At 57.7% G+C, this 56833-nt stretch carries 55 protein-coding genes, 1 tRNA gene and 1 other annotated feature (1 of these 57 cut by a window edge); of the genes, 19 read left to right on the forward strand and 37 right to left on the reverse strand.

Annotated elements, in window-relative coordinates; all coding sequences use genetic code 11:
• Positions 1 to 66: 66 nt before the first annotated feature.
• The 7 genes from F4V43_RS00780 to F4V43_RS00810 all read right to left on the reverse strand — a co-directional run bounded on the left by F4V43_RS00780 (position 67) and on the right by F4V43_RS00810 (position 7881).
• Positions 67 to 1215, reverse strand: coding sequence for an ABC transporter permease (locus F4V43_RS00780; RefSeq protein WP_150456327.1), 1149 nt, complete (start codon positions 1213 to 1215; stop codon positions 67 to 69).
• Between the two features lies 1 nt (position 1216).
• Entirely contained in the window at positions 1217 to 2335 is a 1119-nt protein-coding gene (locus tag F4V43_RS00785; protein ID WP_150456328.1) for an ABC transporter permease, read from the reverse strand.
• Positions 2336 to 2344: 9 nt separating this feature from the next.
• Positions 2345 to 3280 (reverse strand): ABC transporter ATP-binding protein, encoded by a 936-nt coding sequence (locus F4V43_RS00790; protein WP_150456329.1) that lies wholly within the window; start codon positions 3278 to 3280, stop codon positions 2345 to 2347.
• Between the two features lie 122 nt (positions 3281 to 3402).
• A complete protein-coding gene (locus F4V43_RS00795) occupies positions 3403 to 4548 on the reverse strand; it encodes a sensor histidine kinase (protein ID WP_150456330.1) in 1146 nt (381 codons plus the stop codon).
• Positions 4541 to 5212 carry a response regulator transcription factor gene (locus F4V43_RS00800; RefSeq protein WP_150456331.1) on the reverse strand — a complete coding sequence of 224 codons (672 nt, stop codon included), beginning with the start codon at positions 5210 to 5212 and terminating at the stop codon, positions 4541 to 4543. Before F4V43_RS00800 ends, F4V43_RS00795 begins: the two co-directional genes overlap by 8 nt.
• A gap of 432 nt (positions 5213 to 5644) precedes the next feature.
• A tRNA-Gly gene (locus F4V43_RS00805) sits at positions 5645 to 5715 on the reverse strand.
• Between the two features lie 54 nt (positions 5716 to 5769).
• Positions 5770 to 7881: a putative bifunctional diguanylate cyclase/phosphodiesterase gene (locus tag F4V43_RS00810; protein ID WP_150456332.1), complete on the reverse strand. Its 2112-nt coding sequence runs from the start codon at positions 7879 to 7881 to the stop codon at positions 5770 to 5772.
• Between the two features lie 231 nt (positions 7882 to 8112).
• Between F4V43_RS00810 and F4V43_RS00815 the strand changes: the two genes are divergently transcribed.
• The 4 genes from F4V43_RS00815 to F4V43_RS19545 all read left to right on the forward strand — a co-directional run bounded on the left by F4V43_RS00815 (position 8113) and on the right by F4V43_RS19545 (position 10839).
• Positions 8113 to 8355, forward strand: a complete 243-nt coding sequence (locus F4V43_RS00815; protein ID WP_191089417.1) for a ferrous iron transport protein A — start codon at positions 8113 to 8115, stop codon at positions 8353 to 8355.
• Entirely contained in the window at positions 8352 to 10364 is a 2013-nt protein-coding gene (gene feoB / locus F4V43_RS00820) for a ferrous iron transport protein B (protein ID WP_150456333.1), read from the forward strand. The genes F4V43_RS00815 and feoB overlap by 4 nt, the downstream gene beginning before the upstream one ends.
• A 48-nt stretch (positions 10365 to 10412) precedes the next feature.
• Positions 10413 to 10619, forward strand: a complete 207-nt coding sequence (locus tag F4V43_RS00825) for a FeoB-associated Cys-rich membrane protein (RefSeq protein ID WP_150456334.1) — start codon at positions 10413 to 10415, stop codon at positions 10617 to 10619.
• 79 nt (positions 10620 to 10698) lie between these two features.
• The gene (locus F4V43_RS19545; protein WP_191089418.1) at positions 10699 to 10839 is read left to right on the forward strand and encodes a hypothetical protein; all 141 of its coding nucleotides are present in this window, start codon (positions 10699 to 10701) and stop codon (positions 10837 to 10839) included.
• A gap of 70 nt (positions 10840 to 10909) precedes the next feature.
• Here F4V43_RS19545 and F4V43_RS00830 read toward each other — a convergent pair whose 3' ends face one another.
• The 4 genes from F4V43_RS00830 to leuB form a co-directional block, all read right to left on the reverse strand.
• Positions 10910 to 12013, reverse strand: a complete 1104-nt coding sequence (locus F4V43_RS00830) for an ATP-binding protein (protein ID WP_408638319.1) — start codon at positions 12011 to 12013, stop codon at positions 10910 to 10912.
• A 363-nt stretch (positions 12014 to 12376) separates the two neighbouring features.
• Positions 12377 to 12784 (reverse strand): hypothetical protein, encoded by a 408-nt coding sequence (locus F4V43_RS00835; protein ID WP_150456335.1) that lies wholly within the window; start codon positions 12782 to 12784, stop codon positions 12377 to 12379.
• Positions 12785 to 13008: 224 nt separating this feature from the next.
• Positions 13009 to 13548, reverse strand: coding sequence for a peroxiredoxin (locus F4V43_RS00840; protein WP_150456336.1), 540 nt, complete (start codon positions 13546 to 13548; stop codon positions 13009 to 13011).
• An 84-nt stretch (positions 13549 to 13632) separates the two neighbouring features.
• Entirely contained in the window at positions 13633 to 14721 is a 1089-nt protein-coding gene (gene leuB / locus F4V43_RS00845; RefSeq protein WP_150456337.1) for a 3-isopropylmalate dehydrogenase, read from the reverse strand.
• Between the two features lie 327 nt (positions 14722 to 15048).
• Here leuB and F4V43_RS00850 point away from each other — a divergent pair, with 327 nt between their 5' ends.
• Positions 15049 to 15906 carry a hypothetical protein gene (locus F4V43_RS00850; RefSeq protein ID WP_150456338.1) on the forward strand — a complete coding sequence of 286 codons (858 nt, stop codon included), beginning with the start codon at positions 15049 to 15051 and terminating at the stop codon, positions 15904 to 15906.
• A gap of 177 nt (positions 15907 to 16083) precedes the next feature.
• Positions 16084 to 17064, forward strand: a complete 981-nt coding sequence (locus F4V43_RS00855) for an aldo/keto reductase (RefSeq protein WP_150456402.1) — start codon at positions 16084 to 16086, stop codon at positions 17062 to 17064.
• Positions 17065 to 17226: 162 nt separating this feature from the next.
• Here the strand turns inward: F4V43_RS00855 and F4V43_RS00860 are convergent, their stop codons facing one another.
• The 8 genes from F4V43_RS00860 to ilvB form a co-directional block, all read right to left on the reverse strand.
• Complete coding sequence (locus F4V43_RS00860; RefSeq protein WP_150456339.1) at positions 17227 to 18312, reverse strand: DUF4097 family beta strand repeat-containing protein; 1086 nt, start codon at positions 18310 to 18312, stop codon at positions 17227 to 17229.
• Between the two features lie 37 nt (positions 18313 to 18349).
• Complete coding sequence (locus F4V43_RS00865; protein WP_150456340.1) at positions 18350 to 18874, reverse strand: hypothetical protein; 525 nt, start codon at positions 18872 to 18874, stop codon at positions 18350 to 18352.
• 41 nt (positions 18875 to 18915) lie between these two features.
• On the reverse strand, positions 18916 to 19368 hold the full coding sequence (locus tag F4V43_RS00870) for a zf-HC2 domain-containing protein (RefSeq protein WP_191089419.1): 453 nt from the start codon (positions 19366 to 19368) through the stop codon (positions 18916 to 18918).
• Positions 19365 to 20000, reverse strand: a complete 636-nt coding sequence (locus tag F4V43_RS00875) for an RNA polymerase sigma factor (RefSeq protein WP_223879735.1) — start codon at positions 19998 to 20000, stop codon at positions 19365 to 19367. The genes F4V43_RS00870 and F4V43_RS00875 overlap by 4 nt, the downstream gene beginning before the upstream one ends.
• Positions 20001 to 20112: 112 nt before the next feature.
• Positions 20113 to 21654 (reverse strand): 2-isopropylmalate synthase, encoded by a 1542-nt coding sequence (locus tag F4V43_RS00880; RefSeq protein ID WP_150456343.1) that lies wholly within the window; start codon positions 21652 to 21654, stop codon positions 20113 to 20115.
• A gap of 9 nt (positions 21655 to 21663) precedes the next feature.
• Complete coding sequence (ilvC, locus tag F4V43_RS00885; RefSeq protein WP_150456344.1) at positions 21664 to 22656, reverse strand: ketol-acid reductoisomerase; 993 nt, start codon at positions 22654 to 22656, stop codon at positions 21664 to 21666.
• A gap of 250 nt (positions 22657 to 22906) precedes the next feature.
• On the reverse strand, positions 22907 to 23389 hold the full coding sequence (gene ilvN / locus F4V43_RS00890; protein WP_150456345.1) for an acetolactate synthase small subunit: 483 nt from the start codon (positions 23387 to 23389) through the stop codon (positions 22907 to 22909).
• A gap of 3 nt (positions 23390 to 23392) precedes the next feature.
• Positions 23393 to 25135 (reverse strand): biosynthetic-type acetolactate synthase large subunit, encoded by a 1743-nt coding sequence (gene ilvB / locus F4V43_RS00895; RefSeq protein ID WP_150456346.1) that lies wholly within the window; start codon positions 25133 to 25135, stop codon positions 23393 to 23395.
• A gap of 556 nt (positions 25136 to 25691) precedes the next feature.
• Here ilvB and F4V43_RS00900 point away from each other — a divergent pair.
• The gene (locus F4V43_RS00900) at positions 25692 to 26138 is read left to right on the forward strand and encodes a GNAT family N-acetyltransferase (RefSeq protein WP_150456347.1); all 447 of its coding nucleotides are present in this window, start codon (positions 25692 to 25694) and stop codon (positions 26136 to 26138) included.
• A 6-nt stretch (positions 26139 to 26144) separates the two neighbouring features.
• Here the strand turns inward: F4V43_RS00900 and F4V43_RS00905 are convergent, their stop codons facing one another.
• The 5 genes from F4V43_RS00905 to F4V43_RS00925 form a co-directional block, all read right to left on the reverse strand.
• Positions 26145 to 26441, reverse strand: a complete 297-nt coding sequence (locus F4V43_RS00905; protein ID WP_150456348.1) for a hypothetical protein — start codon at positions 26439 to 26441, stop codon at positions 26145 to 26147.
• A gap of 158 nt (positions 26442 to 26599) precedes the next feature.
• The gene (locus tag F4V43_RS00910; RefSeq protein ID WP_150456349.1) at positions 26600 to 27559 is read right to left on the reverse strand and encodes an ABC transporter permease; all 960 of its coding nucleotides are present in this window, start codon (positions 27557 to 27559) and stop codon (positions 26600 to 26602) included.
• Complete coding sequence (locus F4V43_RS00915; RefSeq protein ID WP_150456350.1) at positions 27560 to 28633, reverse strand: ABC transporter permease; 1074 nt, start codon at positions 28631 to 28633, stop codon at positions 27560 to 27562.
• On the reverse strand, positions 28626 to 30164 hold the full coding sequence (locus tag F4V43_RS00920; RefSeq protein ID WP_150456351.1) for an ABC transporter ATP-binding protein: 1539 nt from the start codon (positions 30162 to 30164) through the stop codon (positions 28626 to 28628). Before F4V43_RS00920 ends, F4V43_RS00915 begins: the two co-directional genes overlap by 8 nt.
• A gap of 186 nt (positions 30165 to 30350) precedes the next feature.
• A complete protein-coding gene (locus tag F4V43_RS00925) occupies positions 30351 to 31445 on the reverse strand; it encodes a BMP family protein (RefSeq protein ID WP_150456352.1) in 1095 nt (364 codons plus the stop codon).
• Positions 31446 to 31771: 326 nt separating this feature from the next.
• Here F4V43_RS00925 and F4V43_RS00930 point away from each other — a divergent pair, with 326 nt between their 5' ends.
• Positions 31772 to 32314: an acyl-CoA thioesterase gene (locus F4V43_RS00930; RefSeq protein ID WP_223879731.1), complete on the forward strand. Its 543-nt coding sequence runs from the start codon at positions 31772 to 31774 to the stop codon at positions 32312 to 32314.
• 98 nt (positions 32315 to 32412) lie between these two features.
• Here F4V43_RS00930 and rplT read toward each other — a convergent pair whose 3' ends face one another.
• The 4 genes from rplT to F4V43_RS00950 all read right to left on the reverse strand — a co-directional run bounded on the left by rplT (position 32413) and on the right by F4V43_RS00950 (position 35076).
• On the reverse strand, positions 32413 to 32772 hold the full coding sequence (rplT, locus tag F4V43_RS00935) for a 50S ribosomal protein L20 (protein ID WP_150456353.1): 360 nt from the start codon (positions 32770 to 32772) through the stop codon (positions 32413 to 32415).
• Between the two features lie 42 nt (positions 32773 to 32814).
• Positions 32815 to 33015, reverse strand: coding sequence for a 50S ribosomal protein L35 (gene rpmI / locus F4V43_RS00940; RefSeq protein WP_025692214.1), 201 nt, complete (start codon positions 33013 to 33015; stop codon positions 32815 to 32817).
• Between the two features lie 59 nt (positions 33016 to 33074).
• Positions 33075 to 33569, reverse strand: a complete 495-nt coding sequence (gene infC / locus F4V43_RS00945; protein WP_150456354.1) for a translation initiation factor IF-3 — start codon at positions 33567 to 33569, stop codon at positions 33075 to 33077.
• A 46-nt stretch (positions 33570 to 33615) separates the two neighbouring features.
• Positions 33616 to 33755 (reverse strand) — a sequence feature (ribosomal protein L20 leader region).
• 82 nt (positions 33756 to 33837) lie between these two features.
• Positions 33838 to 35076: a glycosyltransferase family 2 protein gene (locus F4V43_RS00950; RefSeq protein ID WP_150456355.1), complete on the reverse strand. Its 1239-nt coding sequence runs from the start codon at positions 35074 to 35076 to the stop codon at positions 33838 to 33840.
• A 294-nt stretch (positions 35077 to 35370) separates the two neighbouring features.
• Between F4V43_RS00950 and F4V43_RS00955 the strand changes: the two genes are divergently transcribed.
• Positions 35371 to 36522: an MGDG synthase family glycosyltransferase gene (locus F4V43_RS00955; RefSeq protein WP_150456356.1), complete on the forward strand. Its 1152-nt coding sequence runs from the start codon at positions 35371 to 35373 to the stop codon at positions 36520 to 36522.
• A gap of 107 nt (positions 36523 to 36629) precedes the next feature.
• Here the strand turns inward: F4V43_RS00955 and trmB are convergent, their stop codons facing one another.
• Both trmB and F4V43_RS00965 read right to left on the reverse strand, forming a co-directional pair.
• Positions 36630 to 37343 carry a tRNA (guanosine(46)-N7)-methyltransferase TrmB gene (gene trmB / locus F4V43_RS00960; protein ID WP_150456357.1) on the reverse strand — a complete coding sequence of 238 codons (714 nt, stop codon included), beginning with the start codon at positions 37341 to 37343 and terminating at the stop codon, positions 36630 to 36632.
• Positions 37344 to 37496: 153 nt separating this feature from the next.
• Positions 37497 to 37679, reverse strand: a complete 183-nt coding sequence (locus tag F4V43_RS00965) for a hypothetical protein (protein ID WP_150456359.1) — start codon at positions 37677 to 37679, stop codon at positions 37497 to 37499.
• 284 nt (positions 37680 to 37963) lie between these two features.
• Between F4V43_RS00965 and F4V43_RS00970 the strand changes: the two genes are divergently transcribed.
• From F4V43_RS00970 to F4V43_RS00985, 4 genes are all read left to right on the forward strand, one after another.
• Positions 37964 to 38911, forward strand: a complete 948-nt coding sequence (locus F4V43_RS00970; RefSeq protein ID WP_150456404.1) for a TIGR01212 family radical SAM protein — start codon at positions 37964 to 37966, stop codon at positions 38909 to 38911.
• Positions 38912 to 39511, forward strand: coding sequence for a class I SAM-dependent methyltransferase (locus F4V43_RS00975; RefSeq protein WP_150456360.1), 600 nt, complete (start codon positions 38912 to 38914; stop codon positions 39509 to 39511).
• A gap of 90 nt (positions 39512 to 39601) precedes the next feature.
• A complete protein-coding gene (locus F4V43_RS00980) occupies positions 39602 to 40567 on the forward strand; it encodes a type I phosphomannose isomerase catalytic subunit (protein ID WP_150456361.1) in 966 nt (321 codons plus the stop codon).
• A 13-nt stretch (positions 40568 to 40580) separates the two neighbouring features.
• Positions 40581 to 41537: an alpha/beta hydrolase gene (locus F4V43_RS00985; RefSeq protein ID WP_150456362.1), complete on the forward strand. Its 957-nt coding sequence runs from the start codon at positions 40581 to 40583 to the stop codon at positions 41535 to 41537.
• Between the two features lie 260 nt (positions 41538 to 41797).
• Here F4V43_RS00985 and F4V43_RS00990 read toward each other — a convergent pair whose 3' ends face one another.
• Positions 41798 to 43648, reverse strand: coding sequence for a B12-binding domain-containing radical SAM protein (locus F4V43_RS00990; protein WP_150456364.1), 1851 nt, complete (start codon positions 43646 to 43648; stop codon positions 41798 to 41800).
• 18 nt (positions 43649 to 43666) lie between these two features.
• Complete coding sequence (gene recQ / locus F4V43_RS00995) at positions 43667 to 45514, reverse strand: DNA helicase RecQ (protein WP_150456365.1); 1848 nt, start codon at positions 45512 to 45514, stop codon at positions 43667 to 43669.
• Between the two features lie 165 nt (positions 45515 to 45679).
• Between recQ and F4V43_RS01000 the strand changes: the two genes are divergently transcribed.
• From F4V43_RS01000 to F4V43_RS01020, 5 genes are all read left to right on the forward strand, one after another.
• The gene (locus tag F4V43_RS01000) at positions 45680 to 47494 is read left to right on the forward strand and encodes a spore germination protein (RefSeq protein WP_223879732.1); all 1815 of its coding nucleotides are present in this window, start codon (positions 45680 to 45682) and stop codon (positions 47492 to 47494) included.
• Positions 47445 to 48542 (forward strand): endospore germination permease, encoded by a 1098-nt coding sequence (locus F4V43_RS01005; protein ID WP_150456367.1) that lies wholly within the window; start codon positions 47445 to 47447, stop codon positions 48540 to 48542. Before F4V43_RS01000 ends, F4V43_RS01005 begins: the two co-directional genes overlap by 50 nt.
• The gene (locus F4V43_RS01010) at positions 48539 to 49774 is read left to right on the forward strand and encodes a Ger(x)C family spore germination protein (RefSeq protein WP_150456368.1); all 1236 of its coding nucleotides are present in this window, start codon (positions 48539 to 48541) and stop codon (positions 49772 to 49774) included. Before F4V43_RS01005 ends, F4V43_RS01010 begins: the two co-directional genes overlap by 4 nt.
• Before the next feature lie 20 nt (positions 49775 to 49794).
• A complete protein-coding gene (locus F4V43_RS01015) occupies positions 49795 to 49980 on the forward strand; it encodes a CLC_0170 family protein (protein WP_150456372.1) in 186 nt (61 codons plus the stop codon).
• Positions 49981 to 50064: 84 nt separating this feature from the next.
• Positions 50065 to 51108, forward strand: coding sequence for an RluA family pseudouridine synthase (locus F4V43_RS01020; RefSeq protein ID WP_150456374.1), 1044 nt, complete (start codon positions 50065 to 50067; stop codon positions 51106 to 51108).
• 166 nt (positions 51109 to 51274) lie between these two features.
• On the opposite strand, the gene F4V43_RS01025 is transcribed toward F4V43_RS01020, so the two are convergent.
• Together F4V43_RS01025 and F4V43_RS01030 are read right to left on the reverse strand one after the other, a co-directional pair.
• Positions 51275 to 52012, reverse strand: a complete 738-nt coding sequence (locus tag F4V43_RS01025; protein ID WP_150456378.1) for a DsbA family oxidoreductase — start codon at positions 52010 to 52012, stop codon at positions 51275 to 51277.
• Between the two features lie 140 nt (positions 52013 to 52152).
• Positions 52153 to 53457: a glycosyltransferase family 4 protein gene (locus F4V43_RS01030; protein WP_150456379.1), complete on the reverse strand. Its 1305-nt coding sequence runs from the start codon at positions 53455 to 53457 to the stop codon at positions 52153 to 52155.
• Positions 53458 to 53680: 223 nt separating this feature from the next.
• Here F4V43_RS01030 and F4V43_RS01035 point away from each other — a divergent pair, with 223 nt between their 5' ends.
• Complete coding sequence (locus tag F4V43_RS01035) at positions 53681 to 54793, forward strand: FAD:protein FMN transferase (RefSeq protein WP_150456380.1); 1113 nt, start codon at positions 53681 to 53683, stop codon at positions 54791 to 54793.
• A 96-nt stretch (positions 54794 to 54889) separates the two neighbouring features.
• Here F4V43_RS01035 and F4V43_RS01040 read toward each other — a convergent pair whose 3' ends face one another.
• The 3 genes in view from F4V43_RS01040 to F4V43_RS01050 are tightly spaced (at most 30 nt apart) and all read right to left on the reverse strand, a layout consistent with a single transcriptional unit that may run on beyond the window.
• Positions 54890 to 55618 carry an HAD family hydrolase gene (locus F4V43_RS01040; RefSeq protein ID WP_150456381.1) on the reverse strand — a complete coding sequence of 243 codons (729 nt, stop codon included), beginning with the start codon at positions 55616 to 55618 and terminating at the stop codon, positions 54890 to 54892.
• 30 nt (positions 55619 to 55648) lie between these two features.
• On the reverse strand, positions 55649 to 56155 hold the full coding sequence (locus F4V43_RS01045; RefSeq protein WP_150456406.1) for a metallophosphoesterase family protein: 507 nt from the start codon (positions 56153 to 56155) through the stop codon (positions 55649 to 55651).
• A 20-nt stretch (positions 56156 to 56175) separates the two neighbouring features.
• Positions 56176 to 56833 carry the 3' portion of a polysaccharide deacetylase family protein gene (locus F4V43_RS01050; protein ID WP_150456382.1) on the reverse strand. 533 nt of this gene lie beyond the right edge of the window, so 658 of the gene's 1191 nt are visible here — the last part of the coding sequence; its start codon lies off the right edge, out of view — the gene reads right to left on this strand; the stop codon is at positions 56176 to 56178.

A 56833-nucleotide genomic window follows, 5' to 3' on the forward strand; every position in this document is an offset into this window, starting at 1 on the left:
GGGCTGTCTCTCAGATCATTTTATGACCCTTTTGAGACAGCCCCTTTCTTTTAGACGAGCCTTCGCTTATACGAACATCCGCGTATCGTTGTTTCTTCCGAACCGGTAGACGGCAATCAGCGAGAAGACGGCGGCGAACGCCAGCAGAATCGCCAGATTCAGCCAGAGGCTTCCGAGCGAATGTCCCTTCTGAAGCTGCTCGATGGTCGTCAGCAGCCAGCGCTGGGGCACGAAGCTGCCGATCCTGCGGATCGTATCCGGCATCACCTCGATCGGGAAGAAGCAGCCGGCGAGCAGGCAGGTCGGGGTAACAATGATATTCTGCAGCGCACCCGAGACGTTGCGGTTCTTGGAGAAAGAGACAATTGCCAAGGACAGGCCGATGGCACTGAGAGCGAACAGCATCAGCACGGCCAGCATCTGGAAGAACGGCACGCCGGAGTCGATCTTCAGCACGCCCTTCAGGAACAGCAGCGTGGCCGTCGCCTGAACCAGCAGGACCGAAATGCTGACCAGAATGTTCGCCAGCACATAATTCCGGGAGCTGACGGGCGAGGCCATGAGCCGCAGGAAGGTCCGCTCCTCCTTCTCCTTCAGCAGCAGTTCCGACATGCTGACCGCCGAGAACATCATCAGCATGATGATGAAACCAAGCGCCTGGTTCGTTATATCCTTGTAATGCGATTTATCCTTGAGCTTCGCGGCCTCAAGCCGGTAACTCTGGCTGCTGTAATCGCCATAGACGGCTTCAAAGGCGGCATCGTCTCCCTGCACCGAGCGGCCGATGGAAGCGGCGCTCGCGAGATAACTCTCCAGCATCGACTTCACGAACAAGGTAGCCTCCGCCCCCTTGACCGACATTAGCTCGATGCCCTGCGGCTCTCCGGCGCGGACGTCTGCGGAGAAGCCGGATTTCAGAACCAGCACCGCATCCAGACGGGCGGCTGCCAGATCTTTTTTCGCCGCATCCGCCGAGGTGTTCTCGGTTACCTTCACCTGCTGAAGTCCTCTCAGGAAGTTCACCGTATCCCGGGCAATTCTACCGCTTCCGTCCTGGTTGACGACACCAATTCGGACGGTCTCGCCGCTGCTGCTGTAGAGGGACATGGACAGCAGCGAAGCCGCCAGCGGAATCAGCACATAGATCATCCATTTCCGGGGATTCCGGAAAGTATTGAGGAAGCTGCGGCGAAGCAGCCATAACGTCTCTCTCATCTCACAGTTCCTCCCTTCTCTGCAGCGAACCGGCGGCTAAGAGCAGCAGCAGGAGCGCAATTCCGATATTCAGACCCATCGCCTGCACCGCTTCCGAAGCGCTGTGCTCATAGATCAAGCCGGTCAGAGCCTGATTCGCCCATCGCAGGGGCGACAGCCCGGAGACGATGTTCATCCAGCCGCCCATCTGCCCCAGCGGGAAATAGGCGCCGCCGAAGAAGGAAATGAACTGGGTCAGAATCAGCGCTACCGTCGTTCCGGTATTGTCTTTGAAGAGAAAGCTGCAGCCCAGCCCGATGCTGACGGCCAGAAGCACCTCGGTGAACAGCACTCCCAGAACCATACCGGTCCGCTGTCCCCAATCCGCGCCGAAGCCCCATTTACTGATTGCAAATACGGTCAGGACAAAGATGCAGTTAATCAGCGTATTGCCGAGCACTTTGCCGGTAAAAATCTCCGCCCGCGATACCGGCGCCGCCATCAGACGGATCGAGGTCCGGCGGGACCGCTCCCCGCTCAGCAGATTGCTGGCAGACATGCAGGCATAGAAGGCCGTCATGGTGGACATCGCCATCGCATAATAATCGAGCGAGTCCGGCTTCTTGTCCGAGGCGATCGAAGTCTCCCGGATGAAGCTTGCTTCCCCGCCGGCGCCTGCCAGAATCGCCTCTGCGCGCTCCGGCTTGTTCTTCATGACGGCGGCCGCCAGATTGTATTTATCCGCGAACACGGTCAGCATCCCCTGGGCAACGGTGGACTCGATGGAATTCTCTCCATAGAACCGGATTCCCTTGTCGCCGATTTCCGCATAGGCGCTGTACCGGCCTTCCTGTACCGCCTTTCGTGCCTGTTCAGGATCCGCGGCTGCCGTCAGCTTCACCTTCTGCTTCCGAAGCTGGTTCTCGAACTGGTCCCAGGCCTTCAACAGGCCGGGATTCTGCGCCGTTCTGCTGTAGGTCAGCGACACGGTATCCATCTCGATGCCGCTGCTGAATGCATTGCTCAGCGCCGTACCCAGAATCAGCATCAGCACGATGGGAAAAGCGAGCATAAACACAAAGGCGGTCCGGTCACGCAGGGTGGCTCTGATTTGTCTCCAGGCTATCGCTAGTATATTCATGCCTTCCTCCTAGTCCCGCAGATTGCGGCCGGTGAGCGTCAGGAACACCGTCTCCAGATTGGGCGCCTGTTCATCGACCGAGCGGATCTCCGCGCCGTCCTGGAGCAGCCGCTGCAAGATCAGATTGAGGTTGCCGATTTCGGCCCGGGAGACAATCTGGAGTACGCCGTCCGCCATTTTGACGGTCATGATGCCGGGGAGCTGCCGGTAAGGCTCCAGATTCAGCTCTTCTGCATTTCTGACGCCGATCCAGATTTCTTTGGTGTCGGTAATGATCGACTTGAGCTGATCCTTGGTGCCTTCTGCAATGATTTTGCCATGATCCAGGATGACAATGCGGGTGCAGATTTCCTCTACCTCTTCCATGTAATGACTCGTGTATATAATTGTGCAGCCCATGGCGTTCAGCTTGCGGACCGACTCCAGAATATAATTGCGCGAGTGCGGATCAATGCCGACGGTCGGTTCATCCATGATAATCAGCTTCGGCCGGTGGGCGATGGCGCAAGCAATATTCAGCCGACGTTTCATCCCGCCCGAGAAATTCTTCGGGAACTCCTTCCGCTTGTCGCCCAGACCGACGAACTCCAGCGCTTCTTCGCTCCGCTCTCTCAGCTCATTCCCCCGCAGGCCGTATAATCCGGCAAAAAACGAGACGTTCTCGTAAGCGGTCATTTCCTCGTAGATGGCGATGTCCTGCGGCACAATGCCGATGTTCAGCTTGGCGAAACGCCGATGCTTCGCCAGGTCCTTGCCCAGAACTTCAATGCTGCCCTGCGTCGCCCGCAGCAGCGAGGCGACCATATGGATGACCGTGCTTTTTCCCGCTCCATTCGCGCCCAGGAAGCCGAATATTTCGCCTTCCCGCACATTCAGGCTGAGGTTGTCGACCGCGGTCACTTCGCCGAATTTCTTCGTCAGATTCCTGATTTCCAGCACGTTCATTGCTTTCACTCCGTTCGGATGTAAGTTCACGCTCTCATTGTACAAAAAAAAGATGAACTTATATCAGTGTATAAGTTCATCTCTGTCGCATGAGATTCTTCATGCCGGGCTCATGAGAATATTCACAGCACCGCATCCTGGCCGATGGGAAGCAGCGTCGTCACCCGGAAGCCCCGGGAGCCGTCTGCGATAACCGTGCCGCCGCACCGGGCGGCGCGCTCTTCCATTCCCCGAATGCCTAGCCCCTTGGCAATCGTTCCGGCTCCCCGGCCGTTGTCGGTCACCACCGCTTTGACGAAGCGGTTGAGCACCTGTATCTCCAGATGCAGGGAAGACGCCCCGCTGTATTTCAGCGCGTTGGTTACCGCCTCGGTCGTATTTTGAGCGATCACATTCCATTGAAGGGACGTTACCATCTCCAGATCGCCGGAATGGGACAGCGTTGCCGAGATATCCTGATTGAACGACAGCTCCTCCAGCAGCAGGCGGAGCCGGTGAATGCCGATCTCTTCGGGCTGCGGCTTGTTGCTTCTCAGCGTCAGCCGAATCTGCTCCAGACCCTCGCGCGAAATGGCAATGGCATTGCCCAGCAGTTCGCCCGACTTCGCAGGATTGGACTGCAGCAGACTGCGGGCGGCCTCCATTTGAATCAGGGCTCCCGCCATGGCATGTCCGAGCTCATCGTGGATCTGCTGGGACAGCCGGTTGCGTTCCTCCAGCTTGAAGGTATACTCCGATTGGCGGAGATGCTCCCGGTTCTCATGCAGGGAACGCGTTACCCGCTCAAGATCGCGCTTCAGCCGGTCTTCCCGCTCCTCCAGCCGCATGAGGCGGAACGAGAGCGAACGCAGCCCCTGCTCCAGCAGCAGCGCCAGCGCTCCCGTCAGGAGAACGAGCGGTCTTGGGCCGGCGGGAAGCAGGAACACAGGCACGGCGGTCAGAACAACGGCACCCAGAACCGGCCGCCTGGAGGCAGCGGCCAGCTCCAGCAGGTTGAAGGGAATCAGCAGGGCAAAGAGCGGGTCCAGCCGCAGGGCGGCCATGGCCGACGCCGCAGCCGAGAAGCCCGACAGCAGGAGGCGGGCAGGCAGATACGGAATACACGGTATGGCGATATTCAGCGCCAGATAGATCAGATAAGCCAGCAACAGCCAGCTTCTTCCCGGCGTCTCCGTTCCGAAGTACGTCTCCGAGATGACATACAGCAACACCGCCGCCTTGCCGCCCATCATCCAAGGCTCCGACTCCCGGTTCAGCGCCTTATTCATCGGACAGCCGCGCCTCTCCCGTCAGGTAGTAGATGGCGATTTGGGTCCGGTGCTGCAGCCCCGTCTTGTTGAGAATCGACGTGATATAATTGGCCGTCGTCCCCTCGGAGATGAACAGCTTGCGCGAGATGCCTTTGTTGGATTGACCCATGGCGATCTGCGCCATAATCTCCAGCTCCCGCTCCGTGAACAGGCTGCGGTCAATCGGCGGCAGAGCCGAAGCGGTCATTCCTTCGCGGGCCGGCTCGAGGGCCGCCTTGATTTTATCGAGCGCTACATCCTGGAGCACATGATGTCCGTGGTAGACGCTTCTCAGCGCGTCACGAATGCGCTCCGGCTCATTGTTCTTCAACAGGTAGCCGCACGCCCCCGATTTCACCGCCTCCAGAATGAACGCATCGTCGTCGAACGTTGTCAACATCAGCGGCTTCACTTCGGTCTCCCGGGTAAGAATCCCTGCCGCCTCCACGCCGCTCATGCCGGGCATCCGCACGTCCAGGAGCGCTATATCCACTCCGCCGGGATGGTCCCGGCAGTATCGGACCGCCGCTTCCCCGTCCTCCACGGTGCCGACCACTTCAAACTCGCCGAAGCTGGACAAAATAATCTTCATCCCTTCCCGGATGAAGGAATTGTCGTCCGCGATCAGCACTCGGATCTTCATGCTTCTTCGTCCCCTCTTCAAGCTTTCTGCTCTAAGGATAAACGAGGCGAATGAATTTTCCAATAGAGGGCGGCGAATGTATGCCACCTTCATCTTCCAAAGCCGACAAACGCTGAATGAAGTATCACTCCGGCCTTTAATACCAGAAGAAGCTGACCCCGGCCGGGGTCAGCTTCTTCTTAACCGTCTGAACGGCTGTCTTCACTTCTTCTTCTTCCTGCGATTCTCCCAAACGGTGTCCAATATGAGGTCCAGAAAAAACTCCAGAATTGCTGACACGAGGATCACCTGTCCTTCGGAGGAATCATGCCCTTCACCCTCTTATACGGCATCGGGAAGCTTACGTTTCGCCTGACCGCCACACTCTGCGATTCTTGCCGGAAGATATAGAAAAACCCTTGCGCAGCAAGGGCTATACATGTTTCTGAGCAAAGCGGGTGATGGGAATCGAACCCACGCTACCAGCTTGGGAAGCTGGAGTTCTACCATTGAACTACACCCGCGGGTACTCAAGTTCAAGGCTCATTGTACCACCGGAATCCGTAAAAGGCAATGAACTACAGCGGCAGCGGCATTAGATTCCGCTGCAGAAAGGAAGCCTCGAATTCCTCGGCCGGAATCGGTCTGCTGAACAAGTAGCCCTGCGCCTCGTGGCACTGCTGCTCGTTCAGGAAGTTCATCTGTTCCTCGTTCTCCACGCCTTCGGCCGTCACCTTCAGCTTCAAATGATGCGCCATTGAGGTGATCGTGGAGACGATCGCCGCGTTGTTGCTGTCCTCCATTACCTCGGAGACGAAGGAGCGGTCGATCTTCAGACGGTCAATCGGCATGTTCTTCAGGTAATGGAGGGAGCTGTAGCCGGTTCCGAAATCGTCGATGCTGATGCCGACTCCCAGCGCCTTCAGCCGCTGGAGCTGATCGAACGCCATCTCGCGGTCAAGCGTCATGCTCTCGGTAATTTCCAGATCGACGAATTTCGGGTCCAGTTCGATCTCCTCCAGATACCTCCCGATTTTCCCCGCCAGATTGGGTTGAAGAAACTGCCGCATCGACAGGTTCACCGACACGCAGATCGGCTTGTACCCGGCCTTCTGCCATTCCTTGTTCTGCAAGCAGGCCGTCTGCAGCACCCACTCGCCGATCGGAACAATCAGGCCGCTCTCCTCTGCGACGGGAATGAACTCAACCGGCGACACCAATCCCCGCTTCGGATGATTCCAACGCAGCAGGGCCTCCATGCCAACGATCTCCTGCGTCTCCAGACGTACCTGCGGCTGGTAGAGCAGATAGAATTCGTTCCGCTCCAGAGCCCGCCGCAGATCGTTCTCCATCTTCAGCTTCTCGGAAGCTTTCATCTGCATGGAAGGCGTGAACCGGGTGCATTCCTTGCCCTGTTCCTTGGCATGGTGCACAGCCGTATCCGCGCTCTGCACCAGCTGTTCAGCGGTCTCTCCGTCTCCCGGATAGATCGCAAGTCCGACGCTCAGCGAGATATGATACTCGCCCGCATCCAGCTCCAGAGGCTTATCGAACAGCCGCCGCAGCTCCTGGGCCCGGTCGGTGCATTCGTTCAGATTGGGGCAATCCATCATCAGGAGCGCGAACTCGTCGCCTCCCATGCTGAACAGTTCTTCTCCAAGCACCAGGCTTGTTCCCAGCCGTTCGGCCACCAGCTGAAGCAGCCGGTCTCCCATCTGGTGTCCCAGAGAATCGTTGATATTCTTGAAGTGATTGATATTCAGGATAGCAAGAGCCGAGAAACCCTCGATTTCATTCTTCTGGTGCAGGCCGATCATATAACTGAGCCGTTGCAGAAGCTTGCGGCGGTTAGCGAGACCGGTCAGCTCGTCGTGGTAGACGAGATAGTTCAATTGGGCTTCGATCTCTTCCCGCTCCCGCTTCGGTTCTTCCTCATCCAGCTTCCGGAAGACACCGACAAGAATGGCGGCATAGCCGGCCATCCCCAGAAGAAGCCCCACCAGGAGATTGGGGTCCTGTTCTCCCGTAGAACGGAGCAGGAACAATTGTCCGCTTCCCAGCAGGAAGAGCGAGCGGGGCAGCATAGCCCCCAGGCTCCCGGGTTCCATGCTGTCCGAACGAAGAATGGCGAGAATTGCGGGGGCCGCCGCCAATAGGGCAAGCGTATGGAGACCAAGTTTTACCCCGTTCCCCCAGGCAACCTCCTGAACCGCCAGAAGCAGACACAGCGCAATGGCTGCGGCCGCGCCGGCCGAGGCGCGTACGAATGCCGGAACTGCTTCTTTATGTACGGCCCCCGCTTTTCTTCTGCTATAGAGGAGGAACAGCCCTCCCGTTGCCGTAAGCCGGGATACCGGCAGCAGCCAAGATCCCGCATCGGCTGAAATGACGCTCCGGTTCGGACTTCCGGACAGACTCAGCGTGTACGCAAAGTCAAGCAGGAACAGTCCGAAGAACAAGGCTGATAATCCCGTTCTCTCTCTTGTCATGCGCCGTGATACCAGCAGCCTTCCCTGTACGAACACGGCAAAGGCGAAGGCTACCGTGCACCAGCTTCCAATCTGAAGCAGGGTGAGCAACACTTCCTTATTTATATTCCGGGCCAGAGCGGAATGCATAGTCTGGATGATTGCATACAGCAGAACGCCTCCGGCCATGGCTTGAACGATCTTTCTTTTCTCCGATTTCATAAGCCCCTCACGTTCATCGTATGATGGTATAGTAGGTCCACGATCTCTAATGCCTATGTACAATATCGGACAGAGCCCCCCGAACCGTTACACCTGACTCTTAAAAATGCAAATCTGCCGCTCCTCTCCGGTTATTTACTGTGATATATATCACTGCTTAAAATTTTAAATTATGCTAAGTTACAAACAAATCATTGAGATTGATTATCAATCTCTATCGGAGGGATTATCTTGAGATCTTCTGTCTGCTCCCTGCTGCACTTGCATCCGGGTTCCGCCGGTTCCATTCATACGATCAAAGGAATGAATCCCGTGCTTCGCCGCAGGCTGGAGGATCTTGGAATTATGGAAGGCGCGCAGGTTCGGTTGAAGGGGATGGGACCTTTTCACGGGCCGGTGACTCTGGAATGCAACGGTCAGCTGTTCGCGATCCGCCGGAGAGAAGCTTCCTTAATTGAGGTGAAGGTATCATGAGTTCAATTGCTCTTGTCGGCAATCCCAATACAGGCAAAACTTCGCTCTTCAACACCCTGACTTCCTCCTACGAATACGTCGGCAACTGGTCGGGCGTCACGGTCGAGAAGAAGATCGGCAGTCTCAAGAACGGCGCCGGACAGCTCATTGACCTTCCCGGCATTTATTCGCTCCATCCGCTCTCCAAGGACGAAGGCGTGGCCGCCCGGTATTTAATGGAGGAGTCGCCGGAGGCACTGATCAATATCGTGGACGCCTCTCAGCTGGAACGCAATCTGCTGTTGACCGTTCAGCTGCTGGAATACGGCAAGCCGGCCGTTCTCGGACTGAATATGGTCGATGTGGCCGCAGCCCGGGGAATCGAGATTGATACGGGCGTCCTGCATCGCAGGCTCGGTGTTCCGGTATTTCCGCTCGTGGCGCGCACAGGCAAAGGCGCCAGCCAGGTGTTGGCGACGCTGGAGCAATCCGCTGCCATTCCCACGGTCGCCTTCCGGCTGGACTATGGCGCTCTAGTCGAACAAGCCATTGCCGCGATTGAGCAGGAGCTTCGTTCCCAGCACCGGCTGCCGAATCTCCGGTGGACCGCCCTTCAACTGTTGGAGCAGAATCAAGTGATTACTCAGCATCTGGCCCGTCAGACGGACCTTGGGAAGATCCGGGGAATCGTGGACCAGTGCCAGCGCGAGCTTCAGCGGAGCAGTCTCGCTCTTACGCTTCCCCAGTGGATTCGTTCGACCCGGATGGAGTTCATCCGCTCCGTCGTCCAGGAAGCCGTGGATCTGTCCCATGCCAAGCCGTCCAACCTGACGGAGAAGCTCGACGCGCTGCTCACGCACCGTTATCTCGGATTGCCGCTGTTCCTGGTATTCATGTATGTGCTGTTCAAAAGCACCTTCGACTGGATCGGCGCTCCCCTGTCCGATCTGGTGGACGGGTTCATCGGCGGAACGTTGAGCGGCTGGGCCGATTCCGCGCTAACCGCCGTTTCGGCTTCTTCTTTTACCCATGACCTGATTATTGACGGAATTATCGGCGGCGTCGGCGGAGTGGTCGTCTTTATCCCGCAAATGTTCATTCTCTTTCTGATTATTTCATTCATCGAGGATTCCGGGTACATGGCGCGCGTCTGCCTGCTGATGGACAGCATCATGGAACGCATGGGACTGAACGGCAAAGCGTTCATTCCGTTCATCATCGGCTTCGGCTGCAATGTTCCGGCCATTATGGCGGCCCGCAGCATCGAGCAGCCGAAGGACCGGATGCTGACGACGCTTCTGCTTCCGCTGATGTCCTGCTCGGCGCGCCTGCCGGTCTATGTTCTGTTCGCTGCCGTGTTCTTCCCGGAACGCCAAGCGGCCGCCATCTTTGCCATGTACGGTCTGGGCATCGCGCTGGCATTGCTGCTCTGCAAGCTGTTCTCCAAGCTCCTGTTCCAGAATGAGAGCTCGGTATTCGTTATCGAGCTTCCTCCTTACCGGCTTCCGCAGGCCAAGACGCTGTCGCGCAGCACTTGGGACAAGGGAAAAGGCTTCCTGAAGAAAGCCGGAACAATCATCCTGGCCGGTTCGGTTCTGATCTGGGTCATGTCCTACACCGGGCCTGGCGGTCTGAATACAGATATGGATCACAGCTATCTGGCCAAATTCGGAGGCTGGATTGCCCCGCTGCTTCAGCCGCTTGGCTTCGGCACTTGGCAGGCAGGTTCCACGCTCGTTCCCGGCTTCCTCGCCAAGGAAGTGGTCGTATCGACCATGAGCATTATTTATCACACGGCGGATGATGCCGGCCTTCAAGGACAGCTTGCCCAGATCTTCACTCCGCTCAGCGCCGTCAGCTTCATGGCATTCATCCTGCTCTATGTTCCTTGTCTGGCCACCGTCGGCGTAATCAAGAAGGAGACCGCCTCCTGGAAGTGGACCTTCTTCGCTATGGGGTATTCGCTGATTCTGGCCTATCTGGTGTCGCTGGTCATTTATCAAGGGGGCCGGCTGCTGGGCTGGGTCTAGTCTTCGGGGCCGCCTGAGGTCTCTCTCTACAGAAAGCGAGGCAACCGCATGTTCGTGAATCTATTGATTGTTGCAGCTATCTTCGGCTATACAGCCTGGGTACTCTACCGCCATATTCAGAAGAGCAAGAAGGGAGCCTGTGCCGGCTGCGACAAGAGCAAGACTTGTCCTGCCGCCTCTTCATCCTCCCTCTCCTGCTGCGGACCGTCCGGATCCGGGCCTGCACCGGGAAGTCCTTACGGACGCGAGGCGTAGCTTCCGATGTTTGAATTCTCCGGGACAAGGTTATGTAAAGGATAAGCAACGAGCCTATCATTCCAAGGAGGAATTCATCATGAACACGAGAAAAACGCTTCTGACGACCGCCGCCCTGGGAGCGGCCTACCTGCTGAAGAACAAGGATGCCCGCAGCAAAGTAATGGGCGGCTTCCAGTCTTTTATGGATCAGGTTAAATCGAAACGCAGCAACGTTTGACACCAGATGCAAAAGAAACCGGAGCTCCTCTCGGAGTCTCCGGTTTCTTCATGTCAGGCTTAGCCATGCGCTACTGGATCAGCGGCAGCGAAATGACAAAGCTCGTTCCTTCATTCAATTGGCTGGTAACTGAAATCGTTCCCCCGTGATTCTTGACAATCCGCTCGCTTACCGATAATCCCAGTCCCGTTCCGGTATCCTTGGTCGTGAAGAAGGGATTGAACAGACGGTCCATCGTGCAGCTGTCCATCCCCTTGCCATTGTCCGAAACAAAGATGCGGACACTGGTTCCATCGCGGCGCGCTCCCAGCTCGATTCGTCCGCCAGTATGGCTTTCCTTATCTGAAACCGCTTCCATTGCATTTCTAATCATATTGAGAAGAACCTGCTTCATTTGTTTCACATCAACGGATACAGTCAGATCGGCATGGGGCGCGTGGAGGTTGATTTGGCAGCCGGTCATCAGGGCTTCGCTTTCGGTTAACAGCACGACTTCTTTCAACAGCGCCGACACCGGAATGATGGCTACCTGGGGAGGAGTAGGTTTGGAGGAACTCAGGAATTCATGGATAATATCGTTGGCCCGATCAATCTCGGACAGAATAATCTTGGCATACTCTTCTTTGCCCAATCCTTGAAGGTGGGGACGGAGCAGTTGAATAAACCCTCTGATCGCCGTCAGCGGATTTCGGATTTCATGGGCTATGGACGCAGACAGCTTGCCCAGCATAGCCAGGTTGTCATTCTGATAGGCCGTCTGTTCGATCTGCTTATAATCGGAGATTTCCTTAGCCACAAACAAATAGTATCCGTTCATCTTCTCGCCGTACGAAGCCGTGACTTTCCAGTAGCGGCCGTACTCGTCCATAAATTCATGCGAAGTTTTCCCTTTGTAGACCGTCTCACGGTAGAGTCGAAGAAGCTGCTTCTTCTTATAGCGGCTGAACGAGGTGTGATTCAACATCTGCACACAGGAATACCCGGTCAAGTCGTAGCGCTGCATTTCGAGCATACCGTACATCTGCGCATTCATAAATGCAAGGGTGCCTTCCTCATCAAACAACATAACGCCGCTGTCTATTTGCTCCAGAATATTCTTGTATATACTGTTCATGGACCCGAATTGGAACATTCGAAGCGATGTTAGCTGACTCTCCTGAATTTCGTGAAACACGATGCAAGTTCCCCCTTCAACTGAATTTGACGAAGCAGGACTACTGATCAGTAAGCAGTTCAGCCGCATCAAACGATGTTGTTCCCTTGAGACCGTTAAGCATATGATGAAGCCGGGATAAACGCCGCACAGGATTTATTTTATCCAACCCTTCCAACTATATTCCAATCATATCCAATCAAATCGAATTTCGCAACCGGAGAAACTGTCGAATGACACATCCGCTTATAAAATGATTCTTTAGTTCGATTTCAGACAGGAGGGTTCTCCCTCCTTTGTCGGGTTATGCTTCCCTAACAAATAAGGCCTCCGCACTTGCTGCGGAGACCTGAAATTATATCGGAAGAGGCTTGACGGCCCGGGTCAGGCTTTCTGCTGGAGACGGAGCTTCCGCTGGCTCATAACGGCCAGTCTCTTCTTAAGCTCGCGCTCCCATTTGGCATCCTCCAGCTGCTTGGCAACGCCCAGCAGATCCAGCGCCATATCGATCTGGTTCTGAATAATGGCCAGAGCATCCTCGCTCTCCATGTTCACCACATTCTCGAAGATCGATTCCTCATCTTCCATGACATAGTCCTGGAAGTCGACGTCGGTAACGCCGTCGCCATGCGCATATTCAGCCAGAATCTCATATTCGTTCTCCACCTTGTAATGAACCTCCACCCGGTGGCAGACCGGGCAAAAAAGCAGGGGAACATTATGGACATGCGTACGATAATGCTTCAGCGTCCCTTTGGTACCTACCATACTCGCTCCACAGCAATAACTCATGCTTGTTCACCCTCCTTGGTCAAATTCGATGGTTTCGTATTAGTGTATTATGCCCGTTAGTCAGAGATTCCTGATGGCTTGTAAGGATTATATCAACCGCCCTGCCCAATTTCAAACGAAAAGAGGATCTTCCGGATACAAAAAGCCTCCTTCCGTCTTGCCGGCTGTGAAGGAGGCTGGAAATGCAAGAAATAGATACGGATTCGGCCCGTCAGAGCGGCCGTTCAGAGCAGGGCGTCTCCCGGCCGCCAGTCCATGGGACACAGCCCGCCGGCTTGGAGAGCCTGGAGCACACGGAGCGTCTCTTCTACGCTTCGGCCGACATCATTATGATGAACCAGTTCATATTTCAGAATGCCGTCCGGATCAATGATATACAATCCCCGCAGGGCCACCCCTTCTTCTTCCAGAAGAATATTGTAGTCAGATACCGTCTTCTTCGTAATGTCAGAAGCAAGCGGGAAGCGGATCGGCCCGAGGCCGCCGCGCTCTTCCGGCGTCTGTATCCACGCCCGGTGACAATGAACCGAGTCCACGCTGACGGCCAGAAGCTCGGTGTCCAAATCGGAGAATTGCCCGGCCGCTTCGCTCAGCGCCCGGATTTCGGTCGGACATACATAGGTGAAATCGAGCGGATAAAAGAACAGCACCAGCCACTTCTCCCGGTAATCGGAGAGGCTGACCCATTTGAACTCCCTGCCGTCGCCCGAAACGGTCTCCAGCTTGAAATCCGGTGCCGGTCTGCCTACCATGCGTTCAGCCATTGCAAGTAATCCTCCTTCAATTTAGCGAGAAAGAGAGTACTCCTCCCATAGCTGAACAAATCGTATCACTCGGGAAAATCAAAGTCAATGCCGCGCCTTGCGGACCGCTTCGGCAATCAGATCGCCCATGGCGGCCGTCGAGATCGCCCGGCTCTTGTACACCGCAATATCGCTGGTCCGGTGTCCGGCGTTCAGCACTTCCGCTACCGCCGACTCAATCGCCGCTGCGGCTCCTTCATATCCGAAGGTCAAGCGGAACATCAAGGCCAGCGAGAGGATGGTTGCAATCGGATTCGCCAGCCCCTGACCGGCAATATCCGGCGCGGAGCCGTGAACCGGCTCGTACAGCCCGTAGCTGCCTTCGCCGAGCGAAGCCGAAGCCAGCATGCCGATTGATCCGGTCAGCATCGCCGCTTCATCGCTGAGAATGTCGCCGAACATATTCTCCGTTACGATGACATCGAAGCTCGATGGGCGGCGCAGAAGCTGCATGGCGCAGTTATCGACCAGCACATGCTCCAGCTCCACCTGCGGGTAATCCGCCGCCACCCGGTTGACAACTTCGCGCCACAGGCGGGAGGTCTCCAGCACATTGGCTTTATCCACGGAAGCCAGCTTGTTCCGGCGCTTGCCGGCGATCTCGAACGCCTGCCGGACAATGCGCTCCACTTCGGTCACGTTGTAGACGCAGGTATCGACCGCTTCCTCGCCCTGCTCGCCCTGCCGGCGAAGCTTCTCGCCGAAGTAGATGCCGCCGGTCAGTTCACGCACGACCATGAGGTCCGTTCCTTCCAGCACTTCGGGCTTCAGTGTGGAAGCGTCCTTCAAGCAGTCAAAGACAACGGCAGGACGCAGGTTGGAGAACAGCCCGAGCGCCTTGCGGATGCCGAGCAGGCCCGTCTCCGGCCGCAATTCCTTCGGATTGCTGTCCCACTTCGGGCCGCCGACGGCGCCCAGCAGCACCGCGTCGGCGCTGCGGCAGACCGCAAGCGTATCCTCCGGCAGCGGCGTTCCCCGCTCGTCAATCGCGATGCCGCCGAACAAGGCATGCTCGGTCTCGAACCGGTAGCCGAACACCTCCTCGGTTACCTTTAAGATTTTCTCCGCTTCGGCCACTACTTCCGGTCCGATTCCGTCTCCGGCTATCACTGCAATCTTCTTCACTTCGCTCATTTTGTCGTCACTCCTCAGGGGGGATCCCGCCACCTCGGCGGCCTATTCATCTTCTATTGTTGTATCATACCTTCACCCATACGACAAAGATATAGAATCTATCAAGTTAATAGGGATAGCCTATAAGGTAGCTTCCTGGAACAATAAAGTCAGCCAACTAGCCATTCCATTTTTTATTTATTGAAGCAACGCTTTCAAAGATTCAAACCATCTGTAAAATAACGTCGAATTTGATCGATCCAGGGTTAAAAACGTCACTTCATTTCTCTCGGTAAAACCTGATAATAGAAGAGCAGGGATTTTTATTACATTACAGGGGGATTTGGTATGTGGACAGCTCTTGCAGTCATCGGATTTGTCGGGACGGTCGTCTTTTTAATCCTAGGTCTCGTCTCCGTGATTCGTAAGCATGGAACGGCAAAAAGAAACTTTATTATTGCGGCCGCCGCTTTTGTCATTATGATCATCGGCGCCGCCAGTACCGATACGAAAGACACGGAAGCCGCTGGTACTCCAAGCGCCGCTCCGGCGGCAACCGCTGCTGAAACGGCCGCCCCGTCTCCGGCAGTCTCCCAGCCGACAGAAGATGAGAAGGCCCAGGCAGAACTCGTAAAAAAAGAGGAAGCGGATAAGAAAGCTAAGGAAATCGAGGAAGCCAGAATCGCAGCCGAGCAGCAACAAAAGGAGGCGGAGGAAGCGCAGGCGACAGCAGAGAAATCGAAATTTGCGGATTATATGTTAACCATCGTGCCTTCGATTACCGATGATATGGCTGAACTGGATGTACAAACCTACCAATATATCTTTGATCACTCCGACTTGTTCCCGGCCGTAACTCCAGAAGCCAAACAGGCTGCGCAGACCTCTGCCGATCCTAACGTAACCTCCAAGCACCTCCAGAAAAACATTACACCTTACCTCGGAAAAATGATTTCCATAACCGGAGATGTCATCAGCATCGAGGAAACGGAGACGGACATCGGAACAGTAGCTTATGTCCACATTGTAGACGACAATTTCAACTCGATTACAGGCATTTATGCCGGATCGACCGGCGATATTCTGGAAGATGATCTCGTCCGGCTTCGCGGCGTGCCGACTGCCTCCTATTCCTTCGATAATGTGAGCGGCGGAACGACCAACGCTACTCTGCTTACAATCTCAACCATCCAGAAAATTCAATAGAAACCCGGAACCTCTGTCAGCCTCGCGGCCGGCAGAGGTTTTTTCTTTGCCCAGAATTCTGGACAAAGCTTCAGATTGCGCTCTTATTTGCTATTGAATCTTAAGTCCTTTACAATTATTAAGTAAGCGTTTCAATGGAACAAGCATCTCATTATGAAGCGGGAGAGTGATCCAATCGTGCAGTATGCCAAGCTGGGGAAATCGGGGATGAACGTCAGCCGTCTGTGTCTGGGCACGATGAATTTCGGTCCGATTACGGACGAGAAGGAAGCTTTTCGCATTATGGATACCGCTCTGGATGCGGGCATCAACTTTTTTGATACCGCCAATGTGTACGGCTGGGGCGAGAACAGCGGCCTGACGGAGAGCATTATCGGACGCTGGTTCCAGCAGGGCGGAGGCCGCCGGGAGCGGGTCGTGCTGGCGACGAAAGTCTACGGCCAAATGAATGACAAGCTGGATGGACCGAATGACGAGCAAGGACTGTCCTCCTATATCATCCGCCGCCATCTCGACGCTTCCCTGAAGCGGCTGCAGACGGACCACATCGAGCTGTACCAGATGCACCACGTGGATCGCGGCGTGTCCTGGAACGAGCTGTGGGGAGCGTTCGAGCTTGCGGTCAGCCAGGGGAAAATCGGCTACGTCGGCTCCAGCAATTTTGCCGGCTGGGATATTGCGGTCGCTCAAGGCGAAGCGAAAGCCCGCGGCTTCTTCGGGCTGGTCTCGGAACAGCACAAATACAGCCTTACCTGCCGCTTGCCGGAGCTTGAGGTGCTTCCGGCGGCCCAGAGCCTGGGCCTCGGCGTTATCCCGTGGAGCCCGCTGGACGGCGGTCTGCTCGGCCGCAATGCGCTGCTGAAGATCAAAGGCAGCCGCAGCGGCGGCGACACCGACCGGATTGAGCAGCACAAGGCGCAGCTCGAGCAGTTCGCCTCGCTCTGCCAGGAACTCGGCGAGCCGCAGGATACGGTGGCCTTGGCCTGGCTGCTGGCCAACCCGGCCGTTACCGCGCCAATCATCGGGCCGCGGACGCTGGAGCAGTTCGAGAGCTCGCTTCGCGCGCTCGAAGTGACGCTGGACGGGCCGACGCTGCAGCGACTGGACGAGATCTTCCCGGGGCCCGGCGGAGCCGCCCCCAAAGCCTACGCCTGGTAAAGACGCCCGGCGCGCCGGGCGCGACTCTGTCTTGCCCCGGCCGGCGGAGCCTCCGCCCGGCAGATCCGCAGAACGCACGAAGACCTTCCGGCCTGCCCGCATTATCGGGCAGACCGGAAGGTCTTTTTTTGGGGGGAGAGGAACTAAAAGGTTGGAGCCCTCTTATTCCACATTCGCCTCTACATCGCCGTTGGTGGTCGAGAGCTGAACCGTATGGCTGCCTCCGCCCAGCTTCACATCGCCGCTCGTACTGTCATTGTCCTTCTTGTTCCAGTCTGCGTTGCCCTCCAGCGAGCCGCTTGAAGTATCCGCCTTGATCAGAGCATCCGTCTCCTGCGGCACAGTGAGATGAATGCTGCCGTTGCTCGTCTCGCAGTCCCAGTCGCCGCCAATCGCGGAATCAATGACGATCTTGCCGTTGCTGCTGCTGGCCGACACTTCTCCCCCAAGCTGTTCCAGGGTAATGGAGCCGTTCGAGCTCGAAGCCTCGACCCCGCCGTCAATCCGCCGCAGCACAAGCGAACCGTTGCTTGTATCGGCATGGACCTTGCCTCTGACGTCCTGAATGACGACTTTGCCGTTGCTGGTGTCGGCGTTCAGCCCATTCTCCATGCCGGTCACATCCAGGGTTCCGTCGCTTGTGCTCAGGGTCGCGGCAAGCCGCGACGGAAGCGTCACATTGAGGTACGGTCCCTTACTGAATCCGAAGATCAGCGTTGACCACTTGGACGGCGCCTTCTGCTCCAGAATCAGGGTGTCTCCTTCCTCGCGGACGCTCCAATTCTTGCTCAGCGCCGCGTCGCTCTCGCTCTGGCTGGTTCCCGGCGAGCGCAGCTTGCCCTCATAGGTTACTGTCTCGTTCTCCGTTCCGGTGAGACGGATTTTGCCCGTGGTGATCGAAATGCGGACCTGCCGGATCTGCCCCCCGATCTCTTTCTCGCCCTGTACTTGACTCAAATATTTCTTCCCGAACCATTCCTTCAGCGTACCGTCTCCCAGTACGGAAGGCACCGCGCTGCCGAGCCCGATCGCAATGATCAGCACGATCGCCCAACCGTTCGTTCGGCCGCCGCCAGTGCGGAACAGCAGCCGGAACAGCGTCTCCAGTCCCAGCGCAATCAACAGGGCCGGCCATACATATCCCAGCGCCTGGTCATCAAGCGTTCCCAGCTGGATCAGCACCAACAACACGCCGAGTGCGATGCATCCCATCGCAGCCGTCAGACTGCCCGTTCTCCATTTCCCCATAATTCCACTCCCGTCTCTGTTACGCCAAGCCTTGCTCTTAGAAGCGAGCGTTCTTCCGCAGCATGTAGAATCCGTACCCAATCAGTCCCGATGCCAGCAAAATGGTTCCGATATTGATATCCGTCAGGAATTCCCACAGTCCCGGGAACACCGTAATGATCAGCAGCATGGTCCCGGCCAGGATGCAGCCTCCGCCTACCCAGACCGGGCTGATCGGGTCCTGCGGGTAATCGGGCATCCCGGGCGGATTCAGTCCCCAGGGACCGGCATACGGATCCGGCTGGTAGAAAGGGTCCTGCTGCTGATAAAACATCGTCCGCTCGCGTTCCTTGAACATCAGCTTGTTCCAGGTAGCCTTCTGAAGCGCGTCGAACAGCTGGTAGAACCAGAGCGCGGCCAGCGCAAAGGAGAAGACGCTCGGCATCGACGGAATGAAGATAATGCAGAGAAAGGCTCCGACCATGAACTGCATGCCTAATTTTTTGAATCCGAGGTACAGATGGCCCACACCCGGCACCATGGCCAGCATAAAGGTGAGCCAGCGTCTTTTTTTTAACAACATTGCCCATTCCTCCCGAATGATTGTTCCTGCTTCAGCTCGATCTATCGTGTTCCGGCATCTCCGAACAATTGAACGACCGAGTCCGACATCTGCCCGCTGAACGTGGTCAAGCCGTACCCGAGCTGTTCGAACACCCCGAATTGCATCAATGTAAAAGCGAGACAAGCTGCCAGCGCGTAATGCAGCCATGAAGCCCGGCGAATGCTTCGTTTGGGGACAGCCGGCGTTTCTTCGGCCCGCGAATGACGTTCTGTCTTCAGCCTGCCGATCTCTTCCAGCACGCCTGCGACCAAATCGGGCACAGCGCCCGGCTCGAACGCGTCCGGCCGGTTCTCCAGTCCGGTCCACAGCTCACGCATTTCTCGCGCTTCATCCAGCCAATCGGCGCACTCCGGACAGCTCTCCAGGTGGTGACGAAGTTCCTGCTCCTGAGCCGGAGACAGAAGACCGTCCAAATAGAAGGGGATTGCTTCCATCACGTCCCAACATTTCATTGCCATCTCTCCCCGTTTCTTCGCATGATCTGTCTGGCGCGGTACAGCTGGGATTCTACGGTCTTGACCGAGACGCCCTTGGCGTCCGCAATCTCCTGATAGGACTGACGATTGAAGTAGTACAGCTGCACGACCGACCGGTACGGTTCGGCTAAGCTGTTCACCTGTTGGCCGAGTTCTTCCGAAGCTTCCCGGCGTATGGCGGCAAGCTCCGGCGTCTGCGAGGTGACATAGTCGCTCTCCTGAATCTCCGAGGAGGACCGGTGCTTCCATTCCCTGTCATTGGCGCGTTTGTAATCCAGACAGGTCCGGTATGCAATCCGGTATAACCAGGTTGAGAAGGTTGACTGTCCCCGGAAGGAGGGGAGCGCCTTGTAGGCTTTAATGAACACTTCCTGGGCCATGTCCTTGGCCGACTCCGCTTCGCCTGTAATCTTCACGCAGACCCGGTACACCATTCCCTGGTAACGCGCCACCAGGTGACCGAAGGCCTGCGTGTCTCCTTCCAGAACCGCGGTGATCCACTGTGCCTCTTCCAGCTTACTCCCCTCCTTCTCTCTATATCGTTGGACGCCGTTTCCGGGAGGAACCCTGCACTTTATTGAAAATTCGGACCCGTTCCTGCCGGACATTGGGCCGGGGGTCAAGCCGTTCAACAGACAACGGCTGTCTCCCCTTGCGGAAAGACAGCCGTTGTCTGTTGAACCGGGCGAAATAACGCTATACAGTCGGGGCGCACCGTCTTCAGGACTGTGCGCGTTCCCGTTCTGTATAGGTCTTTCGCTTCTCGATCAGCTTGTTCAGCGCATCCAGGTAAGCGCGGGCGCTGGCTTCCAGAATATCGACGCTGAGCCCGCGGCCCTGGGCCGCTATTGGTCCCTGCGAGAGCACGACATGCACTTCGCCCTGGGCATCCTTGCCGTGACTGACCGACTTGATGGAGTAATCATCGAGGTTGACAGCTTCCCCGGTTGCTCCGTCGATGGCATTGTAAATGGCATCGACCGAACCGTTCCCTTCGGCGGAGACGGTAACCGGCTCTTCCTGCGGGCCCTCCAGAACAACCTTCGCCGTCGGCGTCGCTTCGTTGCCGTAAGTGACATAGATCGTCTTCAGGCGGAAGACCTCCGGCGTGTCGATCAGCCGGTCTTCCAGGAGCGCCAAAATATCCTCGTCGGACACTTCCTTCTTCTTATCGGCCAAGTCCTTGAAGCGGGCGAACGCCGCATTCAGTTCCTCTTCCGCAAGCGTGTAGCCGAGATCCTCCAGCTTGTCGCGGAAAGCGTGGCGTCCGGAATGCTTGCCGAGCACGAGCTTGCTCTCCTTGAGTCCGATCGTCTCCGGCGTCATAATCTCATAGGTCGATTTCTCCTTGAGCATGCCGTCCTGATGGATGCCCGACTCATGGGCAAAAGCATTCGCGCCGACGATGGCCTTGTTGCCCGGGACAGCCATCCCGGTCAGCTTGCTGACCAGCCGGCTCGTGCGGGAAATCTCCGACAGCTTCAGGGAGGTCTTCGCCTCGAACAAAAGACTCCGCGTCTCCAGCGCCATCGCTACTTCTTCGATCGCCGTGTTGCCCGCCCGTTCGCCGATGCCGTTGATCGTTCCTTCGATCTGATCGGCGCCGTTCTGGATGGCGGCCAGCGTGTTGGCTGTCGCCATGCCCAGGTCGTTATGACAATGGGCGCTGAGCTGCACCTTCTCAATACCGGGCACCTGTTCCTTCAAATACTTGAAGATAGCGCCGTACTCGGAAGGGTACAGATACCCGACCGTGTCGGGGATATTCACTACATTGGCGCCTTCGCGCACCGCCATGCTGACGACCTCTGCCATGAAGTCAAGCTCGGTGCGCCCGGCGTCCTCCAGGGAGAACTCCAGCTTCCCGAAATACTTCTTGGCGTAGCGGATCGCCGCCTGCGCAGTCTCCAGCACCTGCGCCTTCTCCATCCGCAGCTTATGCTGCCGATGGATCGGCGAAGTGGCCAGGAACAGGTGGATGCACGGGTCCTGCGCACCTTTCAGCGCTTCCCGGACGGCATCGATATCGCTCTCCCGGGAACGGGACAGCCCGATAACCGTCACATTCTTGACAGCCCGGGCCACCGCGTTGACTGCGGCGAGATCGCCCGGGGAGGCGGCGGGAAAGCCCGCCTCCATCCGGTCTACTCCCAGCTTCTCCAGCTGATAAGCGATTTCGAGCTTCTCGCGTGTATTCAGGTTGACTCCGGGCGACTGCTCTCCGTCGCGCAGCGTCGTGTCAAACACATAGATCTTCCGCATGGCGGCCTCTTACTTCTTGATCCAGGCCATCATTTCGCGAAGCTGTCCGCCGGTTACTTCGATCGGGTGAGCGGCTTCGTTGCGGCGGGTTGCCGTCAGGAAGGCGCGGCCCGATTGGTTCTCCAGAATGAAGTCGCGAGCGAACTTGCCCTGCTGAATATCGCTCAGAACGGCCTTCATGGCTTTCTTCGTCTCGTCGGTTACAATGCGCGGGCCGGTTACATAGTCGCCATATTCCGCCGTGTTGCTGATGGAATCGCGCATCTTCGCCATGCCGCCTTCATAAATCAGGTCTACAATCAGTTTCATTTCATGCAGGCACTCAAAGTAAGCCATCTCGGGCGCATAGCCGGCTTCCACCAGCGTCTCGAAGCCCGCTTTGATCAGGGCGGTTACGCCGCCGCACAGTACAGCCTGCTCGCCGAACAGATCTGTCTCGGTCTCTTCGCGGAAGGAAGTCTCGATAACGCCGGCGCGGGTACAACCGATGCCCTTGGCATAAGCAAGACCGATGGCCTTTGCATTGCCCGTAGCGTCCTGCTCGATGGCAATCAGTCCGGGAACGCCAAAACCTTCCTCATAAGTGCGGCGCACCATGTGGCCCGGCGACTTCGGAGCGACCAGCAGCACGTCCGCATCCTTCGGCGCGACAATCTGGCCGAAATGCACGTTGAAGCCGTGCGAGAACATGAGGGCGGCGCCGTTCTTCAGATTCGGTTCAATTTCGTTCTTGTACACAGCGGCCTGGGTTTCGTCAGGCATCAGGATTTGGACAACGTCGGCGCGGGATACCGCTTCGGACACCGGCAGTACTTCGAATCCGTCGTTCTTGGCGGTCTGGAAGGATTTTCCTTCACGCAGGCCGATGATAACCTTGAGTCCGCTGTCGCGCAGGTTCTGCGCCTGGGCGTGGCCCTGGCTGCCATAGCCGATAACCGCAATCGTCTTGCCTTTCAATACGCTCAGATCTGCATCCTGTTCATAGTACGTCGTAACTGCCATTGTCAAAATCCTCCTTTGATTTGGAACCCTGGTAAAGAGCGGGCGCTTCAGAGCCGGGCCCCGCCCGTCCGGAACCCCGCCGAAGTCCGCGTTCCTGCTTCATCGCCGTGTCCCCGGCGACTTGGGCTCTCGGCCCTCAAGCTCCCGCTCTTTGACCAGAAGCCGTATATATTTAGGAATGGAATGATGCCTTGCCTCTTCCTTGCAATGCCGCACAGCAGCAATACGCTAAAGCCGCAGACAGCGACACTCAGCCGTTGCCTCTCATCATGGCCGTAACCCCGGTCCGCGACAGCTCCTTGATGCCGTAAGGCTTCAGCAGCTCGATCATTGCGTCAATCTTCTGGGTATCCCCCACGGCCTGGACGAGCAGGCTCATACTGCCGATGTCGATGACTGATGCCCGGAAGGTCTCGACGACGCCCATGATCTCCGGACGCTGCGGAGGTTCTGCCTTCACCTTGATCAGCGCCAGCTCTCGCGCTACCATCGGTTTGATGCTAAGATCCACAACTTTGATTACGTCAATCAACTTGTAGAGCTGCTTCTCGATCTGTTCCAACGTGTGTTCGTCGCCGATGGTTACGATGACCATCCGGGAGAGTCCGGTCTCTTCCGACTGGCCCACCGTAATGCTCTCGATATTGAAGCCGCGCCGGCCGAACAGACCGGCCACCCGCTGCAGCACACCCGGTTGGTCATTTACCAGAATGGATATGGTCTGCTTCGTCACTGTCTATTCATCCCCCATCAGCATTTGATCGATGGTCGAACCCTGGGTAACCATCGGGTAGACGTTCTCGTCCTTCGAAACGACGAATTCTACCAGCACCGGTCCCGGCGTCTCCATGGCTTCCTGCCACGCCGCCTGCGCTTCTTCTTTGGTTGTAGCCCGAAGCCCCTTGACGCCGTATGCTTCTGCCAGCTTCACAAAGTTCGGGCTGCCGGCGAGGTCGGTATAGCTGTAGCGCTTCTCATAAATCAGGTTCTGCCACTGGCGTACCATGCCAAGCACTTCGTTATTGATGACTACGATCTTTACCGGGATGTTATGAATCGCACAGATCGCAAGTTCCTGGGAACACATTTGCATGCCTCCGTCTCCGTTGATGGAGACTACGAGCCGCTCGGGTTGCGCCATCTGGGCGCCGATCGCCGACGGGAAGCCAAAGCCCATCGTTCCAAGCCCGCCCGAGGTGATCCAGGAACGCGGATGATTGAACTTGTAGTACTGAGCGGCCCACATCTGGTGCTGGCCTACATCCGTCGTGACGATTGCTTCCCCGCGGGTCGTATCATTGATCATCTCAATGACCCATTGGGGCTTCAGCACATGGTCCGAATCGCGGTAGCGAAGCGGATAATCCTGCTTCCACTGCGCAATCTGGGTCCGCCAGGCATCCGCTTGCCCGGCCCGCCCGACTTCGCGGTTCAGCAGTTCCAGCACTGTCTTGACGTCGCCGACGATCGGAATGTCGGGAGCGACGTTCTTGCCGATTTCAGCAGGATCAATATCAATGTGCACAATCTTGGCCTTCGGCGCGAAGCCGTCCAGCTTGCCCGTTACGCGGTCATCGAACCGGGCTCCGATATTAATGAGAAGGTCACAGTTCTGAATGGCGTTGTTCGCCGTATAGGTGCCGTGCATGCCCGGCATTCCCATCCAGAGCTCCTCGGCGCTTGGAAATGCTCCCAGACCCAGCAATGTGGTCGTGATCGGAATCTCCGTCCGCTTGACGAATTCCAGCATTTCTTCATGGGCTCCGGAGTAGATAACGCCGCCGCCCGCGATAATGATCGGCCGCTCGGCTTCGCTTATGGCCCGCACCAGCTTGTCAAGCTGAAGCTTATTCGGAACCGATCGCGGATTATAGCCCCGCAGACTGACACTCGTAACCGGAGTGAACAGCGTCTTCGCCGCCGACACATCCTTCGGGATGTCGATCAGCACCGGGCCTTTGCGGCCGGTTGAAGCAATGTGGAACGCTTCATGGATTACCCGGGGAAGATCCTCAACGCTGCGCACCAGGTAACTGTGCTTTGTGATCGGCATGGTGATGCCGGTAATATCGGCTTCCTGAAAGGCGTCCGTACCGATCAGGCTGGAGAAGACATTCCCTGTGATGACAACCAGCGGTACAGAGTCCATATAGGCTGTAGCGATCCCGGTGACCAGGTTCGTTGCGCCCGGGCCTGAGGTGGCGATACAGACGCCGGTCTTGCCGCTTGCCCTTGCGTATCCGTCGGCGGCGTGAATAGCGCCTTGTTCATGACGGGTCAGCACATGCTTGAAGTCGTCAAAGCCGTACAGCGCATCATAGATATACAAGACGGCGCCGCCCGGATATCCGAATACAGTGTCTACACCTTCCAGCACCAGGCTGCGAAGCAGAATTTCCGATCCCGTAATGACTTCCGGCTCCATCCACTTCTCTTTCAACTGTTCTGTCGATCGCACTTCCGGTATTTGCGCGCTCATCAGTTGTCCTCCTCTCAAAGCTCCGAAATTCTGTCCAACCCGCATTCGCATACAAAAAAGCCTTCCGTCGCCCACAATCGTTCTGACTGTGAGGGACGAAAGGCTTGCGCTTCCGTGGTACCACCCCAATTTGCGTCGCATTTCGCAATGCAGCGCCTCGGCAGGTCAATCCATAATCCATCGATGAGGGCAAATGCCCGATTATGGTTACCCAGGTTCGTAACGTGAACCCTACGATTTCCCCTAATCACTCCGCCATCCGTGCTGCGCGGACTTTTCAGGGAAACAGCTCCGAGGTGAGCTCGTATAAAAGGGGTTAAGGCGGAGGTTTCAGCAGTTCCTCCCGCTCTCTGGTCTCAAGAGCCCTTTAAACTTCGTCCTCTTCATTGCCGTTAAGGAATATCGTGAAAATGTTTAGACACATTATATGATTTCCTTACACGGTTAGTCAATACCGAATTTGACATCTGCATCCGCAGCGCCGCTTCGTGAGAAACACGCTTCTCCCCGCCCGACATATGATGGAACCATAAGGCCTATTAAGGGGGAAGACCGCATGATCCGTTATCGCAGACCCAGACAGGATGACCGGGTAATCTATAGTCTGATTGAGAATCAACTGGTTCCCCTGTCCAATCTGCCTCCGAAGACCCTCGCCCAGATCCGTAAAGACCTGCCCGGACGGCTGAGCCGGGGCGTTACGCTCGTCGCTTGCACCGATTACGAGAGCGATCCGTTCGGTTTTGTCCATTTTCTGCTTCACGGCGAGCTGCTCTATATCGATATGCTGGCTATCGCCCCGTACGCCCAGCGGCGCCGGTGGGGCAATCTGCTCATGGACCGGGCCGAACGGTTCGCATTCTCACGCGGATGCCTGCGCTCCAAGGTGGCTGTCGATGAAGGGAATGAAGGCGGAATTGCCTTTTACCGCAAGCTCGGATATGCCGTTGCCCGCTACTCTCCCCAGTCCCTCAGCTATGAGATGGAGAAGCGCTTGATCTGAGCCGTCCTAAAAAAAACCGTACGGGTATGGCCCTCCGCCGTAGCCGGGACCCGGGCCGTACCCGTGGCCGTAGCCGCCATAGCCGTAAGCATAGGGCGAAACGCCGACCGCCAGCAGGTCGAACAGCACCAGCGGAATAAGCGCCTTCGTTTGCACCTTTTTGCCTGGGGAAGGCTTCAGAACGAGACGATTGCCCGATATGCGCACCAGCTTGCCCGCAACGCGGGTTCCATCTTTGGTAACGGCGACGATGTGCTTGCCGATGAGTTGTCTTACTTGCTGCTTGGTAACCGGATGTGCCATGTCGTTGACCTCCTCAAAATGTGGTTCACCGATAAAGCAGAATATGCAGCCGTCACGGCCGCCGACTGCGCAGATGCCCGCATCAGAAGAGGGATATGCCAAAAAGGCCCCGCTCTCCGCCGAAGCGGAGGCAGGACCTTGGGAAAAAGGGTCGTTCTTTAACGTTTGCCCGGATCGTAAGGCTGGCCCAGCGCCTTAGGCGCTGCGGAACGGCCGACCGCGCTGACCAGTACGATAATCGTCAGCACATAAGGGATCATGTAAATGAATTCCTGCGGAATGTCCTTGGACCATTCGAACAGACCGACATAGTTGCGGATGGCCTGAGAGAAGCCGAAGAAGGCCGCTGCTCCGAAAGCCCCAATCGGGTTCCATTTGCCGAAGATCATCGCCGCGATGGCGATGAAACCTTGACCGGATATGGTGTTATGGGAGAACGTCCCGGTTGTCGTCAGGGTAATCGTCGCTCCGCCCATGCCGGCCAGAATACCGCTGAGCATCACACCGACGTACCGCATCCGGTTCACATTCACACCAAGGGTATCCGCAGCGCTGGGGTGTTCGCCCACGGCGCGGAGACGCAGGCCGAACGGCGTCTTGAAGAGCACCAGATAGACGACGATGACCAGGACAATCGCAATATACGTTGTTGGGTAGGCGTTAAAGATCCCGTTGCCGATTACCGGAATATCCGACAGCCAGGGAATCTGGAGCTTGATGAACCCTTCGTCCAGATAAGGCGTCTCTCCGGCGCCGTCAAAAAGCAGCTTGACCATATACAGCGTGCTGCCGGCGGCCAGGAAGTTGATAACCGTACCGCTTATCGTCTGGTCCGCCTTGAAGGTGATCGACGCAACCGCATGAATGAGGGAGCCGATCATACCGACCAGCATGGCGCACAGCAGACCGATCCATGGAGCCCAGGAACCGTATCCCGCATCCTGCGCATAGTAACCTCCAATGGCTGCGGCGAAGGCGCCGAACGTCATCAAGCCTTCAATCCCGATGTTGACCACACCGGAGCGTTCCGAGAAGATGCCGCCAAGTGCGGCAAATATGAGCGCCGTAGAGAATACCAGCGTCGAATTGAGCATTTGACCCAGTGTCGTAAGATCCATCTAGAGCACCTTCTCTTTCTTGCGCTTGAAATAGAACGGCTTGAGCACCCAGCGCACAATACCTTGGGCGGCAATGAAGAAAATAATCGAACCGATTACGATCCGGATCAGCTCTGGCGGCACGTTGGCGTCAAAGCTCATGCCCGCCGAGCCGTAGGTCAGGGAGCCGTACAGGATGGCAGCCAGGATAACGCCGAACGGATGTGTCAGTCCCAGCAGCGCAACGGCAATCCCGTCAAAGCCATAGCCCGGCGAAGCTGCAAATACCGACTGGTAGTGGAATACGCCCAGTACCTCGCCTGCGCCGGCAAGCCCGGCGAACACGCCCGCGATGAACATCGACTTCATCACGTTCCGGCCTACGTTCATGCCGGCATACTCGGCGGCATGCGGGTTGAAACCGACCGCGCGCATTTCGTAGCCCTGCTTCGACTTCCAGAGGTACACGTAGAAGAATACGGCACAGCCCAGAGCAAGGACCGTTCCCCAATGCAGACGCGCATTGTCGAACAGGTCATTCAGGAATGACATCGACATCGAGGCCGGAATGTCCTCGGACCGGTTCTGTCCCTTCAGAAGCACAAAGGTTCGGATCAGGTAATTCGACAGAAAGAGTGCAATCCAGTTCATCATAATCGTCGTGATAACTTCGTTGATGCCCCGTTTGGCTTTCAGGAAGCCAGCGACTCCTGCCCAGAGGCCTCCGAAGAGACCGGCGCCGATAATAGCCAGGGGAACCAGCAGGAAGGACGGCAGACTACCGAACTTGATGCCGATTAGCGATGCGGCGGTCATGCCGATCAGAACCTGACCATCCGCACCGATGTTGAACAGCCCGGAACGAAAAGCGAATGCGACAGACAAGCCGGTCAGCATCAGCGGCGTCATTTCGCGAATCGCTTCGCCAAAGTTATAGGCGCTGCCAAAATCGTGCTTGATAAGCGCTCCGTATGCCGTGATCGGATTATAGCCGCCGATCAGCATGACGATGGCGCCTACCAGGAGGCCCATAATAATGGCAACCAGCGGCACGATATAGCTGTCGCTTGCAAATATTTTCTTAAGCTTATACACCCGTTGTTCCTCCCCGCTTCAGGCTGCCCGCCATCATCAGACCGAGCTCCTGATCGTTCGTATCCTGCGGAAGCACATCGCCGACAATCTGTCCCTCATAGATGACGGCGATCCGGTCCGATACGTTCATAATCTCATCCAGTTCGAACGAAATGAGCAGCACCGCCTTGCCTTTGTCGCGTTGGGCGATGAGCTGCTTCTGGACGAATTCGATAGCTCCCACGTCCAAGCCGCGGGTCGGCTGGGCGGCAATCAACAGAATCGGGTCTTTGTCTATTTCCCGAGCAATAATCGCCTTCTGCTGGTTCCCCCCCGACAAGGAGCGGGCCTTCGTCTCAATGGATGGCGTACGAACGTCAAAACCCTTGACAAGTTTCTCCGCATATTCGTCAATTACGTTCTTGTCCAGAAATCCGTTCTTGTTGTACGGACGCTTATAATACGTCTCCAGCACCATATTCTCGCTGATTGAGAAGTCGAGGACCAGACCGTGCTTGTGCCGGTCTTCCGGAATATGCGACACATTCATCTCGGTTACCTTGCGCGGCAGCAGGTTGGCGATTTCGGTGCCCGAGACCTGAATGGAGCCGGAATCAATTTTGCGCAGACCGGTGATCGCCTGAATGAGTTCGCTCTGTCCGTTCCCATCTACGCCGGCAATCCCCAGAATTTCTCCCGCCTTGACTTCAAAGGTCAGGTTGTTGAGTACGGAGATGCCATCCTTGTTCTTGCTGTTGACATTCTCCACCTTCAGAATCGTCTCCCCGATTACCGGCGGCTTCTTGTCCACCTTGAACGTAACTCCGCGTCCGACCATCTTCTCGGCCAGCTCATTCGGATTGGTCTCGGAGGTCGTGACCGTATCGATAACCTTGCCGCGGCGGATGATCGTCACGCGGTCGGAAATTGTCATGATTTCTTTGAGTTTGTGCGTAATTAGGATGATGGATTTGCCTTCGGCTACGAGCCGCTTCATAATCGCCATCAGCTCGCTGATTTCCTGCGGAGTCAACACGGCGGTCGGCTCGTCAAATATAAGGATATCCGCGCCGCGGTACAGCGTCTTCATAATCTCCACACGCTGCTGCATGCCCACCGATATATCGTGGATCCGGGCGTGAGGGTCCACTTGAAGACCATACTGTTCGGATAGCTTCCTTACCTGTTCGACGGCGGATTTATAGTCGATTTTAATGCCGTTCCTCGGTTCCATTCCAAGAATGATGTTCTCGGTGACCGTGAACGGTTCTACAAGCTTGAAATGCTGGTGAACCATGCCGATGCCGAGTTCTATTGCCTTATTAGGGCTGTCGATAACAACCGGTTTCCCGTCGATTTCGATGCTGCCTTCGTCGGGTTGATAGAGCCCGAACACGATATTCATCAGGGTTGATTTGCCAGCGCCATTCTCCCCCAAAAGGGCATGAATCTCCCCTTTCTCCAGAGTCAGGCTGATGGAGTCGTTCGCGACGATACCGGGAAAGCGTTTTGTGATTTGCTTCAACTCTACGACAGGAGCCGCAGCACTCATGGAATCACCCTCATTACAGAATAATAAATCTGAACCGGCAGACACAGACAGCGATCTACCGTCCCCGATAAGGACGGCAGTCGTTGCCTGAATCCGGCTTGAACCAAGAACAAGGCCAGCTATATAACCGGCCTTAGTTCTGTTAAATCCGTATTTATTTGTTGATTCTGACAGCAGTTCCTGGGATTATTCCGTCGGCACTGTGATGGAGCCGTCCACAATCTTCTGCTTGTACTCGTCAACCTTCTTCAGAATGTCTTCCGACACATTGGCTTTCGAGGTTTCCGGCAGACCTACGCCGTCATCTTTCAGACCGAGAACCGTAGTCGTACCGCCCTTGAACGTACCGTCAATTACCTGCTGGGATACATTCTTCACCGCTACGTCTACGCGTTTCATCATGGAAGTCAGCGTTACGTCATCGCCGAATTCCAGCGATTGGTCCTTGTCCACGCCGATAACCCACAGCTTCGTGCTGCCGCCTGCTTTGTTGCGGGCTTTGGCTTCGTTGAACACGCCGTTGCCGGTTGCGCCGGCAGCCGGGAAGATAATGTCGTTGCCTGCATCATACAGGGTAGCAGCGATGGACTTGCCGATATCCGGCTTGTCATACGCGCCGGCATACATAACTTTCACAGTTGCGCTAGGGTTAACCGCCTGTACACCCGCTTTGAAGCCTACTTCAAAACGCTTGATTACCGGGCTCTCCATGCCGCCGATGAATCCGACCTTATTGGTCTTTGTCGTCAGACCGGCAACCACGCCTACCAGGAACGAGCCTTCGTTCTCGGCGAAGGTTACGGATTCCACGTTCGGAGCGTCAACGACGCTGTCGATGATCGCCAGCTTGGAGTCCGGGTTGGCGTCGGCAACCTTCTTCAGCGCGTCGCCAAGGTCGAAGCCGATGCCCCAAGTCAGGCTGTATTTATCTCTTACGAACTGGCTCAGATTCGGCTCGTAGTCGGCATTCGACTTACTCTGCAGGTACTGAACCTTGACGCCCTTCTCTTTCTCCAGCGCTTGCAGCGCTTCCCATGCAGACTGATTGAACGACTTGTCGTTAACGCCGCCCACGTCCGTTACCATGCCGACTTTGACGTCGGATGCAGCCGGAGCACCGCTGTCCGTGGCCGGAGCCGCAGAAGCTCCAGCGCTTGGCGCCGTGCTTGCGCTTGCGTTTTTGCCGCCGTTATTCGCGTTGTTATTGTTGTTGCCGCAACCGGCCAGAATCACAACGAACGCAAGCAGCATAACGAGAGACAGCTTGGATACTTTTTTCATTGATCGGAATCCCCCTAACAAATTTGGATGTCATCTGTTATATACTTTGGACATGCCATTGCAACAAATTATACCTTCAACCCTAGGTAAAATCCAGCCTGTAAATGACCTGAGGTTAATAAAAATTTGTATTTTCGCTCGAGAAAACGCTTAACCTGTCATAATGCGTCATTTTTCATTCCGAGCATTGTCAATAATGCGTTTTGCTGCCGATTGGTCTCCTCCGCCATCGGAGCCCGTGAACGGTGTTAGTATTGCACATCCGCCCGCGTTCTATTAAAATATAGGCTTATTATTGAGCGAATCACGAAAGGAAATGACTGTATATGAACGAAGCGCAATCCATGTCGGAGACGCCTCAGCCCAAGTTCTGCCGCGAATCCCGGGTGTTCAAGACCGGGCGCGTCTTTCCCAATGACGTCAATAACCATAAAACACTGTTCGGAGGCAAACTGATGAGCAACATGGATGAAGTGGCCTCCATTTCAGCCATGCGGCACTGCCGGCACAATGTGGTCACCGCTTCAACCGACTCGGTTGATTTTCTGCTTCCGATCCGTCCCAGCGATTCCGTCTGCTTCGAGTCCTTTGTCTCCTCCACCGGCCGCACCAGCATCGAAGTCTTCGTCAAGGTAATTTCGGAGCATCTCTATACCGGCGAACGGGCGGTTGCGGCCACCGCGTTTCTGACCTTTGTCGCCGTGTCCCCCGATGGCACCCCTGTTGCCGTTCCGCCCGTTGTACCGGAGACAGTAGAAGAGAAGCTCATCAGCGAATCCGCCAAGGAACGCAATGAACTTCGCCGGGTCCGGCGTTCGGCCAGCAAAGCCCTTGCCGCGAAGCTCTCCGCCACCAAGTACTGGGAATAGGTTCGAGTTCCATCGCTTCATCTAATATATCCACCCAGCAAAAAAGCACCGCATCGCGGATTACCCGCAGGCGGTGCTTTTCAATTCACACGTGCTGATTAGGCGTTAATCTTCTCTTTGGCTACCGTAGCCAGGGAGTTGAATGCGCCGATGTCGTTAACGGCCAGGTCGGCCAGCATCTTGCGGTTGATATCCACTCCGGCCAACTTCAGGCCATGAACCATCTTGCTGTAGGACAGACCGTTCTGGCGGGCGGCCGCATTGATGCGGACGATCCAGAGCTTGCGGAAGTTGCGCTTCGTCTGACGACGATCGCGGTAAGCATACAGTCTGGACTTCATGACCTGTTCTTTTGCGGTCTTGAAGAGACGATGTTTGGAACCGAAGTAACCCTTTGCCAGTTTCAGTACTTTTTTATGTTTACGACGAACTACTACGCCGCCTTTAACTCTTGCCATTATAATAAACCTCCCAATAAGTTGTGTTAGTCAGCGAATGCGCTATTTCAGGTTAGCGAGACCCTGTTTCAGACGTCTTACATCCCCCGGAGCCATCTCAGGGTTCGTTCCCAGAACGCGCTTGGCACGCTTCGACTTATGGGACAACAGGTGGTTCTTGTAAGCTTTGTAGCGGGTCACTTTACCGGTTCCGGTAATCTTGAAGCGGCCTTTCAGGCTGCTGTGCGTTTTCATCTTAGGCATGGTGTTTCCTCCTTAAAAATGTGTGAACCTGTATTCAGATTCCTGTAATGCTAATTAATTTAAGCCTTGGGGGCCAAAATCATAATCATGCTGCGTCCTTCCAGCTTCGGCTGACGCTCTACCGTGGAGATTTCGGCGGTCTCTGCCTTCACACGCTCCAGAATCTTCTGGCCGATGTTGGCATGGGCAATTTCACGGCCGCGGAAGCGGACGGAACATTTAACCTTATCGCCCTCACCCAGGAACTTGATGACATTGCGGAATTTGGTCTGAAAATCATGTTCCTCAATGTTGGAACGGAACCATACTTCCTTGATGTCCACGATCTTCTGATTCTTGCGGGCTTCCTTGTCCTTCTTCTGCTGTTCATAGCGGAACTTTCCGTAGTCCATGATACGGCATACAGGCGGCTTGGCCTGCGGGGCAACATTGACCAGATCCAGGTTGAGATCAGCGGCCATCTGCAGCGCTTCACGAATCGGCTTAATGCCGATCTGCTCGCCTTCCGCCCCAACCAAACGAACTTCCTTCGCACGAATCTCGTCATTGATCATGTGTTCCTTACTAATAACTCTCCACCTCCGGGTTCTGTCTGAATCTTCATCATTAAAAACGGGGTGCCGGAAATCCCCGACACCCCGTTTGATCAACGTTCATGAATTGGACATTCATAAGCATTGAGATCAAAACCAGTCGGCAGCGCCGATCAGGTGAGAAGCCGGTTGCTTCTGCTTGCAATCTCTTGCGTTTAGCACACTCAAATAATATACAGCAAATCAGCGCTCTATGTCAACCCTGAAATCCAATTAAGCACCGATTCGTTTAGCCCTGCTTGCTCTGCACTTCTTCCAGCCGGACGACGCGGGTATGCTTCGTATGGCTCCACTGCTTGTTGTTCTGGGTGAAGAAAGCATAGAACGTAATCGGATACCAAGACAGCAGATAAATCGGGAACAGCAGCATGTAGGCATATACTTTGCGCGATTTCACTTTCTCCAGAATCATCGACACGAAGAAGGTAAAGACATTGGCGATAATCGCCACGTAGCTGAGCCATAGCGGCAGGTGGCCGTACAGGTTGGCGATATGCGGACCGCCCAGCAGCGCATTGTCGATCCAGATCACCGCAGTCAGCAGGAATGTGAACAGAACGATGTACACGTTCAGCCCGTACAGCGCCAGATCGAACTTGGTCAGGCTGCGCTGCTTGATGCTCTGCCAGATCAGCGGGAAGAAATAGCGGCGGGCAACAGTGAAGTGCCCCTGCATCCAGCGGAGCCGCTGCCGGGAAGAAGCCTTGAAGGTGAGCGGCTTCTCATCGAATACTTTGGCATCGTAATTGAACTTCGGATAGACGCCCTTGGAGGCGCTGCGCATGGTGAACTCCAGGTCCTCCACGAGACTGGTCGCTCCCCAGCCCATTTCCTTCAGAAGGTTGGTCTCAAAACACATGCCCGTCCCGCCCAGGAAGTTCGCCATTCCGAGATTGTGGCGGGAGAGTTGCCACAGACGGTTGATATACCAATAAGAGATGCCGTAAGCAGCCGTAATCCAGGAATCCTCCGGATTCTTGGTGTCGATATAGCCCTGAATAACCTTCGCTCCTCCGCAGAGATCGTTGTTCATCTCCAGAAGAAAATCCGGGTGCGCCAGATTGTCGGCGTCGAACATAACGACGGCGTCATACTGGCGAGGCATCGCCCACAGCTCCTTGAGCATCCACTCGATTGCATAGCCTTTGCCCCGCTGATGGGGGTTCGTCCGAACACAGGCATTCATGCCGTGCTCCCGGACAATACGCGCCGTACCATCTGTACAATTATCGCAAATCACAAATACGTCGTAGAGTTCCGCAGGATAATTGAGCTGTTTCAGATTCTCCATGAGCGCCCCGACCACCTGCTCCTCGTTGTGGGCGGCTACAAGCACCGCAAACGACTTGTCCGGAACAGCAAGCGCTTTTTTCTCTATTTTGCGCAGGCCGAACAGGGAGAAAGCAAACTGGTACACGGCGATCAATGCCAAGAGGATCTGTAGCGTTACGAATACTGCGTCTAGCATGGTTGGTTAATGCCCCCTTTTGGTTGCCTTCAGGCTTCTGTTTGTGTGTCGCCTGAACCGGCAGTTGTAATCATGACCCGTTCCTGATATTCTCGGCGGCCGTCAGCCATTTTACTCATTCTCCTATAAACGCCTCCGCGCCGCTTGAATCATTGTAAGACCTAACGTTCCTTAAGTCAAAACTGTCAATCTTCGCCCAAAATCGACCTTCTCCTTGAAATCCCAGGGCTGAAAAACGTATGATGAGGGTACCGTCAGAACTTGATTTGATTACTTGGAAACAGGTGGAACCCATTGCGCAAACAACGTATTCTTATATTTTCGGAAGGCTTTGGAGCCGGCCATACCCAAGCGGCTTACGCCCTTTCCAGCAGCCTGCGCCGGCTTTCGCCGAACCTGCAGACCCGGGTGCTGGAGCTCGGAAACTTTCTGAATCCGAAAGTGGCTCCGCTGATTATTTCGGCCTACCGCAAAACGGTCATGACGCAGCCCAAGCTGATGGGTTATGTATACAGACACCAAAAATCGTTCAATCGTCTTACCACGCTTGCCCTGCACCGGATTTTTTATACGCATGCCAAAAATATCGTGCAGCAGCTTCGTCCCGACGTAATTGTCTGCACCCATTTTATACCGAGCGCCGTGATTTCCCGGCTCAAGCGCCTGGACCCGTCGCTCAAGACGCCGCTGTGCACGGTTATTACCGATTACGACGCCCACGCCACCTGGATCAGCCGGGAGGTTGACCGCTATCTGGTCTCGACCCCGGAGGTCAAGGCCAAGCTGCGGCTTCGGGGCATTTCGGCTTCCAAAATCCGGGTGACGGGAATTCCCGTCCATCCTAACTTCTGGGAGCATCCCGGCAAAGAGGAAATCCGGGAACGCTTCGGACTCCGGGATATGCCGACCGTCATGGTCATGGGCGGAGGCTGGGGAATGATGAACGACGAAGTCGTCAACAATTATCTGGCCGATTGGGGAGAACGGGTGCAGATTCTTTTCTGCCTCGGACACAACCAGCAGCTGCTCCACGAGATGAAGGCTGACCCCCGGTTCAACCGGCCCAACATTTCGCTGATCGGGTTCACCAAAGAAATCGACAAGCTGATGGAAATATCGGACCTGCTGATTACCAAACCGGGTGGAATGACCTGCAGCGAAGGACTGGCCAAAGGCATCCCGATGCTGTTTCACCATCCGCTTCCGGGACAGGAAGAAGAGAACTGCCGGTATTTCACCGCCGCCGGACTCGGAGAACCGATTACTTCCCTGGAGGTGGTCGGGGCCTGGATGAAGCGGGTAGCCGAAGATACGGACAACGTCCGGTCCGCCCGCCAGGAACAGCTCGCTGGCATCGCCCGCTACCATCCTCTTCAGAGCGCCCAGAGCATTCTGGAGCTTCTCCGGGGCCAGGAAGAGAACCCGCTGACCCAGGCGCCTAGATAGTCCCGGGCCCCCAGCCCTATATTGTGCTACAGCAAATACGCCCCCGCGCCTGTCGTTATCGGCAGACGCGGGGGCGTATTATTGGAATAGGATGGGCGGACAGAAGGCTACAGCCGATATTTCGACAGACGCCCGGCCCGGTAGGCTTCAAGCGCTTCTTCGCCCACGATGGCCTCGCAGCGGTGGATGCGCATGCCCTGGCCGACAAACTTGGTCTCATATTCGGTCATCACATGCTCTTCATTGATCCCGCCGGCATGCAGATCCAGCGATAGGTTCGTCATCTGGAGACCGTAATCGGCGAAGGCGTTCAGCGAGAATTCAAACAGGCTGACCGAGTCGGTCTTCAGATGGATTTCGCCCCGGCCGTTCAGCAGACCGCGGTACTTGTCGAGAAACCGCGGATGGGTTAGGCGACGGCGCGCGTGCTTGCTCTTGGGCCACGGGTCGCTGAAATTGAGATAGATCCGCTCCAGCTCTCCGGGAGCAAAGACTTCCTCTGCGTATTCGATATTGGCCAGCGCAAGACGCAGGTTCGCCGGGTTCTCTTCCCCGAGCGTTTCATGCGCCGCTCTAGCCTTCTCCGCGCCGCGGCGGAGCAGTTCGTCGTACATATCCACGCCAATAAAGTTGATATCCGGGTATTTCACGCTCATTTGGCTGATGAACTGACCCTTGCCCATGCCGAATTCCACATGAATGGGACGGTCATTGCCGAACAGCTCATGCCATTTGCCTTTATAATTGCGCGGCTCCAGTACGACCAGATCGGTCTGGCGTTCCAGGCTTTCACGTATTCCTTTTCTTCCGCGTAGACGCATGCTTTCTCCTCGCTTTGCTCTAAAGGTTGCCGATAGTATATTCTGCCGAACTTGCCGCCAAAAGTAAAGAGAAATTCAATTCGGCCCACATACAAAAAAAGGAACCGCCTGCGCCGTCAGGCGCCGGAGATTCCCTTCTGCAGGCTATAACGTTTAACGCGACTCGGCGTTAAAATCAAATGTCTTCTCGAAGGCGTTGCGGATCTTCCGCTGCGCTTCAATCTTAATGCGGGGGTTGCCTTTGAATTCCACTCCGGTCAGCGCGAGCGCTTCGTCGGGAGTCAGCTGGACATCGATCGGGCCTTTGGCCGTCGGATTCGCCATCTGCATGTTCATCGTTATCACCTCTCGGGTTTAGGTTGGGCACAGAGACTGAAATTTATGAATACCGGAATCGGGAAACGGTGATAAAAAACAGTGCCTTCTTACAGTTCAAATATAACACGGCGTGTAAGTAACTTCAAGACATTTTAAAGCGTTTTCAACACTATTTTATGTAAAATTTTTGTGACCATAAAGGATGGGCGGCGGCTTCTCCGCTCCACTTTGCAGGCCCAATTTGGTACAATGTACGGGACTGGCCTATTTACAAGAATAAAGAAGGAGAAATCATGTCTATTATGCAACCTTCCTCCTCCGCTCCGCAGTGGGGGGATAAACGTTTTCATACCTGGAATCACGAAATGCGCGAGCAATTCGATACCAAAGTGTTCAAAGTCATGCTGGACGCGGGCTTTACCTGCCCGAACCGCGACGGTTCGATCGCCAAGGGCGGCTGCACCTTCTGCAGCGCGCGCGGCTCCGGGGATTTTGCCGGCCGCCGGCGGGATGACCTGGTGACCCAGTTCAACACGATCCGGGACCGCCAGCACCAGAAGTGGCCGAATGCCAAATATATTGGATATTTCCAGGCCTATACCAATACTTACGCCCCTGTCGAAGAGCTGCGCGAGTATTACGAAGTGATTCTGGAGCAGCCCGGCGTCGTCGGCCTGTCCATCGCCACCCGCCCCGACTGTCTGCCTGACGATGTGGTCGAATATCTGGCCGACATCAACAAGCGGACCTATCTGTGGGTCGAAATGGGGCTTCAGACCATTCATGAATCCACTTCGAACCTCATTAACCGGGCTCATGATACCCGCTGTTACATCGAAGCGGTGGAGAAGCTTCGCAAGCACGGAATCCGCGTATGCACGCACATTATCCACGGATTGCCGCAGGAGACGCATGAAATGATGCTCGAGACGGTGGAAGCCGTCTCCCGGATGGATGTCCAGGGCATCAAGATCCATCTGCTGCATCTGATGCGCAAGACGCCGATGGTGAAGCAGTACGAAGCCGGACTGCTGCGCTTCCTGGAGCAGGACGAGTACGTCAAGCTCATTGCCGATTCGCTCGAGATCCTGCCTCCGGAGATGATTGTGCATCGGCTGACCGGCGACGCGCCGCGCGATCTGCTGATCGGTCCGATGTGGAGCCTGAAGAAATGGGAAGTGCTCAATGCCATCGACGACGAGCTGACCGCCCGGGACAGCTGGCAGGGCAAATACTGGAGGAAGCGCTAGATGGGCTTCCTCTCGGTGCTCGGCATGGCCCAGCAGCTGGTATCCCGGCGGCTGCAGCCCGGCGGGCGGGCGGTCGACGCCACCGTGGGCACGGGGGCCGACACGCTGTTCCTTGCCCGGACCGCCGGCAGACGGGGCCGGGTCTTCGGCTTCGATGTGCAGGAGCAGGCGCTCCGGATCGCCCGGGAGCGCCTGGACCAGGCTCGCCTGGCGGGCGAACGGCTCGGCGAGACGACGCTGCTGCTGGCCAGCCACGCCGGCATGGCCGAGGCCGTGCCGGCTGATTGGCGCGGCGCCGTGGACGCGGTGATGTTCAACCTCGGCTATCTTCCAGACGGAAGCGCCGACAAGACGATCATCACCGAAGCGTCCAGCACGCTGGCTGCGCTGAACGCGGCCCTGTCGCTGCTCGCGCCGCGCGGCGTGCTGACCGCCGTGGTCTATCCCGGCCACGAAGGCGGCGAAGCCGAAGCCACCGCGGTCCGGGCCTGGGCGGAAGCGCTGTCTCCCAAGGACGGCCAGTCGATCGTCTATCGTCAGCTTCAGCGCCCGGAAGCGCCTTATTTGATTGCCGTGGAACGAAGCAGGCTTCCGCTCTAGCGAAGCCTCCCACCGCCGCTACATCATGATATGAATTGGCCCTCCGGGTCCAATTGATATAAATAAAGAATACGGAGAGGAATGGAATTCATGACACAGCCATATCCATTGAAATTTCAACCCGACTTTCAGGAACGGGTCTGGGGAGGCCGCGCGCTGGAGCGGTTCGGCCTGGATCTCCCGGACGGCGTCATCGGCGAAGGCTGGATGATCGCCGATCATCCGAACGGCGTATCGACCGTCGTGAACGGCGAGCTGGCCGGACTGGGCCTGGATGCCGTCCGCGAGAAGCTGGGCCGCGAATGGTTCGGCTCGAAAGGCTACAAGGAGGACGCCCGGTTCCCGCTGCTGGTGAAGCTTCTGGACTGCAACGACGATCTGTCCGTGCAGGTTCATCCGACCGATGACTACGAAGGGCTTCCCCAGGGCGAGCTCGGCAAGACCGAAATGTGGTACGTGCTGGACGCCAAACCGGGCGCTAAGATCATCTACGGCCTGAAAGAAGGCGTGGACCGTGAACAGCTTCGCGAAGCGCTGGAGTCCGGGAACGTCATGGACACGCTGCAGGAAGTTCCGGTATCGGCGGGGGATACGTTCTATATCCCGGCGGGGACGGTTCATGCGCTCTGCGCCGGCGTGCTGGTGGCCGAAATTCAGCAGAATTCGGACACGACCTACCGCATCTACGACTACAACCGTCCCGGTCTGGACGGCAAGCCGCGCGAGCTGCATATCGAGCATTCCCTGAACGTGACCGCCTACGAAGGCGCGGGCGCAACGTCGATGAAGACGGACGGAGCGAAGCCCGGCGAGTGGCTGCGTCTGGCCCATTCTCCTTATTTTATCGTGGAAAAAGGCATGGTGAGCGAGAAATGGGAACTGTCGGCCGCACCGGACAGCTTCACCATTCTGGTCATCTGCGAGGGCAGCGGTCACCTCACCTGGGAAGGCGGCTCCCAGCCGTATGCCGCAGGCGAATGCTATCTCATCCCGGCCAGCCTGAGCAGCTACGCCATTGAAGGCCAGTCCACGCTGCTGCGCGCGTACCTGCCGTAAGGCGAGGAACTCCATGAGCGAGCAGTTCTTCTGGATGACGGACCCGGTCGGCGTTGACATTCACATCTATTCCTGGCTGCCGGATGCGGGACAGCCGCTGCGCGGCGCCGTCCAAATCGCGCATGGCATGTGCGAGACGGCCGGACGATACGCCGAACTCGCCGCATCGCTGAATGCGGCCGGCTTCGCCGTCTATGCCGGCGACCACCGGGGACACGGCCGAACCGCCGGCGCCGTCAACCTGCTTGGCGACGCCGGCGAAGACGGCTTCTACTGGATGCGGCGCGATCTGACCGGCATCGCCGGGATCATCCGGAAGCGGCATCTGGAGCTGCCGCTCTTTTTGCTGGGACACAGCATGGGCTCCTTCCTGGTTCAGAAGCTGATGGGCGAGGACGGGCCGGAGCTCTACGACGGCTTCCTGCTGACGGGAAGCAACGGGCCGCGCCGCCTGCTTGCGCTGGGCGAATGGATGGCCCGTTCGCAGAACCGGCTCCGCGGGGATCTTCATCGGAGCGTTCTGCTCAACACCGTTGTCTTCGGCACCTATAACCGTTCCTTCTCGCCGGTCCGGACGGCGTTCGACTGGCTGAGCCGCGATCCGGAAGAGGTGGACCGGTACATTGCCGACCCGTACTGCGGCGCCATCTGCACGACCCGGTTCTTCCGCGATTTCTTCCGGCTGCTGCGGGAGCTGCATACGGAGGAGACGCTGGCCGGGCTCTCGCCGGACAAGCCGGTCTTCCTGTTCTCGGGAGACAAGGACCCGGTCGGCCTCGCCGGCAAAGGCATGATCGCGCTGGCGGACCTCTACCGGTCCCGCGGCATCCGCGACGTGGAGCTGAAGCTGTATCCGGGAGGACGGCACGAAATGCTGCATGAGATCAACCGCGCGGAAGTGGCCGCCGATGTGCGGGACTGGCTGCAGCGGCACCTGCCGGAAAGTCCCTGCCCGCATAACCATCCCTGACCATTGGAACGCCGAGTTGACTACAGACATCGAGAACGGCCGCCGGTTCAATTTCAATGCACCCGGACGGTCACCAATAGAAGGTATGTCAGTACTAGAAGCACGCTTCAGAAGACAGCAAAAGACAGACCTTTCGCTCCGGCGAAAGGTCTGTCTTGGTGTTAGGGCATATCCGTCATTGCCGCCTGCAGCAGCGGCAGTCCCAAGCCTCTCCGGTCTCCCGCTTCCGAATGATAACCTTGCAGCCGCTCGCTCCCTCTCTATTCTGCCGGTACCGGCACAGCCGGCCAAGGCAGCGCAAGAAACCGGGGAACACCGCTTGCACTTAGGCCGTCCCCGCTCTCCCCCTCCTGGCCGTACAGCACGAGCAGAAGGGTGGCCTCATCGGCGGGCCCGAAGCGCCCGGCGACATCCCTGTCTGCTTCGCCTTCCGGCGCGTCGAACGGAACGCCGGCCAGCGAATCCAGCACGGTGGCCAGCGGGAACGGCAGCAGCGACAGCGCGGCGGATTTGTGCAGCTCGCGCTCGGACAGTCCGAGCGCCGCCAGCTCCGGCGAATAATATTCCGGCGCGGCCGCAAGCGCCCGCATGGCATCCTGCCAGCCGGCTTTGTCCAAGGCCGGTTCCCACCAGATTTTGCGCGGCTTGTACCGGTGGCCCAGGAAATAATCGAGCTGCATCAGCCCCTCGATGACCGCCATGCCCGGCGTGCCCCGTCCGGTCAGAAAAGACCGCAGACGGATGAACAGATCTTCAAGCTGGTGGCCGATCTTCGACCAGCCCTGCGCCTCCCAGTAATCCCCGAACTCCTGGAAGAAATCGAACGGCGTTGCAAAGACCTTCCGGATCAAATATTTCACGGTGTAATCCATCCGGTGGTCGTTCCAGTATTTCTCCAGCACATCCTCCAGCCGCTTCAGCCGGACGATGTCTCCGAAGCTCAGCATATGGCTGCTCAGAATTTCATACGGCGCGGTGTCCATGTAGACGTAATCGTATTTGGCGGCCTGGGCCCGGAGGCCTGTGCCGCGCAGCATTTTCAGAAATCCGAGCTGCAGCTCCTCCGGCTCCATCGCGAACACGTCGTTGAAGGTCTTGCGGAACGTCGCATAATCCTCCATCGGCAGGCCGGCGATCAGATCCAGATGCTGGTCGATATTGCCGCTGCGCTTGATGGTCATGACCGTGCGCGACAATTTCGCAAAATTCTGGCGCCGCTTCACCAGCTCGTTCGTCTCGTCGTTCGTGGACTGCACTCCGATCTCGAACCGGAAGATGCCGGGCGGCGCATGCTCCGCGAGAAACGCCAGCACCTCGGGCCGCATGATGTCCGCCGTAATCTCGAACTGGAACACGCAGCCGCCGTGATTGTCGATCAGGAACCGGAACATTTCGAGGGCGTACTCGCGGTTGATGTTAAAGGTGCGGTCCAGGAATTTGATCGTCTTCGCGCCGTTCTGGATGAGGTACAGCAAATCCGACTTCACCCGCTCGATGTCGTAATAGCGGACGCCGACCTCGATGCTTGAGAGACAGAACTGGCAGTTGAACGGGCAGCCCCGGCTGGTCTCGAAGTAGACAATGCGCTTGCCCAGGGAAGGCAGATCCTCGGGAAAACGGTGCGGCGAAGGCAGGGTATTCAGATCGCTCTTCGGCCGGGGCGGGTTGACGACAACCGCGCCTTCCCGGCGGTAGGCCGCTCCGAACACGAAGTGAAACTTCCTTCCGTCCCGCAGCTCCTGCAGCAGATGGTGGAACGTCTCTTCCCCGTCGCCGCAGACGATGAAGTCGATGCCAGGCTCCCGCTCCATAAAGACCGCCGGCTCGTAGGTAACCTCGGGACCGCCCAGCACAATGGCCGTCTCCGGCATAATCTTCTTGAGAATGGCGACCAGCTTCAGGGTCTCCTCGATGTTCCAGATGTAGCAGGAGAAGCCGATGACGTCAGGCCGCCGGGCGAACAGATCGGAGACGACATTCATCGCCGGGTCCTTGATGGTGTATTCGGCCAGCTCGATGTCGAACTCGCGCCCGCTGTAGGCTTTGAGCAGCCGGATGGCCAGCGAGGTGTGAATATACTTGGCGTTCAGTGTCGCCAGAATGACTTTCATCGTTGTCTTCCTCTCTTGTCAGTCGTAATCCGCATGATCGCCGTCCCGCTGAAAAAACTCCAGAAACGCCCGGCCGTATTTCCGGTATTTGACCTCTCCGACCCCCTTGACGTTCATCATCTCGCGTTCGGTCTGCGGCTGCGCCACACTCATCTCGCGCAGCGTCGCGTCGTTGAAGATAATGTAGGACGGCACATGCTCGCGCTCGGCCAGCTCGCGGCGGATCAGCCGCAGCTGCTCGAACACCGTCTCGTTGACCGCCGACGGATGAACGTCGCGCGAGCCCCGGCTCCGGGACGATCCGCCGCTCTTCGCCGCCCGGGCGACGCGCTGGACGACCTGCGCCTGGCCCTTCAGCACATCGGCCGCCGGAAGCTGGAGCCGGACAATCGGGTATTGGCCTTCGGACAAGGCCAGATAGCCTTCAGAGATCAGCACATTGATGATCTCGGTGATCTCCTTCTCCGTCTTCGCAGACAGCGCGCCGTGCGTCGGCAGCTTGTCGAAGCCGTATTGCAGCACCTTCTGGCTCCGCGACCCCTTCAGGACGGAAGCCACCAGGGCGACGCCGAAGCGTTCGCGCATCCGGTGGATGCAGGAGAAGATCTTCTGCGCTTCCACCGTAATATCGACCAGCTCCCGGTCGTCGGTGCAGGAGCTGCATTTGCCGCAGGGCGCATCGTCATGTTCTTCGCCGAAATAATCCAGCATGGCGCTGCGCAGGCAGCGGGTCGTGTAGCAGTAGTCAATCATCTGCTGCAGCTTGCGGTAGTCGTTCTGCTTGCGTTCGGAATCCTGCGGGTTCTGCTCGATCAGGAACTTCTGGGTCATAATGTCCTGGGCGCTGAACAGCAGGATGCAGCTGCTCGGCTCGCCGTCGCGTCCCGCGCGGCCGGCTTCCTGGACATAGGCTTCCATGTTCTTCGGCATGTTGTAGTGAATGACGTACCTCACATTCGACTTGTCGATCCCCATGCCGAAGGCGTTGGTGGCGGCGATGACGCGGATGTCGTCGTACAGAAAAGCTTCCTGGTTCGCCGCCCGGTCCTCGTCGCTCATGCCGGCATGGTACCGGCCCGCCGGCACCCCGGCGGCGCTGAGCCGCTGGTACAGATCGTCCACTTCCTTGCGGGTCGCCGCGTAGATAATGCCCGGCTCCTGGCTGTGGCTGGCGGCGTAGTCCAGCACAAATTCCCGCTTGTTCTCCCCGCGCAGCACAGACATGGCCAGGTTGTCCCGGCCAAGGCCGGTCACGAAGACGCCGGGATCGCGCAGGCGAAGCAGCCGGACGATGTCTTCCATGACTTCGGGCGTCGCCGTGGCGGTAAAAGCCGCCACAATCGGACGCTCGGGCAGTCCGTCCACGAACGGCGAGACCGACAGATAGCTCGTCCGGAAGTCGTGCCCCCACTGCGAGACGCAGTGGGCTTCGTCCACGGCGACCAGGGAAATCGGAAGCTCCGCCATTTCCATGCGGAACCAGTCCAGTTCCAGCCGCTCCGGCGCGACATAGAGCAGCTTGAGCTCGCCGCGCCGCGCAGCCCGGAGGCGGTCGTTCGCTTCCTTGCCGCTCAGGGTGCTGTTGATGTAGGCTGCCGGGATGCCCGCGGTTGTCAGCGCGTCCACCTGATCCTTCATCAGGGAGATGAGCGGCGAGACCACCAGCGTCAGACCCGGCAGCAGCAGCGCCGGCACCTGGTAGCAGATCGACTTGCCGCCGCCGGTCGGCATGATGCCCAGGGTGTCGCCGCCTTGCAGAAGGCTGGCGACGATATGTTTTTGTCCTTCGCGGAAGTCGGGATAGCCGTAATACTTCTGCAGTTCGGCCTGGGCCCGCTCCATCGTGAGACCTTGTGTATGGATCATAATTGCTCCTAACCTCTCGCTTGAATATACAACCTTTAGTTTACATAAAAACCAGCCCCAAGGCCAACACTTAAGCGTGAATATAGACCTTGGCCCAGGCTTGGCCCGTGCCCGGGCAAGGCGGAAGCCGCCAACCGTCACCGCGGAAGAAGGAGGAGAGTCGGCATGTCTACGCCGGACTGGAAGCAGCGGTACGACACGTTCAAGTCGCGGCGGAATTCGGGCCGCGGCAGCAGCGAGGAGGATCTGGACGGCAGGGAAGAGAAGCCGCAGACCGAAGAACGGAGTGCACAGAACGCAGACAGGAGCGTACCGGACGGAGAGCGCGGCGAGGCTGCTTCCCCCGGCAGCAAGACGGCCCCTTCCGACCCAAGCGACGGCTCGCCGAACCCGCTGCCGGACCGCCTGCCCGTGAAGGCCGATCTGGAGGCGAATCTGGACCAAATGTCGGATATGCTCGGCATGAACGGAGATCTGGTGATTCGACGATTCCATCTCTTCGGCCGCTGCCGGGCCGCTGCGGTATTCTTCTCCTCCATGATCGAGACCGACCAGCTTCAGGATCATGTCCTGAAGCCGCTGATGGCCGAGCTGTCCGAGGGGGCGGATGGGGAATCAGCCCGGGGCGACGGGCTGATCGGTCTGATCTGGAACCGGACCGTCCATATCGGCCAAGGAGTGCGGACCGGCAATCTGGCCAAGCTCCCCAATGAAATCGTGCAGGGCCGGCTCGCCCTGCTGATCGACGGGCATGAGGAAGCGCTGGCCTTCGATATCCGGCGGATCGAATACCGCTCGATTGAGCAGCCGCAGACGGAGCAGGTGATCCGGGGAGCGCGGGAGGGCTTTGTCGAGAAGCTGGAGCCGAACCTGACTCTGCTCCGAAGCCGCCTACAGACAAGCGAGCTCCGGATCGAGACCGCGCCTGTCGGCACCCGGAGCGCCTCGGTGGTGGCTGTCTGTTATCTCGACGGGCTCACGGATGCCGGTCTGGTCGAAGAAGTCATGCGCCGCCTGTCGCTGATCGGCACGGACGGCATCATCGACGCCGGCTATATCGAGCAGTTCATCGAGGATCAGCCGCTCTCGCCTTTTCCCCAGGTACAGTCTACGGAGCGTCCCGACAAGACGGCGGCTTCGCTTCTGGAAGGAAGGGTCGCCCTCCTGGTTGACGGCTCCCCTTTTGCGCTGATTGTTCCCGCGCTCTTCAACCAGTTCTTCCAGACCATCGACGATTATTCGGAGCGGTTCCTGATGGGCAGCCTCATCCGGCTCGTGCGCCTGATCGCCCTGTTCTTCTCGCTGTTCTTTCCGGCGCTGTACGTGTCGATCATCTCTTTCAACCCGGAGCTGATTCCGACTGAATTCGCCGTGGCCATCTCGGGCGGGCGTGCCGGGGTACCTTTTCCGGCAGCCATTGAAGTGCTGATTATGGAAGTGGCCATGGAGGTGCTCCGGGAGGCCACGATTCGGATGCCGCAGATGATCGGCGGCGCGCTCTCGATTGTCGGCGTGCTGGTCATCGGGGAAGCAGCCGTATCGGCCGGGCTGGCCAGTCCCATCACGGTCGTGATTGTGGCGCTGACCACAATCGGCTCTTTTGCCACCCCCGCCTATAATGCGGCCATTGCCCTGCGGATGCTGAGGTTCCCGCTGGTGCTGCTGGCAGGACTGTTCGGCCTGTACGGGGTGATGGTCGGCAGTATTCTGATCTGCAATCACCTGCTGATGCTGGAGTCATTCGGCGTTCCGTATATGTCCCCGTTCATCTCGGGCAAGGCGCGGGACCTCAAGGATACGCTGATTCGGGTGCCGTTATGGTGGATGCGCAAGCGGCCAAGCTTCCTGCATCCCGAGAACCGGGTGCGGGTCCTGCCTTCGCTGACACAGCGCAGCATTGATCATCTGTTCGAGGAAAGGGGAGAACTGTATGAAGACACAGCAGATCTCGACGATCCGGGCCACCACGGTCATCGCTAGCGCCGTCGCGGGTGTCGGTATCCTCAGCTTCCCCCGCTACATGGCAGACGCCGGCAATACCGCTGCTCCGCTGGTAACGCTGGCCGGAGTAGGTGTGGCCCTGGTTGATCTGGTTATCGTCGCCCTGCTCTCGGCCCGGTTCCCCCGGGAAAATCTGTTCCAGTTCAGTTCCCGGCTGCTGGGCCGCCGCGCCGCCTGGGTCATGAATCTCGTATTGATGTTCTTCTTCCTGATGCTGACCTCGCTCACCGTCCGGCAGTTCGGGGAAGTGGCCTCAACCGTGCTGTTCCAGCGGACGCCCATTGAAGCGGTTATTCTGCTTATGCTGGTGCTGGCCACCCTGTCTTCCCGGCGGGGAATCGTCAAATTCTCCTATATCCATTACTTCTACTTTCCTCTGATTATAGGTTCTATTGCGTTTATCCTGTTGTTCTCGATCCGCAAAATCAGCGTTATTCACCTTATGCCTCCGGGAGGCGTCAATGTCTCCGCCAGCAAATTTATGAAGGGGATGCTGGAAACGTCCGCCCTGTTCGACCGCTCGTTCGTGCTCACGCTGATTGTGCCGTTCATGGAGAAGCCCGGGAAGGCAATGCGCGCCGGGCTGCTCGGAATCGGAATAACCGGGCTGATCTATCTCTCGATCACGGCGGCTGCCATCGGCATGCTAGGCGTAGAGGAGGTCAAACTCCTCTTCTACCCCACCCTTGAGGTGGCCCGATCGATCTCCGCGGGCGAAGGTCTGCTGGAACGGCTCGATGCGCTGTTCATCATTATCTGGGTAATCTCTGTCTATACGACGGTCTACACGACTTATTATATCTGCTCCTATCTGCTTCGCCATCTGCTGCATCTCCAGGACCAGCGGCTGGCTTCCAGCGCGCTGCTGCCGTTCATGTTCGCACTGGCCATGGTTCCGGAGAACATCTTTATCAGCTATACAGCCGCCAATCGCCTGGCTATCGCCGGCCTGGCCGTGCTGACCGGTTATCCCCTTCTTCTGCTTGCTCTTGCTCTTCTTCGCCGAGTAAAGGGGGACTCCGTATGAGCAGCGCCGCAGCAAAAAGAACACCGGCTGTACGGATCATCGCTCTGCTGCTCGCCGGTGTGCTGGCTTCGCTGTTCCTGTCCGGCTGCTGGGACGAGGTCGAAATCGAGGACCGGGCGCTTGTGCTCGGCCTGGCTATTGATCTGGCGGACGGCAAAGATCAACACCCCGATGAAGGAGTCACCCACCGGGCGGAAGAGAAGCTGCCTACCCGGAGAATTCATGTGACGGCCCAGATCGCCGTCCCGGGCCGCGTCCCGCTCGGTCCCGGCACCGGCAGCGGAAGCAAGGAAAGCCCGGTCTGGGTCGTGGAAGTGGAGGGCAAGACGCTCGATGACGCCATGAACAATCTGCAGCAGCAGGTAGCCGATCCCCGTTATCTGATCCATCTGCGGGTCATCGTCATCAGCCAGAGCATTGCGAAGCAGGGCATTCAGGATTTGAACGATTACCTGAGACGCAATCCGGAAATCCGGCGAAGCACCTGGCTGCTCGTCGCTTCCGACGGCCGGGCCTCCAAATATATGGACGTCAATCCGCCCCTTCAGCGCGTGCCCACGCTCTATATCCTCTCCATGATGGAGAAGGCGGTAGCCACCGGCAAGTTGCCGCCGGCCTATTGCGGCGAATTCTGGTCTTCCCTTTCCCACCAGGGACAGGACGGCATCCTGCCATATATTTCGCTGCGGCGGAACGAGAATATTCTGATCAAGGGGTTGGCTTATTTTCGTAAAGGAAAAATGGTCGGGGCGACGACCCCGCTGGACATCGGCATCTACATGGCCGTGATGGGGATGGATCCCGGAGGCTATTCGGTTCTTCAGGAAGTCCCCGGCGTCGGCGTCGTCATGGTCCGGGTCACCAGCCGGTTCAGCCGGAGAACATCGGAGATTGTGAACGGCGTCCCCCATATCGCTTACGATATTCATCTTGAAGGCAATGTGGACGAGCACTACAGCGAAGAGGTTTTTATTAACAATACCGGGACGCTGAACAAGATCGAGTCCTGCTTCGAGAAATACGCACTGGAAAGCGCTGCCCTTCTAATGGAGGAGACCCAGAAGAAGCGTTCCGATATCTGGGGAACCGGGGAGTTCATCCGCGCCCACCATCCCGGTTATTGGGGAACGAAGATTGACGGAAGAGACAAGTGGAACGAGGAGTTCCCGAAGGTGAAGGTCTCCTTCCGGATACAGATAACCATGAAGCGCGTCGGACTCAAGGAACGCTGAAGCGAGGGAGGAATGAAGCGGTGATCCATACGTATGCTTATATGGCCCTCTCCTGTCTCTTCTCGGCCCTGCTCCTGCTCACGGTAGACTGCCGGATCTACCGGGTCAGCGGGCGCAGACGGGAATACCGGGTTGCCCGGCTGTTCGGCTGGGGTCTGGCGGCGCTCTTCGCGGGCTGCGTCACCTTCCTGATTCTGCGTTCCTAAGGACAGCCGGTTCTACCTTCCGAACCTCCGTTGTGCTATATTGGGGAGTGCGAAACCACCGAAGGACAAGAACGGAGAATTCCCATGACCAAATCCAATCATCGCTCTTCCCAACCGGCCGCCGGCAAGCGTACCGGACCATCCGATTCCAGGCCGCAACGCAACAAGCCGGCCCGAACCAGCCCGGCTCCTGCCGGTCCCAAGAAGCGCCCCCCTGCGCCAGGCGCCTTCCGTCCGGCTGCGCCGCTCGTCTATACCTGCGGCGCTGCGGACGAGCTGCTGCCCTTTCTGCTGGCCAACCTGACGGGCAAAGGCCGCAATGCCGTCAAGGGCATTCTGGCCCGGGGCCAGGTGTCCGTGAACGGACGAGCCGTTACCGCCTATAACCATCCGCTGCGGAGCGGTGATACCGTAACCGTAGACCGGGAGAAGCAGGAACCCGCCCCGGTGCTGAGCGGTCTGTCGATTCTGCATGAAGACGACGATATCATCGTCATCGACAAAGAAGCCGGACTATTGTCCATGTCCGCCGGAGACGACACCGAGCCTACCGCATACCGGCTGCTGACGGAGCACGTCCGGGCGTCGAATCCTAAAGCCCGGATCTTCATCGTCCATCGGCTGGACCGCGATACCTCCGGCGTCATGATGTTCGCCAAGAGCGAGCGCGTGCAGCAGCTGCTTCAGAATAGCTGGAAGGAATCGGTCAAGGAACGCACCTACGTCGCGCTCGTGGAAGGCGCGGTCAAGAGACCCGAAGGACGGATCGAATCCTGGCTGAAGGAGACCTCGACGCTGAAGATGTATTCCGTTCCGCACCAGGGCGACGGCCAGCATGCCGTAACCCATTACAAGCTGCTGCAGAGTAACCGCCATTTCTCGCTGTTGCAGGTCAACCTGGAGACCGGACGCAAGAACCAGATCCGCGTTCACATGTCGGATATCGGCCATCCGGTGGCCGGCGACAAGAAATACGGGGCCGTCACCAAGACGGCCGGCCGCCTCGGCCTGCACGCCCGGGCGCTGTCCTTTGTCCATCCGTCAAGCGGGGAGCTGCTGACCTTCGAGAGTCCCGTCCCGAAGGCTTTTCTGAAGTATTCCGCTCCGGACAGCGCTGCCCGGAGCTGAGAGCGTCACGGCGAGCCGGGCAGCGGCGGAGCTGCCGTCCGCAGCGCTCTGCTGCTGCGTTCTGCACGCTCTCTCTGCCATTCATCCGAATGGCCCGAAGCAACCGGAAACGCCCCGCGGCCGTAATTGGCCTGCGGGGCGTTTCTTCATTGGCGCTTGCCGTGCTCTATACGCGGCAGGAACCGTCCGAGCAATCGGCGTCTCCCCCGGCTTCCCGGGTCTCCCCGCTGCCCACGATCCGGAGAGAAGGCGCTTCTTTCTCCTCCGCCCGAACCATTTCCAGCACCTCGAGGAACACAGGACCCGGCTGAGCGCCGGAGATCGCATACTTGTCGTTGAAGACAAAGAACGGCACCCCGGTCACGCCGAGCGCTCCTGCCTTGGCGATGTCCTCTTCCACCCGGTCGCCGTAAGCGCCGGATTCCAGTATCGCGGCGACCGGCGCAGCCTCCAGACCGGCTTCTTCCGCCAGCCCGACCAGCACCCCGCGGTCGCCGAGATTCAGCCCGTCGGTGAAGTAGGCCCGAAGCAGACGCTCGTTCATCTCCGCCCCTCGTCCCTGCTCCGCCGCATATTGGCCAAGCCGGTGGGCGTCATACGTATTCGTGTGGACGACCCGCTCAAAATGAAAGTCCAGCCCGACTCCTCTCGCCTGCTCGGCAAGGCTCTCGTTCATCCGGAGCGCTTCCTCCTCGGCAATCCCGTACTTGCGGGCCAGCACCTTATGAATGCCGACGGTTCCTTCCGCCGGCGCCTTCGGATCAAGCTGGAAGCTGCGGTAGACCACTTCTGTCTCCGTACCCGGAGCAGTCTGCATCCCCAGCTGCTCCATCGCGCTCTCCAGTCTTCGCTTGCCGATATAACAGAACGGACAGGCATAGTCCGACCATACATCTATCTTCATTGCCGTTTCCTCCCAGGTTCAATGTGCTTGTGCGGCTCTTGCTTGTGCGCCTCTTGCTTGTGCAGCTCTAAGGCCTATTACGCTTACTATTATATAGTTACTTGCCGCAAAACACAATGGAATCTCCCTGGTCCGCTTCTTTACTCGCCTATGGCCCTCTCCGGCTCCGGTCCGGCCGTGCCGGCCGCCGTTCCCGGCAGGTCCGGCCGGCCGGATAGCGGGCGCCCGGCCGTGCGGAGCAGTTCGCCGAGCTGCCCGGCAACCGCCTCTTCCGTGTAGCGGGCCAGCACCTGCTCCCGCGCTTCACGGCCCATGGCCGCACGCAGCACCTCGTCGTTCAGAAGAGTGCGCATGGCTCCGGCCAGCGCCTCGGCGTCCGGATCTCCCGCAAGCAGACCATTCTCGCCGTGCCTTAGAAGGCCCCTCACTCCCGGCACGTCGAATCCCGCTGCGGGCAGGCCGCAGGCTCCCGCCTCCAGCAGCACCAGAGGGAGGCCTTCATAGCGGGAAGGCAGAACGAACAGCTCCGAAGCCGCGTAGTAACGGGCGAGCCGTTCCTTGTCGGCAACCGCTCCAAGCAGCGCAACGCTGTCCTCGGCCCCGTTCTCCGCGATGCACCGCCGCAGCAGTTCCTCATCCGGCCCGCCTCCGGCGATCAGCACACGCAGTTCCGGCATTTCCCGGCGCAGCAGCGCCGCAGCACGGATCAGCAGGGTATGTCCTTTCTGTCGCTCGAACAGGCGGCCGGCCGTCATAACATAGCGGCAACTCTCATCCAGCCCAAGCTCCCGGATGGCTTCTCTGCGGTCCTGCGGCCGGAAGATGCCGGTACGGACAAAGTTCGGAACAAGGCGGATGCGGTCCCGCAAATGCGGAAGCTCCCGCTGCATCCGGGCGAGCTCTTCTCCGTTCAGCACGGTCAGATAAGCCGCCCTTCGCAGCGTCCGTCTCTTAAGCGGCAGAAGCCAGGGATGAATGCTCCCTCCGTGATGGGCGGCAATAATCGGGATGCCCAGCCGCCGGGCCGACTGCGAGAGCCGTTCGAACCGGCCGTGCGCATACTCCTGGGCGTAGATCAGCTCCACACCGTCCTGCCGGAGAAGCTCGTCCAGCAAGGGATGCACCGTTGCCGTGTACTGGGAGAGAAAGCGTCCGAAGGGCGTCCGGTCCGCCAGCGGAAGAGAGGCATACAGGCGGTACCAGCGGCCTGCCGGAATAAACTTCAGGGTGCAGCCGGTAAGGCTGTGAACGGCTGTACGCACCGAGCGGCCCTTCTCGGTGAAGTTATAGATCGTAACCCGGTGACCCTGGCGCTGCCACATCGCCGCGTATTCGAACGAGAAATCATTGGAATACCTCTCGGCGTACTCTTCTTCAGTCAGCCCCAGTCCCCGCACATAGAAATCCTCGAAGCAATTGGTCGACAGAAAAATCCCTACATGCATTCAGCATCACATCCTTTCTCCATTATTTTCAATCCTTTTCCAGTATTATATAGTTCTTTGCGGGGAAGACGAAGTAGACGAAAGGGGTAGACGCCCTATTTCTCATGAAACGTTCACACAACTTCTGCGGGATCAGCCCGGACCGCCGCCCTCTCTGGTCCCGTGTCCTGCGGTATGATAGTATGGATGTGACAAATGAATCCAGGCTTATGGAAGGTGAATTATGGCTATTACAAGAAAGGCGGCGCTTCTCTCCCTCGCCGTCCTGATGAGCGCCTCTCTGCTGGGAGGCTGCGGCAAGGAGAACAACGGCGGGGCGCCGTCCGCTTCGGCTTCCGCGGGAAATGCGGAGGTGACCGAAGAGAACGGCACCCGGGCGATGGCACAGACCTATTACATCTACGACACCGTGGTGAATATCAAGGTGTTCGGAGACAAGGTCCAGCAGGCGAACATGGACCATATCCAGGAGATGATGGAACGGATGGATATGGAGTTCAGCCGGACGAAGAAGGACGGCGATGTGTACAAGATCAACGAAGCCGCCGGCAAGGAAGCCGTCAAAGTCTCCGACGAGACGCTTGACGTCGTGAAGCTCTCCGTCAAGTATGCCCAGGAGATGGACGGGCTGTTCGATCCGACCATCGGTCCGCTGGTCGATCTCTGGAATATCGGCAGCGGCGGCGAGAGCGTGCCGCCCAAGCAAGAGATCGACAAGGCCCGGGCGCTGACGAACTACAAGGACGTTATCATCGACGAAGCGGCCAAGACCGTCAAGCTCGCCCGCGAAGGTATGGTGCTTGATCTTGGCGGTATCGGCAAAGGCTACGCCGCCGACCGGATCGCCGACTATCTGCGCGGCGAAGGTCTGGACAGCGCCATGATTAATCTTGGAGGCAGCAGCATTATCGCGCTCGGCGTCAAGCCGAACGGCTCGGAGTGGAACATCGGTCTTCAGGACCCGGACAAGAGCCGCGGAACCCAGCTCGGCACGATCAAGATCAGCAACGGCGAAGTCATCGACGCCTCGGGCGTCTATGAACGCTTCTTCATGCAGGACGGCGTACGCTACCATCACATCCTCGACCCCCGGACAGGCTACCCGGGACAGGTCGGACTCAAGAGCCTGACCATCATGAGCCCGAACGCTACGGATGCCGACGCTCTGTCCACCGGCGTATTTCTGATGGGGGCCGAGGAAGGCATGAAGTACCTGCAGTCGCTTCCCGAGAAGATCGACGCCTTCTTCATTACGGAGGACAACCGGATCTATGCAACCCCGGGCATTCGCGACCGGCTGGTGCTGACCGATTCCACGTACTCCCTCGCGAACTGAACTTATCGCGCCCCGCTTACCTTGCAGGCGCAAGACAAGAGAGCAGCCGTACGCAGCGGCTGCTCTCTTGTTGTCTCTGCGTTATTCGTCTCTGCGTTATTCATCGCTGCCGGAAGAGCCAAGCAGCAGGGGAACCAGCTCGCCGAAGTCGGCAAAAGCCAGCGTCGGGCCCGGTCCGGGCTCGGGTCTGCGTCCGCGCGGATTGTACCAGCAGACGTTCCAGCCGGCTGCGAGCGCCCCCGCCACGTCATTCTCCCAGCTGTCCCCGATATACACCGAATCCGCCGCTTCTGTTCCCGTAGCGGCATTGACATGGCGGAACAGCTTGGGGTCCGGCTTCGCCAGACCGACGGCATCGGAGATGAAGAACCGGCGCTCCGGCAGGAGCCGGTCCAGACCGAGAGCCCGAATCTTCTTCATCTGATGCGTCTCGGGGCCATTCGTAATAATCCCGACGGTTCGGCCCTCTTCAACCAGCCGTTCCAGCAGCTCCATCGTGCCCGAGTTCGGCTCGATGTCATACTGCCTGTCGATGTAGGCCTGCTGCAGAAGGGCCGCCAGTCCGGGGCCTCCCGGCAATCCGGCTTCCTCCAGCATCCGTTCCCAGCGCAGTTCCCGGGTACGGGTCAGCTCCAGTCTCCCCGAGAGATAATCGGGCCACAGCAGGTCGCTGAAATAGCGGAAACGCCGGAAGCGGTGAATCCACTCCTGCTCTTCGGCACGCAGTCCCCCGGCCTCCTCCATCGCCTTGCGAAAGGGAATCATCTGATCATACAGCGTATCGTCCAAATCCCAGAATACAGCGGTTCTTTTCTTTTCTCCCACAGCTTGACTTCCTTTCCCGTACGGCCCGTTCTAATCTCTGGAATCATAGAAGATATGCTCGGCCCTGATCTCTCTTCCGCCTGTCTCCAGGAGTCCGAAGGAGTAGCGTTTCTCCCTCCGCTTGTCTGTCGGAGAACCGGGGTTGAACAGCAGCAGACCGCTCTCCCGCCGCAGCAGCGGCTGATGCGAATGACCGAACAGAATGCAGTCCAGCGACTCCCCCCGAAAGGCCAGCAGCGCATTGCCCGGCGTGCCTTGACCCGAGTAGGGATAATGGCCGTGAACAAGCCCGAAACGCAGCCCGTCCAACTCCAGAATCTTGCGTTCTCCGAACCGGCTCACGATCATGGGCCCGTCATTGTTGCCCGCGATCCCTTCCACCGGAGCCAGTTCCGCCAGCATGTCGTACACTTCGGGAATGACCCAGTCTCCGAGGTGGAGAATCAGATCCGCTCCCTCCAGAGAGCGGATCAGCGTCTCCGGCAGCTTCCGTCCGGTCCGGCTGATATGCGTGTCTGATACAACACCGATTCTCATCATCGTCCTCCTTATCCTGACTAGGTGGCGGCCCGGCCGGCCGTCACGGTCCGCAGCGTTACGGCGCCGCCGCCTTGGCTATAGTCCAGAGCGAAGCCCAGCGCCTGGCAGAGCTCCGGCAGCGGAACCATCCACTGCCCCTTCCTAAGCTCCGGCTGCGCGCCGGGGAGAGCAACCGGCCAGCCGTTGACCTCCAGCTGCTTCTGCGGCACCAAGCGGCGAATGCGGTCGATGGCCTCCTGCGCGGAGCGGCGGTCGCTGCCGGCATTGATGCGGGGAGCGTTAACTGCGCCCCGCGTAGCCATACCTTCCCGAATGGTGAAATGCAGCCGGATGCCCACCGCCTCTGCGGCTTGCAGCGTCCGGGCTGTCGCCGATCCGTACGGATAGGCAATCGCCGAATCCGTATTGCCCAGCTCCTGTCTCAGCCGGGATTCGGCGTGAGACAGATCCTTCTCCACCCTCTGGTAATATTCTTCATTCGTCTCGTTCCGGTCTTCGCCCTGGATATACAGCAGCGAACTCAGCGCCGGCCGCAGATCTCCGTCGCCGTCCACCGGCTCATAGCGGTGCAGATCATACGTATGGTCATAGAAGCCCATGCCATGCTTCTTCATCTCCCGCATCTGCGCCCAGGTCAGCTTCGGTACTCCCCCCCGGGAGGGATGGTCGACGTCG

The sequence above is a fragment of the Paenibacillus spiritus genome, from assembly GCF_008710135.1.
GTDB lineage: Bacteria > Bacillota > Bacilli > Paenibacillales > Paenibacillaceae > Paenibacillus_AQ > Paenibacillus_AQ glufosinatiresistens.

Excerpts from the sequence above, each read along its gene's own strand:
- F4V43_RS01030 (WP_150456379.1), bottom strand. The coding sequence starts at position 53,457 with ATGCATGTAGGGATTTTTCTGTCGACCAATTGCTTCGAGGATTTCTAT.
- F4V43_RS01020 (WP_150456374.1), top strand. The coding sequence starts at position 50,065 with ATGACCAAATCCAATCATCGCTCTTCCCAACCGGCCGCCGGCAAGCGT.
- F4V43_RS00860 (WP_150456339.1), bottom strand. The coding sequence starts at position 18,312 with ATGGGGAAATGGAGAACGGGCAGTCTGACGGCTGCGATGGGATGCATC.
- F4V43_RS00780 (WP_150456327.1), bottom strand. The coding sequence starts at position 1,215 with ATGAGAGAGACGTTATGGCTGCTTCGCCGCAGCTTCCTCAATACTTTC.
- F4V43_RS00790 (WP_150456329.1), bottom strand. The coding sequence starts at position 3,280 with ATGAACGTGCTGGAAATCAGGAATCTGACGAAGAAATTCGGCGAAGTG.
- F4V43_RS00925 (WP_150456352.1), bottom strand. The coding sequence starts at position 31,445 with ATGAAAAAAGTATCCAAGCTGTCTCTCGTTATGCTGCTTGCGTTCGTT.
- F4V43_RS01035 (WP_150456380.1), top strand. The coding sequence starts at position 53,681 with ATGGCTATTACAAGAAAGGCGGCGCTTCTCTCCCTCGCCGTCCTGATG.
- F4V43_RS19545 (WP_191089418.1), top strand. The coding sequence starts at position 10,699 with ATGAACACGAGAAAAACGCTTCTGACGACCGCCGCCCTGGGAGCGGCC.
- F4V43_RS00875 (WP_223879735.1), bottom strand. The coding sequence starts at position 20,000 with ATGTCCGGCAGGAACGGGTCCGAATTTTCAATAAAGTGCAGGGTTCCT.
- F4V43_RS01000 (WP_223879732.1), top strand. The coding sequence starts at position 45,680 with ATGTCTACGCCGGACTGGAAGCAGCGGTACGACACGTTCAAGTCGCGG.
- F4V43_RS00880 (WP_150456343.1), bottom strand. The coding sequence starts at position 21,654 with ATGCGGAAGATCTATGTGTTTGACACGACGCTGCGCGACGGAGAGCAG.
- F4V43_RS00795 (WP_150456330.1), bottom strand. The coding sequence starts at position 4,548 with ATGAATAAGGCGCTGAACCGGGAGTCGGAGCCTTGGATGATGGGCGGC.
- F4V43_RS00950 (WP_150456355.1), bottom strand. The coding sequence starts at position 35,076 with ATGCTAGACGCAGTATTCGTAACGCTACAGATCCTCTTGGCATTGATC.
- F4V43_RS00920 (WP_150456351.1), bottom strand. The coding sequence starts at position 30,164 with ATGAGTGCTGCGGCTCCTGTCGTAGAGTTGAAGCAAATCACAAAACGC.
- F4V43_RS00800 (WP_150456331.1), bottom strand. The coding sequence starts at position 5,212 with ATGAAGATCCGAGTGCTGATCGCGGACGACAATTCCTTCATCCGGGAA.
- rpmI (WP_025692214.1), bottom strand. The coding sequence starts at position 33,015 with ATGCCTAAGATGAAAACGCACAGCAGCCTGAAAGGCCGCTTCAAGATT.
- F4V43_RS01005 (WP_150456367.1), top strand. The coding sequence starts at position 47,445 with ATGAAGACACAGCAGATCTCGACGATCCGGGCCACCACGGTCATCGCT.
- F4V43_RS00910 (WP_150456349.1), bottom strand. The coding sequence starts at position 27,559 with ATGGATCTTACGACACTGGGTCAAATGCTCAATTCGACGCTGGTATTC.
- infC (WP_150456354.1), bottom strand. The coding sequence starts at position 33,569 with ATGATCAATGACGAGATTCGTGCGAAGGAAGTTCGTTTGGTTGGGGCG.
- F4V43_RS00850 (WP_150456338.1), top strand. The coding sequence starts at position 15,049 with ATGTGGACAGCTCTTGCAGTCATCGGATTTGTCGGGACGGTCGTCTTT.
- ilvB (WP_150456346.1), bottom strand. The coding sequence starts at position 25,135 with ATGAGCGCGCAAATACCGGAAGTGCGATCGACAGAACAGTTGAAAGAG.
- F4V43_RS00990 (WP_150456364.1), bottom strand. The coding sequence starts at position 43,648 with ATGAAAGTCATTCTGGCGACACTGAACGCCAAGTATATTCACACCTCG.
- F4V43_RS00980 (WP_150456361.1), top strand. The coding sequence starts at position 39,602 with ATGACACAGCCATATCCATTGAAATTTCAACCCGACTTTCAGGAACGG.
- F4V43_RS00965 (WP_150456359.1), bottom strand. The coding sequence starts at position 37,679 with ATGAACATGCAGATGGCGAATCCGACGGCCAAAGGCCCGATCGATGTC.
- recQ (WP_150456365.1), bottom strand. The coding sequence starts at position 45,514 with ATGATCCATACACAAGGTCTCACGATGGAGCGGGCCCAGGCCGAACTG.
- F4V43_RS01010 (WP_150456368.1), top strand. The coding sequence starts at position 48,539 with ATGAGCAGCGCCGCAGCAAAAAGAACACCGGCTGTACGGATCATCGCT.
- F4V43_RS00835 (WP_150456335.1), bottom strand. The coding sequence starts at position 12,784 with ATGAGTTATTGCTGTGGAGCGAGTATGGTAGGTACCAAAGGGACGCTG.
- ilvC (WP_150456344.1), bottom strand. The coding sequence starts at position 22,656 with ATGGCAGTTACGACGTACTATGAACAGGATGCAGATCTGAGCGTATTG.
- F4V43_RS00785 (WP_150456328.1), bottom strand. The coding sequence starts at position 2,335 with ATGAATATACTAGCGATAGCCTGGAGACAAATCAGAGCCACCCTGCGT.
- F4V43_RS00810 (WP_150456332.1), bottom strand. The coding sequence starts at position 7,881 with ATGAAATCGGAGAAAAGAAAGATCGTTCAAGCCATGGCCGGAGGCGTT.
- F4V43_RS00825 (WP_150456334.1), top strand. The coding sequence starts at position 10,413 with ATGTTCGTGAATCTATTGATTGTTGCAGCTATCTTCGGCTATACAGCC.
- F4V43_RS00905 (WP_150456348.1), bottom strand. The coding sequence starts at position 26,441 with ATGGCACATCCGGTTACCAAGCAGCAAGTAAGACAACTCATCGGCAAG.
- leuB (WP_150456337.1), bottom strand. The coding sequence starts at position 14,721 with ATGAGCGAAGTGAAGAAGATTGCAGTGATAGCCGGAGACGGAATCGGA.
- F4V43_RS01045 (WP_150456406.1), bottom strand. The coding sequence starts at position 56,155 with ATGAGAATCGGTGTTGTATCAGACACGCATATCAGCCGGACCGGACGG.
- F4V43_RS00870 (WP_191089419.1), bottom strand. The coding sequence starts at position 19,368 with ATGAAATGTTGGGACGTGATGGAAGCAATCCCCTTCTATTTGGACGGT.
- F4V43_RS00930 (WP_223879731.1), top strand. The coding sequence starts at position 31,772 with ATGAACGAAGCGCAATCCATGTCGGAGACGCCTCAGCCCAAGTTCTGC.
- F4V43_RS00975 (WP_150456360.1), top strand. The coding sequence starts at position 38,912 with ATGGGCTTCCTCTCGGTGCTCGGCATGGCCCAGCAGCTGGTATCCCGG.
- F4V43_RS00970 (WP_150456404.1), top strand. The coding sequence starts at position 37,964 with ATGCAACCTTCCTCCTCCGCTCCGCAGTGGGGGGATAAACGTTTTCAT.
- F4V43_RS00900 (WP_150456347.1), top strand. The coding sequence starts at position 25,692 with ATGATCCGTTATCGCAGACCCAGACAGGATGACCGGGTAATCTATAGT.
- F4V43_RS00865 (WP_150456340.1), bottom strand. The coding sequence starts at position 18,874 with ATGTTGTTAAAAAAAAGACGCTGGCTCACCTTTATGCTGGCCATGGTG.
- F4V43_RS00840 (WP_150456336.1), bottom strand. The coding sequence starts at position 13,548 with ATGGCTGAACGCATGGTAGGCAGACCGGCACCGGATTTCAAGCTGGAG.
- trmB (WP_150456357.1), bottom strand. The coding sequence starts at position 37,343 with ATGCGTCTACGCGGAAGAAAAGGAATACGTGAAAGCCTGGAACGCCAG.
- F4V43_RS00985 (WP_150456362.1), top strand. The coding sequence starts at position 40,581 with ATGAGCGAGCAGTTCTTCTGGATGACGGACCCGGTCGGCGTTGACATT.
- rplT (WP_150456353.1), bottom strand. The coding sequence starts at position 32,772 with ATGGCAAGAGTTAAAGGCGGCGTAGTAGTTCGTCGTAAACATAAAAAA.
- feoB (WP_150456333.1), top strand. The coding sequence starts at position 8,352 with ATGAGTTCAATTGCTCTTGTCGGCAATCCCAATACAGGCAAAACTTCG.
- F4V43_RS01025 (WP_150456378.1), bottom strand. The coding sequence starts at position 52,012 with ATGAAGATAGATGTATGGTCGGACTATGCCTGTCCGTTCTGTTATATC.